Consider the following 57671-nt stretch of genomic DNA (forward strand, 5'->3'; position numbering starts at 1 on the left):
TTCATTTAGCTCACCTTCTATAGGGTAGCCCTATTTCCGCCCTGCTGTACTAGTGACAATAAAGGCATTCGGAATATTAATCAGTCCAACTAGATAACCATAGAGGGTTCCTGCCATTGCCATAACAAAAGGCAGACCTCCTAGTCGGCGGGCATTAGGAAGATTTTGGCAAACAGCTATAAGACTAATCGCTGTGACTAAAAACGGCGCAAGTAGCATGGGGCTAGGTTCAGTATAGCTACTGCGAAAATCAGCAACACGTCGAACAAATGGTGTCAGAAACCAGATCCACCACGTGAAACCGTTGTAAAGAATAGGTGCCCGAAAATATAGGTATATGCCTACAGCAAGTGCGATAACAGGAAAGGTAACGGTTAGAATTTTGCCAGCCCCACCGATCGCGGCAAGAGCCGTAAAAACTATGAATACTAAAATTACTGTCCAAGGTAGAGTTGGTTTCTTGAAACCTAGGGGCGATTTTGCGATCGCAGGCTGCTCTGAGAGAATTTGTCTATGGGACACGCTATATCTCCAAAATTACTTTCTACCTTGATTCCAAGTCTGCACTCCCTGCCATCTACCACGTAAGGATGCTAGGAATTTTTCATTTGATAGTACTCCTTCTCTTGGGAGTAGTTGCAACCATTTTAAGAAGCTTATTATGGTGGCTACTAATAAAAAAACAATTCGTCGTATGGGGGATAGGTAATCTAGTAGCGCTAAGGTTTCATTATGAACTTGGTTTTCCAGGGCGATCGCACTGAATTTCTCTCTCAGATCTTCATCAAAACGCTGCGCTGGGAAGTGATCGACTGCAACTTTAGGATCGAAAATGATTTTCCATCCTGCTTGTTTTAAGCGTAACGAAAATGCTAGCTCAAAATGTACTTGGGCTCCCGTGCCGCGCATACGTTCGTCAAAGCGAAGTTCGGCGATCGCATCTCGCCTAAAACTCATGTTTACGCCTTTCAATACATACACCTCTTGAGGTTCACCCACTCCGAGATGATGGTTGCCAATTACCATCCCATGCCACCGCATCTGACCAACCACTTTCCGTTCGCCTACTTCTTTAATTTCAGTGCCAACATACTGCCAGTCCCGTCCGCCAACACCGCCAATTTTCTCGTCTTTTAAAAAATAGGTTTCAATGCGTTCTAGCCAATCAGCATGAGGGGCAGCATCATCATCCGTAAAAGCGATAATATCTCCTGTAGCAGCATCAAGTCCGCAATTCATGGCGGCAACTACACCTGGAACCTTTACTATTAAAGCCTGTAACGGCAGAAGCTCTGCATTGTAGGATTGCAGAAAAGTCCAAGTTTCAGCATCTGTATCCCGCACAGTTACGAATAGCTGATCGACTGGGCGTGTTTGCCTTTTAAAAGCTTCCAAACAACGCTCCAAATCTTTAGGTCGTTGGTAAGTGGGAATAATTGCTGCGATCTTCATACTTGTACTTGTACTTTGGTAAGTTCCTCAAATATTTCCACATATTTCTGCGCAATGCTCGTCCAACTATGTCGTTCTGCGATCGCTCTGGCAGCATGTCCCATTCGATCTCTCTGGTTGCGATCGCTGGCTAGCTTGGTCAGTGCTTCTGCTAAAGCTTGGATATCTTCTGAGTCGGGTAAGACAATTCCACAGTCTGGTGTAATAATTTCTGCCCCCCCTGCACTATTCGCCGTAATCACAGGCAGTCCAGAGGCGATCGCTTCGAGTAAAACCAACGTACAAGCCTCATAGCGTGAGGGAAATACAAAGAAATCCGCTCCCTTCATAAGCTCTGAAACATCACGGCGGAAGCCTAGGAAATGAACTCTTTGACTCAAGTTTAAGTCAGATACAAGTTTAGGAAAAGGACTTCCCTCAGTAGTTCCTGCCACGGCTAGGTGCAAATCAGGTGTGTTTACCAGAGCCCTTAGCACCGAATCTAGGTTTTTGCGACTGGTGAGGATGTCACCCACAAATAGGGCAAGTGTGACGCCTTCAGGCAAGCCCAACTTTAGGCGATCGCTCGTACCTGGTGAAAATTCATGTAAATCGACTCCATTTAAAATGACTCGAATTCGATCTGATGGAACCCCGATATTTAGTAATTCCTGCTTTACCTTCTCAGATACTGCCACAACGATATTTGTTTTCTGAAAGGCTTTTTTCTCCCAATAAGCGTTTAAGGCGCTAAAGAGCCACTGATAAGCACCATAAAGATCTCGACGTAGCTGCCAAGGATGAACGTGCGATCGCAGCCAAGAAGTATGTACAAAATGTACAGCATTTATATCTGATCGCTCGTTTGTATTTGCACCATTCACCATCACTACATCAAGTCCGGCACGATGCCGAGCTAACCAACGCGCACATTGCCAAGAAAATGCCAACCCGCCCAATATTTGGGTAGGCCACTTTTGAACCTGAATTTCAATCCAGTGGGCTTGGGGACTTTGCTGTAGCTCTAAATCTACACTGCTAGCCAACATAGTGACATCATGACCACAACGGATAGCCTCCCAAGCAATTTCATAATTGACTCGGCTTTGACCATCACCTTTCATAATGTTACGCGTAACAATACAAATTTTCATGCAATTAAAATTCTCCAGCTATTTGAATTAATCGCGTTCAACCTCGTAGGGGAATTTCAGCGAAAAAACGCGAAAGACAAACAAGATAGAGACTCTAAGCCATTCTCTTACTAATTCTTTACATTGAATACCAAAGATAACTAATGGATAGCAATAAAGGATAACTTTATCTAAGACTGGGATTCTGCTTTGGCTTAATTCTTCGATAACTTCAATACATCGATTGAAACAGAAAGGATCGGAAAAGTACTGTTCCCAAGCTTCTCTAGCTAATCGCCCTCTCTCTTCAGATTCTGAAATATGCCTTTCAGCAATTGCCACAAGGTTGTCAATTGCTGATTCTTTCACAAAAAGAGCGAAACTTTGCCAATCAGGTCCACTAGGAGGTAACCAAACATCAGAAATTATAATCGGAGCTACCCCAAGTTCCATAACTTCAAATAGGCGGATACTATTTGAACCAATTCCTCTAGGACAGAGTGCAAACTTTGACTGACGTATCACTTCCACATAACTTTTCTGAATCGCTTCGCGATTTTGCTGTTCGTCACTCCAGTGATTGTAAGTACCCGTACTGCATCGAACTACAACATCATCTCTTTGAAAATTGAGCTTAAGTAGACGCTTGCGAACCCAAGATGTCGAGCCACCGATAAATGAGAATAGATACTGCTTTTGATTGTTTAGTCCTGATGAATTTCGATCTGATACCTCTGGCTCGGAATTTAGAAAAGCATTGCGGCGATGGCGATTAAATAAGTAAGAGCATCCTCGCACGCGATGTTTATGAAAAAATTTAATGGCACTGGCATATAACCCAGGAATAATTAAATGAGGTCTGTCAGCACAATCAAGTGCATAACATTTATGTAAAAACTTGTAGAGAAACTGACGGTTGTGATGGTACGTGAAAAGTGTGTCAGGGACAAAAATGATATCTGCTTCTTCGGGATCTTCAGTAAACGTATGAATTTGAGGTTGTGCTAACTTAGCCCAATCGTACAATTGGTCTATTCGATACATCATCATAGGATTGCAAGGACTGACATAAATTTTCATCTTTAATTACCTTTACCACAATGAAAAGTTCTGATTCGCCCAATTAGGCATCTAAAACATATTGTTGGATGTTTCTCAAGATCCTAGAACGATCATAATATTTAATCGCAGATTCACGTGCAGATTTCCCGAGTCTCTCACACAAAAAATCGTTTTTGAGCAGTTCTAGGCAGGCTTGAGCAAATTCTCTAGGGCTATTTTGCATGAGAAATTCTTGCCCATCAGACATCATTAACCCTTCAGCACCGATCGCTGTAGCAACAATTGGCTTACCATAGGCAGCAGCCTCAACCATTTTGATCCGAGTTCCTCCTCCAGACAAGATCGGACAACAAACAACTCGCGATCGCTGATAGAGGGCATCCAAATTCTCTACAAACCCAGTAAATTCAACCCCATGAGGAGCTTGATTATAGCTGCGAATTCTCTGGGGCTCTCGACCTGCAATTATGAGTTTGGCTTCTGGCATTGCTTCGTAGATATGCGGCCAAATCTTTTCGATTAAAAAGTCTGCTGCATGGAAGTTTGGTTCATATTGATAACTAGCTAAGAGCAGTAAGGTTGGTTCTACGACAATTGGCTGAGGCTCTGGAATATTTACTGTATTGGGAACGACTTCAACTCCACGAAGCCTCCATGTTTCGGCAAGATAACGGCGATCGCCTTCAGAACAGACAAATGTCACCTTTGCACGACGAATCGCCTGTAACTCTCCCCACCAGAGTGCAGGGATTTGCAAGCCATAGAACCAGGGCTCCAATTGTTTAGGCAGTTGCTTTAAAGTCCTTAAAAAGTTGATGTGTTCGATATCATCCAAATCTAAGACAATGGGAGGTAAAGGTTGAGAGGTCAGTAAAGCAGGAGCGATCGCACCTAAACGGTGAGCAAAAATAATGTCAGGTTTGCGTTGCAAACATTGCTCAAAGGCTCTAACCTGCTCGACTCCACTGGTACCGAAAAATAAAAGTTGCTTAGCAAAATTAAAAATCCCCTGTAAATGCCGTTGCCATTTTGGGAGATAGTCTGGGTGACTAAATAGATGACACAAAGAGATATGAATTGGGACATTCCAATGCTGAGAAAGTTCCTGTTCTTTGAATATGCGAGTATCTTCAGAAATATCAATCTCTGGTGAAACGTAGTAGAGAATATCTATTTGTGCAATTTCCTTGATTGCATCAATCAACATGCCCATCCGTTGATATGTTCCATAGGTGCTAGTGCGCAGGTCATTTGGGAAATGGCGAGAAATAAATAAAATTCTCATAATTTGTCTAATTGGGGTTGGGATGAGAATGCTGATTTATAGAAGTGTAAAGGGTCAGATGTCGATCGATGATATTAGGTAGCGATAATTTCTGTCCCAATCTTGCTACTTTAATGCTCAGAGTTTCACGATCCCGCTTTAAGAACTCTTGAATGGCTGCTGCCAGCGCTATGGGCGTATAAGGCTTGAAAACTTGGATTGCATCTGGCTCGATCAGGTTATATTCACTAATCTGAGGCAGATCGAAGGCAAGAATAGGGCACCCTACAGAAATCCAAGTAGAAATAGAACCTGAGGCTGAAAATGCAATAAAGGCACAAATTGCTAAGTCGGTAGCAAGTAAATAAGACTCCAGCTCTATCTCAGACAAATATCCTGTAACCCGAATACGATGATCCACTCCTTTCTCTTGAGCTAGCTTATGCAAAAAATCTACAAACTCTCTATCCGCGTCTGCATTTCCTGCAAAAACTACTTGGATATCATCAGGTAAATACGGGAGTGCTTCTACAACCAATTGATAGCCTTTAGGACGAAAAATAAACCCTAGAATTGTTATGACTCTTTTTTTGACTAAATTTAAAGAATTACGCGCTTCAACTGGTGTGGTTGAAAGAGAGCGAGTTTCAACAAAATGTGGAATAATTTTTAGTTTTTTGGGATCCACGTGGCTGTCTAAACGCTGCGCTTCCTCTTGAGAGCATACAAGAATTAAATGAGCATGCTTTGTAAGTTCTCTCAATGTTGCTGTGGCTGCACCAAAGTTATGAATCCACCAACTTTTTACAACTCGAACAGCCTTTCTCAATGTAGAAATTGATGATGCTTCTTCAGGGGATGGATCGGAACCGAACGTTTTAATGCCAAAGGCAGAAAAAAGTTGAGGTACCATATACTTAAGAATTCCTTTAACTCCTGTCGGTACATAGTAAACATCATGTAGTGTAGCGACAATTGGACAGGGACAAGCATTTAAAAAGACTCGCAGGTGGACTAGCTGATCCCAGCCCGAGCCCCATAAGCGATCGTTAAAATAGCTAAATTGAATATGAACTAGATCTGAATCTGAGAGCCGTTGTGCAGCCTTGATTAGCACTTCTTGATTGTAGATTGGATTATCTGTTAAAACGATTTCAGCTTCCAAAACGTCCAAACTCGATCGCTGTTGAGACTCAGCCGCTAGTAATCGTCCATAGCGATTAATGCCATGTTCAAATGGCCCAAGGTGAAGATAACCAATTTTCATTGCTGATTAAGAATAGCCTTCATTGCTAAGTTGTATCCTTGCTCTCTCGCCTGTTTAAATTTCCGTTCTCTAGGTGCAAGTCGCCAGTTTTTGGGATTGAGTCTAAACGGCAGCACAAGTTTCAATTTTTCTTTCCAAGATAATCTATCTGCCTCTTTCCCCCTTAAGAAATATAGCATTACTCTAGAATAAACAGACTGTTCTACCATTCTGAGTAGATAGGATTCCTCAAGGCGATTAGGTGGCATTAAGTGCAATAATTTTAGGTCTTTGAAAACACCGATCCCCAATCCCATATCGCAAGCTGTGTAGGCAAAATCCATATCACCGCAGCTTAATAACATATTTCCTTGTCGATCTAGATTCGTTCTGCGGGGATCGTTTTGTAAAGAATGAGCATAGGTCTCTGCAACAGTCTTACGCACGCATAGACCTGCTCCAATGGGGGTGTTTTCCCAGTAGGGTGAGTTTGACCAGCGATCGCGATCGAATGTACGAATTCCTAAATATTCCCAAAACTCTTTTGTCCATTCTGGTGGTTCAATTTCAAAATCAGGTAGACATTGACCGCCCCATGCGCCCAACATTGGCCAATCTTGACTAAGTTTCAAGACATTTTCTAAATAATGTCGATCTAGGACATTATCATCATCTACAAAGATCAAGATTTGAGCCTGAGCAGATTGAATGCCACACATTCTCGCAGGAGTTAAACCTAAGCGTTCCTCTCTCACATGACGAGCGTTAGGATGCCAACTAAGATCGACTTCAGGTGCTAAAGGACGATTGCTAGCATTATCAATGATCAAAAGTTCCCATTGATCTAATGGTAAAGTTTGAGTCTTAAGAGCAGCTAAAGTTCTCCCTAAATACTCCGCTCTTGGATTGTGCGTACAAATAATGACACTAAGAAGTTGCATATATCGCTTGGTATAATGACAGTAATCGGAAAGTCAAAGAGCTGCCTTCGGAATTCAGAAATTTAAGTCAAACGTTTAAGTATAGCGATAATAAATAATATTTAGGTGCGTTAGCTATTAGACCATTGAACCTCTGATAGGAGCTTGCAGTGGGTTGGGAGTCCTATACTTCCAGTACCAAAAAAATCGCCGCCATCAACTCTTGCAGAAGCAGCATCCTCAATCCAATCAAATATTTCAGTGTCTGCATAGCTCATAAATAACAAAAATCGATATTCACCATTTGCTAGAGGCAATTTGTTTATAGAACAGGAAATGCTTCCAAACCCAGGATTTAATGAAAGGTTGTCATTTGTGAAATTGGTTCTAAACAGCATGACTCTGTTGTTTCTTTCGTCGAAAATGTCAAGGCTAACGACAACGTTATCTGTACGCTTTTCAAGGCTATTAAAATAACCTAATTCAAACCTGTAGTCTTTGCCAGACTGTAAAGCAGTAACTTCAGTACCTTCTTCATCGATAATTCTAAAACTCTCAAATCGCACTTTGCCATTTCCAGTTCGATCGGTTCTTTCTTTGAGCGAAATTCCCTTTGTTAAAGAATAGGCATTCCCTAGATATCCTCTAATTGCCTCTTGAGGATTACTATCTAATACGACTTTCCCAGATTGGAGAAGAATAGCACGGCTACACAATGCTTCAATTGCACTCATCTGATGGCTGACAAATATAACTGTCCGCCCCTCTTTTGTAGAAACATCTTCCATCTTGCCAAGACACTTCTTTTGAAACTGAGCATCTCCAACTGCTAGTACTTCATCTACTATTAGAACCTCTGGATCTAAATGAGCCGCGACTGCAAATGCAAGCCGAACGTACATCCCAGATGAATAGCGTTTGACTGGGGTATCTAAAAACTTCTCAACCTCAGCAAACGCTATAATCTCATCAAACTTACGTTTTATCTCTTCTTTACCCATACCTAAGATGGCACCATTAAGGTAAATATTTTCTCGCCCAGATAACTCTTGATGAAACCCTGTTCCTACCTCCAGTAAGCTAGCGACTCTACCTCTAATAGCAATCTTGCCATGAGTTGGCTCTGTAACCCGACTCAAGATTTTTAGCAATGTTGATTTCCCTGCTCCATTGCGACCAATTACCCCAACCCTATCTCCTTGTTTAATTTCAAAGGAAATATCTTGAAGTGCCCAAAACTCTTCACGAGATGGATTTATCTCTTTGGTAGAAGAGGGGAGAAACTTTTGCCCTATGGACTTTACAGTATTGCTGATGGATTCTCTTAGAGACTTGTTGGACGACAGTCCTTGTTTGTGACTGATAATATACTTTTTGCCCAGATTTTCTACTCGAATCGCAGTTTCAGACATAAGTGCTTTGGTCTCCCGCAATAGTTTTATGTTTAGTCATAACCACTAAAAAAGTTTATAGGTTCTAAGTGGTGATTTGAGGTTTATAGATTTAGAAATATCTACTAGAAAGAGTATTCCTAAATTACATCAGCAAATGTTCTCTCCATTCTGCGAAAATACCAAATTCCGCTCCAAAGCAATAAAAATATCAAAGCCAGAGACAATGCAAAGCCAGGGAGATAAAGCTCTGAATTACCTTTCAAAATCGCCCAACGAAACCCATCAATTACCCCGACCATAGGGTTTAAAGAGTAAACAAATCGCCATTGCTCAGGTATGATGCTGCTACTAAAGCCTACTGGTGAAATATACAGACCAAGCTGAACGATAAAGGGAACAACAAATCGAAAGTCTCGATATTCGACGGTCAAAGCAGCTAACCACAGTCCAACACCCATAGATGCCAAAAAAGCGATCAAAACAAATAGTGGCAAGGTTAAGATGCGCCAATCAGGAACAAAATTATACCAAGCCATTAGCCCCAGTAAAATCATGCCAGAAATCATGAAATCTACAAAGCTAACAATTACAGCACTAGTAGGGACGATTAAACGTGGGAAGTAGACCTTAGAAATTAAGTTTGAGTTGGTAACTAGACTATTGCTACATTCGCTTAAGGCATTGGAAAAGAATTGCCAAGGTAGCATGCCGGCAAACACCAAAATTGGATAAGGAACACCAGTAGGTGAAGGAAGCTTAGCTAATTGTCCAAACACCACGGTAAATACAACCATTGTCAAAAATGGTCGAATTAGCGCCCAAGCTACCCCGATCGCGGTCTGCTTGTAACGCACCAAAATATCACGCCATGCAAGGAAATAAAATAGTTCTCGGTAGCGCCATAAATCTTGCCAGTACTGACGTTCAGTACGTCCTGCTTCAATTACGATTTCTTTTTGAGAGGCAATATCTGGATTGTTCATATATATTAAATTGATGCAATCATGGTTATTTAACTTCTTGTAGGCAGTTGTCTAAAATATAACCAAGTTCCTCGATATAGGGACTTTCGTATACTTCAAGATGTTCGCACGGAATAGTATAAGTCTCGACTTTCCCCGTTAATAGCCCCTCCCATCCATAGTAGGGGAAGAGCCAAGACAAATCAGAGTTAAATATGTCTTTTGACCCAATTTTGAGCCCACTCTTGGTGGATTTAACTAATACCACTCTGCCAGAATACTCTTTAAGTACATAACGATTTGCAGCTTCATCCAGTAGGGTTATTGTCTGAGATTTTACGAGATCGATCCCAATCTGAGGTACATTGCGAGTAAACTCAGCTCTGCGTTGCAGTCTCTTTTGAATATACTGCCATTTTTCACGAAGAGATAGTGGAGCAAGTTGAAACCAGTCAAACGTCAGGGAACAAAAATACCAATCAAGTTTTCCAAACAAGCGATGAAGAGAGGATGGACCAAATTTATCAATAAGTGCTAATAGAGCTACTTCTCTCCCTTGCTTTTGCAATTGATGTGTCATCTCCATAGCAACGAGCCCTTCATAACAATATGCCCCGATCGCGTAAGGTCCCTCGGTTTGAACGCTAAGTAGTTCGTCTACCAAAAGGGTAGCGATCGCTGAAATATAGTTTTCTGGAGAATGTAAGGGCTCCCAACTATTTACAGGCATCGTATAGATTGGTTGTTGTAAGCCTAACTTCTTGCTAACGTTAATATCTCCAATCCAAACAAAAGGCTGAGGCGATCGCATTTTTGTTGGAGATGTTTCTATAATTAGACCCCGTTTTCCTAAATGCTTTCCAGGACGTCCAGCACTATAAGAAAGTAAAGCTCGATAGTCTTGCAGACTAAGCCCTGAAGGAAGATCGTCAGCAGTGATTGTCTCAGATGGCTTTTCACGAATCGATTGGGCAATCTCTTCTATGGTACTGATCTGAAAGAATGAAGACAGAGGAAGATGATAATTAAAAGTTTTCTCAATTTCTGCAACTAAACGTACCGAGAGGAGTGAATTACCACCCAACTCAAAAAAATTGTCGTGAATACCAATATCATGACGACCTAAAAGCTTTTCCCATATATTTGCCAGTAGTTGTTCGACTTCATCACGTGGAGAAATCAAGTTCTCGTTCCTTTGTGTTGCAATGTCAAGATCGAGTAGGGCTCGTCGATCTACTTTGCCATTTTGGGTCACAGGTAGGTTGTCTAAGACCACAAAACTAGTGGGTATCATATAATATGGCAGTTTTCGCTGGAGAAAACTCCTGAGCGCTTCAATATCGAGCGACTCATCTTGTTGCACAGCTAGATAGGCAACTAGGGATCTATCCGAGGGGGCATCGTGACACAGCACGATTGCTTGTTTAACAACAGGATATTGTTCTAATTTTGTTTCAATCTCGATCGGTTCAACTCGAAAGCCACGAATCTTGATCTGGAAATCAACTCGACCAATAAACTCTAGATTGCCATCAGGTAAATAACGGACTGTATCGCCTGTTTTGTACAGACGATCCTTGGGATCGCTAGAAAAAGGATTAGGAATAAAGCGCCGAGTAGTAATATCTGGACGATTGAGATAACCACGGCTCAGACCAACTCCACCAATGTATAACTCACCCTTAACGCCAATTGGAGAAGGCTGTAAGTTTCGATCTAGAACATAGGTCTGAAGATTTGCGATCGCCCGACCGATAGGAATCTCAGCATCAGGAGGGAGCTCTGTACTAGAACTATGGGGATCGTAGATCGTAGCAGTTATAGTTGTCTCTGTAGGTCCATAGGCGTTGAGCCATCTAGGGAAAGCCCCAACTAGCGATCGCCATTTCTGGTAAACCGATTTAGACACTTTTTCACCTCCAACAACTACAAGGCGAAGATCTGGAGAAAATGGTTGTTCGATCGAGGAAATTCCATTGACTAGTTCATGCCAAAAAGCCGTGGGTAAGTTTATGACCGTAATCGCTTGCTGCTTGACGATCTCCAGAAAATTAGTAATGGAGGTATAAATTTCAGATGGAGGCAAGACAACTGTTCCCCCATTCAGCCAGGTCGGGAAAATTTCTTCGACCGCAACATCGAAGCTGATATTAGAGAACTGCAAAACGCGATCGCAACTGTTTAGCTCGTATGCTTTGCTAAGGGCAAGGCAGTGATTTATCAGGCTTTGATGTTCGATCATTACACCTTTGGGTTCGCCTGTCGAATCTGATGTATAAATTACGTAGGCTAAATTTTCTGAATTCGTGACGCATTCCAAATTGTGTGTATGATAAAGTGCGATCACTTCCCAATCAGTATCTAAAGAAATTACCTTTGCACCATAGTCTAAGAGTGTGTAGACCATATTTGGTTGGGGCAACATCAGAGATACTTTAGCATTGCGTAATTTGGAAGCTCGGCGTTCGTGAGGATAGGCAGGATCTAATGGAATATAGGCTCCACCTGCTTTAAGAATGCCTAGCATCCCCACTAACATCGCCACGAAACTGTCGATGCAAAGTGCCACAAGTGTTTCCTTCACGACACCTTGCGCTTTAAGATAATGTGCCAGTTGGTTGGCGCGAGCATTCAGCTCTTGGTAGGTCAACTGCTCGCCTTTGGCAGCGATCGTGATCGCCTCAGCAGATTTGGCTGCCTGAGCCTCAAACATTTGACAGAACTCGGGGATTGGGAAAGAAAACTGCGAACTTTCTCTGCAATCCGTCTTGGCGATCATTGCACGCGAAATAGATAACTCATCTACTGCACTCGAAGTTTTCATATGGCGGTTGGATGAGTTCGATTAGCATACTTTTGTGAGGTGCCCCATGGACTGAATCTCAATTTAGTGAGTCCATCTTTGGTTACATTTTTTGGTTTGGAAACAAGATTTTGATTTTTCATACACCAGATCAAATTTGTTCGAGACATTTACTTAAAATTCTTCCTAGCTTCTCAGCATAAGGATTTAGGGGTAACTCTAGATGTCGGCATGGAATTTTGTGAACTTCGACCTTTCCTGTGAATATCCCTTCCCACCCATCGCAGGGAAATAGCCAAAACCAGTCAGTAATCAGTAGGTCTCGGGTCGTACCAGTAAGTGGACTTTTTGTAGACTTAATTAACGCTACCTTACCAGAATACACTTTCGGTACATAGCTTCTTGTCGCTTGGATATGTAAGTCATAGGCTTTAGGAGTGACTGGATTATATTCCTCACGAGCTACTTCTTCAGATTGTCGAGCATTATCTGAAATGTTTTTTACCCCAAATGGCAATCTATGACGGATATACTGCCATTTCTCCTTGAGTGATAAGGGGGCAAGTTTTAAAAGATGATAAATTGGAACTTTAAAGTAGATGTCATAATCCATCAGAAAACGGTGCAAGCGAGAAGGACCTGAACGATCAATAATTGCAAGCAGTGCGACTTCTTTCCCCTGCTTTTGCAATAGCTGCGCCATTTCCAGTGCTACTAAGCTTTCGTAACAATATGCCCCAATTACATAGGGACCTGTTGGTTGAGCTGTAAGCAATTCATCGACAAGTAGAGGCGCGATCGCGGCGGTGTAGGTTTCGGGCGATTGTAAATCAGTCCAACTGGTGGCGGCGATCGAGTAGATCGTATTATGCGGCAATTTCAGGCGTTTGCTAAATTCCAGATCGCCAATCCACACAAAGGGTTGCGTCGATGGGCCTGCAGTTGAAGGTTCTGCTGGAGGAATTTCTACAACTAAACCAAGTTTGCCTAAATGTTTACCGATTCGCCCAGCATTAAAAGATAGCAAAGCCCGATAATCTTCTAAACATAGTCCTTCTGGAAGATTATCGGCGGCGATCGTCGTTTCGGAGGGCTTTTCGCGAATCCATTGGGCGATCTCAGCGATCGTTCCGATCTGGAAAAATGATGAAAGCGGGAAATAGTAGCTAAAAGTTTTCTCAATTTCTGCAACCATGCGTACAGATAAGAGAGAATTACCACCCAATTCAAAAAAGTTGTCGTGAATTCCGATCGCTCGATCGCCTAACAGTTTTTTCCAGATACCGACGAGTTGCTGCTCTAATGGATCGCGGGGATCGGTCGTTTTTTCTGAGAGATTTGCGATCATATCGGTAGTGACTAAGGCATAGCGATCGATGTAGCCATGGGCGGTTAAAGGCAGTGCGGCGATCGACGCAAAAGTGCTTGGGATAATGTAGCTTGACAACCGCGTTTTTAGGAAAGTTCTCAGTTCAGTGCTTGTAATAGTGCGATCGGGCTGAAGCACGACAAAGGCTGCTAGTTCTTTGGAATCGTTAGCAGCGCAGCCGTCCATGGGATCCTTAGCGGATTTTTGAGAGGAGCGATCAGAAGCTGGACGAATTAAAACGCAAGACTCTCGCACGGCAGGATGCCGATTTAGTATCGCTTCGACCCTGCCAAGTTCGATGTGCAAGCCGTGGAGCGAGACCAACGCCTCAGCACCGACAAATTCCAGCGTACCATCAGGTAGATAACGCGCTAAATCTCCAGTTTTGTAAAGAAGAGTATCTTTTTGTTGGCTGAAGGGATTTGCAATAAATGCAGGAGGCGTCAATTCAAGCTGGTTGAAATAGCTTGTCAAGCGATCGTCACGAATGTACAGTTCGCCCACAATTCCGATCGGTACCAATTGGCGATCACGATCGAGGACGTAAGCTTGGGTATTGGCGATCGGGCGTCCGATCGGAATCGTTGTATGTTCGGGAAGTGTCTGCCCCACTTCATGACAGCAGGTGAAGTCAGCATTTTCAGCGACTTGATAGACATTAAACAAACGACACTTGGGCAAAAATTCGCGAAATCTTTCTACGTGGGCAGGCGACAACCAATCTCCGTTTGCATCCCCACCGACATACAGTTTTTGAAGAGATACTAAATTTCCCGATCGATTCCCAAATTCCCAATCAACTAAGCGATGGAATAATCGGATTGGGAGCGATAAGGTGGTGAGTTGATGCTGCTGAATTGTTTGACCTAAAAGCTCTGCGGAGAAAGGTGTACTATGTGTCGTCGAGAGTATGCTCGCATGGTGAGTCAGTTCCACTTGCGCTTCAAATTCGGCTTCAAATTGCTCTTGGACTTCTTGAGACCGATCGGTACTAGCTTGAATTGAGGTGGGAGGATTCCATTCATGCAAAATTTGTTGCCGTTCCTCAGGTGTAAGCAGTGGCAGTTCCGAAATCTTACAGTCAGGGTTTGCCACGATGCCTTCCAATAAGGTTTCAAAATGTCCTAACATGCGCGCAATCGTGCTGGAATCGAACAAGTCGGCATTATAGTCAAACACCATGCCCAAGCCTTCATCTTGCTCGCGCATGACTAAAATCAGATCGTACTTAGTCTTGCCGTGGTAGATGTACCCAAATAAGGAAGTAAAGGTGAGATCAGGTAATTGCACCGATGCCATGCCACGTCCGTTTGACCAAGGTGGATTCAGAGCAAACTTGACTTGAAAAAGCGGCGATCGGCTCTGGCTTTGTTCCGCGCTCAGTTCTTCGACTAATTTCTCGAAAGGCAAATCTTGATGGGTATAGGCTTCGAGTGAGGCTGCACGCACTCGATCGAGCAGTTCGCGAAACGTGGGATCTCCTTCAAAGTTGATGCGCTGAATCAATGTATTTGAGAAGAAGCCAATCAATCCTTCTGTTTCTACCTGACCGCGACCCGCACTAGCAAAGCTAATCAGAATATCCTTTTGCTGCGAATAGCGATGTAAGAGAATTTCAAATGTGGCAATCAGTGTCATAAACTGAGTTGCACCTAATTTTTGACTGAGACTGAGGACGGCTGCATTTAAAAATTTAGGTAGCATGCGCGCACAGCGATCGCCGCGATAGGTCTGGATGATCGGTGGACGGGGACGATCAGTGGGCAACTTGATCACGGGCAAATCGCCTTCCAATTTCTGCTTCCAGTAGTTGAGTTGGGTTGCCAAAACTTCGCCTTGCAGCCACTGGCGTTGCCAATGGGCAAAATCGACGTATTGCACTGAGAGCGCGGGAAAAGGCAAAGGCTGTCCGTTTAAAAAAGCACCATAGATCGCGGTCAGATCGCGATAAAAGACATCCGAAGATGCGCCATCGCAAATTATGCAGTGCATATTCCAAACCATCAGATGTTCGCGATCGCTCAATTGCACTAACAACAAACGTAAAATGGGTCCTGTCGATAAGTTGAAGGAACTTCGAGCTTCTTGGGTCGCCAGTCGGAGGGCTTCCGCATCGCGCTCTCTCTCAGGCAGTTGCCTCAGATCGACAATTGGAAGATCGATAGCCATGTCGTCTACAATTACCTGAGTTGGCTGTCCGTCTACAGAGGGGAAATGCGTACGCAGAACTTCATGCCGACGCACTAGCGCCTCAAGGCTTTGCTTCAGCAATGCCACATTCAGCACACCCGTCAGCTTCACCACAACGGGCATATTGTTAGAAGAGCTTTCTGGCTCAAACTGATGCAAAAGCCAAAGCCGTTGTTGCGCAAATGATAATGGTAAATGCTCATTGCGATCGAGTTTAACGATAGGAGGAAGCTGCGAACTGATGCTTTCGGTAGCCTGCTTGAGAAACTTGAGAATTTCTACTTTGCGATTTTTTACCTCGGTAAGCAGTTCGGGCGTGAGAGCATCTTTCTCGGCGCGGTAGCGCAGACGATCATCCTCAACCCAAAGTGCAACCTCACGTTGGCGCAATTCCACCAAAAGTAGATCTAGTGTTCTCATAGCTCTCCTTCTTCATAATCATCCGTCAAAGTACTCTGTGGGGCTTGATTTCCACGCGCAGCCCAACGTAATGTTTCCACTCGACTGGCTAAGTCTTCTACTGTGGGAAGTTCAAATAGGCTTGCCAGCATTATTTGTACCTGTAAAGCTTGTCTGATGCGCGCAATCACTTGAATGCCAATCAGAGAATAGCCTCCGAGGTCAAAGAAATTATCGCGAATGCCGACTCGTTCAAGATTCATGACTTGTGCCCAGATAACTGCAATTTGCTGTTCGATCTCATTGCGAGGAGCGACATAATTAGCCGCAAGTTCTGGACGAAAGGCATCAGTTTGGGGCAGGGCTTTTCGGTCTACTTTGCCGTTGGGAGTGAGCGGCATAGATTCTAGAGCCATAAAAATGTTTGGTACCATAAAGTCTGGCAGGCTTTCTTTCAAAAAACGGCGCAGTTCTGGAATAAGTTGATTTATATCCGTCTCTGAATCGTGATCGGGAATAAAATAACCGACCAGCACTTTTTCACCTGAGATGTCTTGACGAGCGATCGCTGCGGCCTCCTTAACTGCTGGATGCAATAGCATCGTTGTTTCAATTTCTCCAAGCTCAATTCGGAAACCGCGCACTTTTACTTGAAAGTCAATTCTTCCCATGCATTCGATCTGACCATCTGGCATGAAACGAGCTAAATCTCCAGTTTTGTATAGGCGAGCATCTGACTGGGTAACAAATGGATTGGGAATAAACTTTTCTGCGGTCAACTCGGGTCGATTTAGATAGCCTCTTGCGACACCAATTCCACCGATGTGCAATTCACCCGCAACGCCAATGGGAACGAGTTGTAAGTGCTGATCGAGGATATAGGCTTGAGTATTAGAGAGTGGCTTGCCAATATAGATCGGTGTAGTACCTTCAGTGACCTTACAACCAGTAGTCCAGATTGTTGTCTCCGTGGGACCATAGAGATTCCAGAGCTCCGTACCTTTAGGGAGCAGTTGATTAGCAAGATCTCTAGATAGGGCTTCCCCTGTACTGACCATCTTTAACCTAGGACTGCCTTGCCAACCCGCCGTCAACAATAATCTCCAAGTCGCTGGAGTTGGCTGCATAAACGTAATTCCAGAAGTTTCTAGTTCTTTGATGAGTTGCAAGCCATCACTGGTGGCGGTACGACTTACCACAATCAATCGGGCTCCAACGGAAAGGGGAAGGAAGATCTCTGAAACGACTATATCGAAAGAAAGCGTAGTTACAGAAAGAAGTGTGTCTTCTGCGGTCAGACATTGCTGATTGCGAATGGCATTGAGTAGATTGACAACACTTCGATGTTCGATTTGCACGCCTTTTGGTTTTCCAGTCGAACCAGAAGTATAGATAATGTATGAAAGATTATTTGGCGTAACATCAGTGCTTGGAGGTTGCGACGCACTTAGTTCGCTACTTGCTGCCTGAATGCTTTCCCAATCGTGATCGAGACAAACAATGCGTACACTACAAGTTGATAAATTTGATTTTAGGCTCTCCTGTGTCAGAAGAACGGATATTTGGGAATCTTCTAGCATATATTCTAGACGTTCCTGAGGGTAATCAGGGTCAAGTGGCACATATGCTCCACCAGCTTTGAGGATTCCAAGGATTCCGACGATCGCATCTAAAGATCGCTCGCAAAAAATCCCCACTAGCGTTTCTTTCTTAACACCCAGACTGCTTAAATAATGGGCGAGTTGATTTGCTTTCCAATCTAGTTCTCCATAGGTAAGCTGCCGATTTTCATAGACAATTGCGATCGCATCGGGAGTACGTTCGACTTGTGCTTCAATCAATTGATGGATGCATAAATCTTGAGGAAATGGAGCTTCTGTCTGATTCCATTGCGCTAGTACCGCTCGTTCCGAACTTGGTAAAAGTGGGAGTGTCGCGATCGACTGTTCGGGATTAGCAATGATTCCCTCTAAAATTGTCTCTAGTTCTGCCATGCGACAACGGATTGTTTCGGAATCAAACAGATTGGTGTTGTACTGGGTTTCTAAAGTGACCTTGCCCGCTAGCTCAGTGGCATTCACAAATAATTCAAAGTTCTCATAAGCACGTGGGTTAGAAAATAGCTCGACCTTCAACCCGTCGAAGGGGAGCTTGCTTGAGTCTAGTCCTTGATCGATATTGAGTAATATTGGAGCCAGTGGAATTCGACTGGCATCGCGAGGAATAGATAACTTTTGGACTAAACTTCCGAAGGTAAATTGCTGATGGTCATAGGCATCTAAGACGGCGGTACGCCGACCCTGAAGATATTCACTGAAAGAATGCGTTCCATCGACTTGACTACGTAATGGTAGTAAATGGACGCAATGACCGACCAAATTGTAAAACCCACTAGCTGCCTGACCCGCAGCCGAAACACCGACGACCAAATCGTCTTGACCTGTCAAGCGATATAACCAGACTTCAAAACCTGACAAAAGCGTTGTCATGAAGCTACAACCATACTTCGTGCCAAGTTGTTTTAAGTTTGCGACCAAGTTTGGCGACAAATCCCAATCTTCGCGAGCCGAGCTAAATGTCCGTAAAGGCGGACGAGGGCGATCAGTGGGAAAATCGACCAAAGGAACTGAGTCAGCATATTGTTCTAACCAAAAGGCTTCTGTGGCGATCGCTTCTTCACTTTTTTCTGTCTCTTCGAGTGAAATTGCATATTCGCTAAACAATTCTGGATCTTCTAAATCTGGAGCCTCTCCATTTTTTAAGGCTGAATATAAGTTGCCCAAATCGGTCATCAGTAACGCCCAAGACCAGCCATCGCAAATAATATGATGCGCCGTGATCATCGCCAAATGTTCTTGCTCAGAAAGTTTGAGGATTTCGACGCGAAATAGCGGTCCATGCTCTAGATTGAATGGTTCAGTTACTGCTTTCCGTCTTTGCTGTACGATCCCTTGCTCTCGTTCTTGAGCAGATAGCCTTGATAAATCAAAAAAGGGAATTTCTAGATCGAGCGAAGAAGCAATACAAAGATTAGAGCCATTTGTACTAAAGGTAGTGCGCAGGGACTCGTGGCGCTGTACGAGTTGTTTGAGCGCAGTCTGAAATGCGACTAGATTTAAATCTCCTTCAAGCCGCATCGTCTGCGACTCATTGTAGGCACAGTTTGCATCATTGCCCATTTGTACCGATGCCCAAATTTCTTTTTGCGATTCTGTCGCTGGGGCAGTCAGCAAAATTTCCCCTGCGGCAAAGGGATCGAAATCAACAGCGGTAGTTATGGACTGCGGCTCAAACGGTGTTTGCATGATGTTGAGAAACCCTAAGAACAAGAAATATATTATGACAGTTTAGAGAGTTGGATTAGAGGTGAATTGTGGGTTGCAACTTATCTGGTCTGGATTTTAGCCGATAAAACGCAGGGGGGTAATCTAGAAAAGGGTAGTGCTAAACAAGTAATGATTCATTATAGTGATGAATAAAGTACCATATAGCACCAATCACAGAATCGTCAGTCGCCTTTTTTTGATGATACCTTAGTATTAGGTAGAACTTTGGCTTTGTTTTTTTGCCTTAACAACAAACGCAATATATGGCCATTTAAATCGACCCTTGATAATGCTGTCTAATCTTTTTGCGATCGCGATTTTTGATTTGTGCGTTAATTTTTCTTCTAGAAAAGTTGGAAGCACATTTAAACTAAAGAAAACAGTTTCAATATCGCGGTTTAGGTGATATGAATTTAATAAACTCATAAAATTTTGCGGATCGAATGTTCTAGCCAACCCATCATAGCTATCTAGATCGTATTTGCGACCTTTGATTTTTGCCTTGAGAGCAGCTATTGTTCTGCGGCTCCACAAATAAAAACTGTTTTTATGCATGAGTGAAATAATCACTTGACCATCGGGCTTGAGGACTTTTGAAATCTTGGTGATCGCACTTTCAAGTTCGGTAGGATCGAGATATTCTAAGATCCCCATGCAAAGAACAATATCAAAAAAAGCGTCAGGAAATTGAAGGTCTTGAATTTTTCCTACAGAGAAATGCGTAGAGTTTGTTTGTCCGTATTTTTCAATGCAGGTATCGATCATTTTTCCTGAAATATCAATGCCATAGAAATCAAAGCCTCTTTCAAGAGCGTGTTTTGCCATCATTCCTGGTCCGCATCCGACATCTAAAACAGTTGCGCGATCGCAGCTATCTAAAAAACTAGAAACTATTTTTAAACGCTGGTTAAAAAAGTATGCATAGGTGGTCTCGTTTGAATAATTGTTTGCATAAATACCTGCAATTGAATCAAAATGTTGAGCGACTTTCTCATCGATATTAGAATTTGTCACGGTTCTCTATCTTAAATACGAAATAAAGGTAAAACTTGGTCTCTATCCCAAAACAGAATAGCTTTTCAGAAACAAATTAATGGGAACGCTATTTTGATCGCCGAATCATCTTTTTATAAGCTTTTAAGGGAGCTAAAATCCAATTCTTAATTGAAAAAACTCGATTGATCCCAGAACGAATTGCCTCATCTTTTGTGCTTGGATTACGTTTTGAGAACAAACCAATCCCATGAATTTTGATCCCATCGATCCATGCTGATTTGCCTGGAGGAGTCGGATTTAATCCTAGCCTTCGGAGAAAATGGTTGACCTGATAAACTCTAGCTCGTAAATCATAGGAACGCATGTAGAAGATAACCGTCATAGAAACAGTATAGGTACTGCCATTTTTAACCCAATGGGGATCGTTAACGGGATGATAGATACCCATTCCTGGGGTTAAATGATAAACATTTGCCTTACTTTGATTCTCTGCTTGATAGCTTAAACATTCACGATCGCCAATATAAAATCGCTCGATTTCGCTTTCGGTCAATACCGAGCGATCACGACGGTCAAAGAGATTATCTTCTTTCTCCCCATGGATTTGAAATATAAAGTTCTGCTCGCTATCCATGTGATACGGGGTAGTTGTATGAGGCGATGCAATAAAGATAAATGCCTCAAGCCATGTAATCTCTTTTCGCAAAGGGATTTCTGTAAGAGTCTCAGCTTCAGCGATAACCTGTTCCATTAAAGCTTTATATTCTGGATCGAGTTGAGTACTTTGAAGTAACAACCATGAGTTTGATGTTTCAATATTTTCGATGACTTCTGCAACTTGCTCCAACTTATGCGGTCTATCTGACCATTTCTGATTAATTGGAAAATCTCCCGCTTTACACATGACGAGACTCTCCTCTTTTCCAATCAGTGTACTGGCAAGCTGCGCTAAGCGAGGCAACTCAAATAAAGGATGTTCCGCCAGATTATGAGAGAACATAAAAGGAGAATCGTTGAATTTTTTGCGAAAATCTAAAGCATCCCCCTGAATAATAGGATTGGGGATATTCGACCCAGCCTCGGCGATACTTTCCTCAAGAGAAAACGAATTTAAGGATGACATAGTTTTAAATTCTGCTTTTTAATTATTCCAACTAGATTCAAGAAATTTTATCAAATGGCTACAAACTCTCCGATCTTTCGCTTCAATTTTCTCCATATTCGCTGTGGGACTGATTGTCGATAGCCAGACCAACTGGTTAACTTGAGATACTTATAGAATGCCTCCTTTGCTGGAAAATCTTCATAAGCAATCCATGGTTTAGGAGGTGTTGCAAAATGTAGTATGAAGGCATTATCTACTTCTTCCTGTTTCATATACGGAGCGTTCATGCAATTCCACTTTGGATCGAGTTCGCCCCAACGACCTGCTACAACTGCATTCAGAACATCTTGATCGCTCCAGCGAATGTATTCTCGCTTTGTCTTTACGTAGTCTAAAACCTTACCAGACATTTTGTCTGATCGCCATTTTTTAAGATTAAAAACAAGAACTCCAGCATTAAAATACTTGTCATCTTCTGAAAAGCCGAGCTCTTTCCAATTCTTTAAAAAGTAAGGAACTGTACGATGTTCGTAGCACTCTAAGCGAGCCACCGCAAGTAAATAGTTGTCTTCTATATCAATACTCCAAAGCTTTCCCAGATCTTTGGTTATGACTAAATCACAATCTAAATAGATAGCTTTTTCGATCTGTTTGGGAAGAAGTTCGGCAATGAGAATTCGATACCAGGTAGCAATTGTGATATGTGCTAGCTCTGGCACACCAGAGGTTATACTTGATGGAATAACTGATTCGTTAATTATGTCATCAGGCTTTGGTATCCATCTAACTTCGCAACGCTCTTGATGGATTGATTTTAAGAAACGACGTTTATTCAGTTCTTTAATATCTCCATCAATCACAAACAAAAGAATTTTGCGACTTTCTTCAAGATTCTCAATTGCAGAATGAATCGTCACTGCAAGTGGCATCACATAGTTGTTATCCGAAGCACAGACAACGATAATCGGTTCGCTTTTTGACTCCGAACTACTGCTTTCAAACTCTCGATTGATAAGATTACTGTCCTTCATGATTTTTCAAGTACTACAATTCAACTCTTGCATGACTTATTCTTGGGGTGCTAAATGATATTTAATCACTTCACACCTCCAACTTGTAGGTATTTCCCAGGACGCTCCAGATCGGGGACGTACCAAGCAGGATTGCCTTCGGGATCGCGTCCCAATCTTGCGCCTGGCTGAGGAGGTCGATTGCGATCAAGTCCTCCATCCGCACTCCCCTTGGTAATATTCTCAGGTTGGGGCAAAAATCCAATCATCTGCATTTCGGCGACGCTGTCTTTAAAAGCTCTGATGACGAACTCGATATCGGCATCGGTATGAGACAGCGTAAAGAAGCAGGGACGATGATCCCAAATATGGACTCCCTTTTCGCGCAGCAAATAAAACAGCAAACTAGCATAGGGCATTTCGTGAGGATAGTTAATGTAGAAAAATGAGCTGAAGTGAGCGATCTCAATCTTGGCTTCGATTTGCTTGAAGTATTGGTTCATGCGATCGGCGAACTTTGTGACTTTTTCGGTCAGCGATCGCTGCAGTTCTGGACCACCCGCTTTGAGTTTGAGTAGCACGGCTTCGGCTGCAGCGAGCGCCATCGGGTGTCGCACAAAGGTTCCCGCAAAGAAGGTCACGCCAACTTCGGGAATGGAATTGTCGCCATATTGCCAAAATCCACCGTCGAGCGCATCCATATACTCGGCTTTCCCAGCCAAGATGCCAATCGGCAAGCCGCCGCCGACCACCTTGCCGTAGGTTGCCATGTCTGCTTGGATGTTGAAGTAAGCCTGAGCGCCCCCAGGGTGAACGCGGAAGCCCGTTACAACTTCATCAAAGATAAATGCAGATCCCGACTGTTCCGTAAGACTGCGAAGATCCTGAAGGAATTCCTTGGGTTGCAAATTGGGGTCACGACTGCGTACGGGTTCCACTAAGATCGCGGCTAAATCATCAGCGCGATCTCGCAGAATCTGCAAGGATTCGGGCGAGTTGTAGTCGAGCACCAAAAGATTCTCGAACATTGAAGGCAGAATGCCTGGGGATGCTGGCAGGGTTTTTAGGTTTGAGCCTTGACGGTAAAGTGCTTCGTCAAATGTACCGTGGTAGTCGCCAGCAAATGTCGCCACTAGGTCGCGTCCTGTAACGGTACGAGCCAGACGCATGGTTGCCATTACCGCTTCCGAACCAGTATTGCAAAAGGCAACCCGTTCCATGCCAGTGAATTGGGCAACTAATTTAGCAACTTTCCCGGCGAGAGGGGTTTGTGGCCCAATCTCGATGCCCAGATCTAATTGGGCTTTTACGGCTTCCGTCACAAAATCTGGCGACCAACCAAAAAAGTTCAAGCCAAAGCCATTCGTAAGATCGACATATTCGTTGCCGTCCACATCCCACAACTTGGAACCGTGCGCGCGATCAGTGACGATCGGATAAACCATTTCTTTGAGCAGTGGCGTGAAGCCAGAAACAGTGCGCGGATCGGCGAGGTATTTGCGATGCTCTTGGGTTTGACGTTTTGACTCTGGCGTGCGCGCGGTATAACGAGCGATAATGCGATCAAGTGCCTTTTTTTGTTCTGCGCTTAGTATGGAACTGATCGTCTTCTCAATTTTTGCGCCAGGTCCAAAATTTTTCTTGGGCTTTGGCTCACCAGTTTCATTGGTTGCGGGTGCGTCGATTGCTTCTGGTTGGGGTAATGCGGGAATTTCAGCTTGTATTGCTTGAGCTTCTTGCTGCTGCATGGCAGGTGGGGCAAAATTCTGGATTGCGACACCCGATTGACTGAGCAATTGCAGTTGTTGCGTCATGATTTGGAGTTGTTGGGCAACCACAGCCTGCATCGTTCCTGCGATTTGAGGGTTCATTTGAGGATTGAATGGGGCTGAATGCATCCCAGAAGGAATCGCAGAGGCATTTCCAGAATTATAGTTGCCATTTGAACTGGGTTCAGTTTGGGAGATGGACATAGCATAGGTAGGGGCTAGGGGAGGCGTTGACGTTGTAACTAAAGGTGTTGCTTGAATTGGAGTAGCAGCCCTAAAACCTGGCGCTGCTACGGGAGCAGAAGAGAATGCCTCTGTGGGAAGCGATTTAAGCACGAATTCAGACAGCGTATCGAGATTAGAATAATCTTCTAACAAATGGCGGAAGGTAACTTTGACCTTAAATTTCTTTTTTAAAGCCGTGGCAACTTGGGTGAGAGAGAGCGAATCCATGCCCATTTCCAAGAATGTGGTTTTGCCATCAACACCTTGAATATCCAGCCCAGAGGTGCTTTCTAAGACTTCTTGGATTTGGGGCAGTAATTGTTGTTTGCGAGCATCAGTCATAGTTTGCGATTGCACCTCTAATGTTAACTTTTGTGTGGAACCTGCGATCGGATTTATAGCTGTTGGAGTGAGCTGTATTGATGGTTGCAAGGACTGGGTTAGTTGAATCGGATCTGGGGTAGCAGGAGGTGAAAGGTTAGCTGTAACGATCTGGGTTTGAAGGATATGAGATGGAACCATATCGTTAGCTGGTTTCGCATCAATCCAAAAGCGTTTGCGCTCAAACGGATAGGTGGGTAAGGGAATGCGGTGACGATATTCATCCGCATAAAACTGGTCTCTGTCGATCTCGACTCCCGCCAGCCAAAGTTGTCCGATCGCTTGCAAAATCGCCACAGATTCAGCTCCATCCTCAGCAGTGCTGCCCAGAGAGGAAATCGCAATTTGGCGTTTGAAGTCTATTGCCTGCTGTCGTGCCAGTGTCGCCATGGTAGTTCTTGGTCCCACTTCTAATAATACCCGTTCGGGCTCTTGCCATAAAGTTTTTGAACCTTCAGCAAAGCGCACTGTGGTACGCAAATGACTCGCCCAATACATCGGGTCGGTGGCTTCTGCATCAGTAATCCAGTCAGCTGTCACCGTCGAGACAAAGGGGATTTGCGGTGGCGAAAGTTGAATCTTTTTAACTATTTCGGCAAATGGCTCTACAATCGAATCCATCATCGGCGAATGGAAAGCATGAGAAGTATGGAGCGAACGGCAGACAATCTCTTCGGCTTCCAGTTGTTGCTGCAAACTGGTGACCAGATCGGTGGAACCCGAGACAACGCAAAGATTGGGACCATTTATGGCAGCGATCGCCATCTCGGCATTCAGCTTGTTTTCTTGTATCCGCTTTTCCACCACCTCTGCAGGTAAACGTACCGAAAGCATGGAACCACTTGGGAGTGCACCCATCATGCCAGCGCGGGTTGCCACCAGTTTCAGCCCATCTTCCAAAGAAAACACGCCAGCTAAACAAGCAGCTACAAATTCGCCAATGCTATGCCCAATCAGGGCTGCAGGGTGTACGCCCCAGCTTTGCCAGAGTTGGGCTAGGGCATATTCAATTGTAAACAAGGCGGGTTGGGTATATTGCGTCTGTCGCAGCAGTGTTGCCGCAGTTTCTTCATCGATTCCACTTCCTTCCCCATTTGTTCTAAGCGAAGGATACATGACATCACGCAAATCCCGATCCACATATGCTTTAAGAATTTCGGCACAGCGATCAACGGCTGATTGAAAGACAACCTCATGCTCGTAAAACTGCCTGCCCATGTTAACGTATTGCGAACCTTGACCAGGAAACATGAATACGAGGTCAGGATTGCGAAGTTCGGTGACTCTGGTGGCACTACGATTTGCCTCGAGAGATTCTAGCGTGGCGATCGCATCGGTGAGATCTCGACAAACGACAAAACGGCGATGATTGAATGCTTTCCGACCTTGATGCAATGTATAAGCCGTATCGGCAAGACTCACTTCAGGGCGTTCCTTCAAAAATTCCTTGAGATTTGCCGTATTCTGTTCCAAAGCCTCCTTCGTTTTTGCGGACAGTCGCAGCAACTGATAGGGTCGGGATGTACTCGAAGCAGCGATCTCTGGCGCTTCCTCAAGGACGACATGGGCATTTGTTCCGCCAACGCCAAAGGAACTCACGCCCGCCCGTCGGGGTGTTTCTCCTTCCTTCCAATCGACTAATTTCGTATTCACGTAAAACGGACTGTTAGCAAAGTCAATTTCTGGATTCGGAGATTCATAATTCAAACTCGGTGGAATTTGCTTGTGATAAAGTGCCAATGCGGTTTTGATCAGCCCCGTAACTCCTGCCGCTGCGACTAAATGTCCGAAATTACTCTTGGCAGAACCAATCGCGCAGAATTGTTTGGCACTGGTTCGATAGCGGAACGCTTGCGTTAAGGCTTCAATTTCGATTGGGTCGCCCAGAGGCGTAGCCGTGCCGTGGGTTTCAATGTAGGTAATCGTTTCAGGATTGATTCCCGCATGGGCTTGCGCTCTTGCGATCGCGCTTGCCTGCCCATTCACGCTGGGAGCCGTGAAGCTGACCTTATTGGTCCCATCATTGTTTAGCCCCACACCGCGAATCACGGCATAGATGCGATCGCCATCATCTAGTGCTTCCGTCAGGCGTTTCAGGACGACAATCCCAGCACCGCTATTAAACAGCGTGCCTTGAGCGTTGGCATCAAAGGGACGACAATGCCCGTCAGGAGAGAGCATACTGCCTTCTTGATAGAGATAGCCGCGATTTTGAGGCGTGGTAATAGAAATGCCCCCAGCCAGCGCCAGATCGCAATCGCGATTCACTAATCCCTGAAAAGCTTGAATCACTGCAACTAGAGAAGTAGAACAAGCGGTATTAATACTCAGGCTCGGCCCCGTCAGTCCTAACTTATAAGAAGTGCGCGTGGTCACGAAGTCCTTTTCGTTCGCCAGCATGGTTTGGAACGCACCGACGCGATCAATAATTTCTGTCCGACCGCAGATGTGTTGCTCGAAGTACGTATTCTGCCCAGAACCAGCATACAGCCCGATTGCACCTTGATGAAATTCTGGGGTATAGCCTGAATTCTCGAGAGCTGTGTGTGCTAACTCCAGAAATATTCGCGCTTGTGGATCCATGACTTCTGCTTCTCTGGGACTAATGCCAAAGAAAGCGGCATCAAAGGTCTCCGCCCCAGCGATCGTGCCGCGAACGCGAACGTAATTAGGATCGCTGCGTAATTCGGCACCTACGCTTGGATCGAGTTCGGATTCGCTAAATACCGTATAAGATTCCACCCCATTGCAGAGATTGCACCAAAAGGCTTCCACGTTATCCGCACCAGGAAAGCGACCTGCCATGCCCACGATCGCGATCATATCTAAATCTTGAGGCTTAGCCTGAGTGGAATCTTGTTTTCGGGAGAATTGAACTGGACGAGTTCGATCTTTCTCTTGTGGAAAACCTGAAGATTTGCTTTCTTCGCGATCGAGATACTGCGCTAAGGTACGGACGGTAGGATATTGATAGAGTTTGACGGCACGAAAGTTTGAACCTAGTTGCTTTTGGACTCTCGCCACCATCTGCAATCCCAACAGCGAAGTTCCACCCATGTCGAAGAAGTTGTCTTCAATTCCGACCTGCTCTAAACTTAAAACACTGCACCAGATTTCAGCAAGCTGACGCTCTTTGGGTGTATTCGGCGCGATAAAGTTATCCCCAACACCAGCGCTTTTGGGTGCTGGAAGTGCCTTGCGATCGGCTTTACCATTCGGCGTGAGTGGAATCTTATCTAGGACCACGATCGTGGTGGGAATCATATACTCTGCCAGTCGTTGTTTCAGATGCGCCTTAAGATGACTTATACTAGGTTGTTCTTCTCCTCTTGATGTGACATAAGCAACTAAATGTTTTTTACTAGGAATATCATCTCGCAGAACAACGACTGCTTCAGCCACAGAGTCGTGATGCTCCAGAGCCGACTCAATTTCTCCGAGTTCAATTCGGTATCCACGAATTTTGACTTGATTATCTTTACGCCCAATGAAATCAATATTGCCATCAGGTAAATACTTAGCTAGGTCGCCAGTTTTATATAGACGGGCGTTTGAGTCTGGGCGGAAAGGGTGAGGAATAAATCTCTCTCTTGTAATTTCAGGAAGATTAAGATATTCTCGGGCAAGTCCATCTCCACCAATATAAAGCTCTCCAGATACTCCGATTGGAACAGGCTGAAGATAGGAATCAAGAATGTATGATTCTGTATTAGCAATCGGTTTACCGATTGGTAGCGAAGTTAGAGTGGCATCAATTTGTTTTGGGATCGGATAGAAACAGCTAAAGGTAGTACTTTCCGTTGGTCCATAAACATGGATTAGTTTGAGGTCTGGCAGAACTTTGATGCAATGCCGCACATGCAGCATAGAAATTGCCTCACCACCTGTCAACAGTTCTTGTACTCCATTGAATGCTTCTGGAGATTCCGCAATCATCGTGTTAAATAGAGCTGTGGTTAGGAAGAGTGTCGTTACACTGTTGGACTGAATCACCTTGCCTAGATCTTTAGGGTCGGGAATACCACTGTTTGGGAATAAGACGCAGCATCCACCATGCAACAATGCCCCCCAAATCTCAAACGTTGCAGCATCAAAGGAAATCGGAGCAAACTGCAAAATAGTTCGGCTGTTATCAAAGCGGGTATAGTAATTACCTAAGACCAAGCGCAAAACAGCACGGTGATTAATGGCAACCCCTTTGGGTCGTCCTGTGGAACCTGAGGTATAGTTGATATATGCCAAATTCTCAGAATTCATCTTTGGCGATATGGGGAATGCAGCCGACATTCCCTCTCCCCAATTTGCTTCGAGACAAATCACGTGGGCTTGACTGGGTGGCAAGCGATCGCGTAGATGAGATTGAGTAAGCAGTACAGGAGCCTGAGTATCCTCCAGCATAAAAGTAAGTCGATCTTGAGGATAGGCTGGATCAAGGGGAACGTAAACACCGCCTGCTTTGAGAATTCCGAGGATGGCAACCATCATCTCGAGCGATCTCTCGAAGCACATTGCTACAAAGGTCTCTGCACCGACTCCAAGCTCTTGTAGCTTGTAGGCAAGGAAATTCGCACGATCGTTAAGCTCTTGGTAGGTTAACGTTTCTTGCATGGCAGAGTCTAGTAAGGGAAGAACAACCGCGATCGCATCGGGAGTTCTAGTGACCTGCGCTGTAAAAAGTTCGTGAATTGTTCGATTCGAGGGATAATCCACTTGCGTGGAATTCCATTCCACTAAAATCTGATGGCGTTCTGCTGCTGTTAAGATTGACAAATCACAAAGACACTGATCGGGATGAATCACCATACCTTCTAGTAAGACCTGTAGATGTCTTAACAAACGCGATATGGTATCTTCTTGAAAACGATTGCAGTCGTATCGAACTTGAATCGTTAATTCTGGGAATGTCTTAGCAATGATAGTGAGTGGATGATTATCACCCTCTAAGGCAGCTTGTTTTGAGATATTAGGTGAGCGATCTAGGATCAGTAAACCCTCAAATAGAGGCATCTCACTAGGAAGATTATTCCATTTTTTTATTTGCTTTCCCAAGATTGACCATGGAACTTGGCTATGGGTTTGTAAGGTCTGCCAGATAGTTTGGAGTTTTTGTAGCCAAGGCAATAAAATTGCGTCAGGAGTAACCTGTACCCGAAATGGCAAGGTAGGATATGTCGATTCTATTTCAGTAACCTGTATACCAAATAGGATATCCTCTTCGCCACTGTAGCGGCTAAGAAGTAGCGCTACAGCCCCCTGGAGTAGCGTGGAAAGCTCTAAATCGTTCTGAGTTAAGAAATCTCTGATAGAGTCTCCTACAGGTTCTTGGATTTCATTCAGGCAAAGTACTTGATATCCGATCGCGGTAGCATTTTCTTTTGTGCGAACAGACTCATTACCAAAGAGAGGTCTGGCAGTAAATCCCTTAAAAAAGCTTTTCCAGAAATCTTCTGGGCTAATCAAGGAACTAGATGTCTGATTAGAGTCACTCATGTCGCTGGTTATGATTGCATAACAGGTAATAGATGTGTCATACATTTTCTAATGACTTTAAGAATATTGGTTTTCTCAAAGACCTTTTAGAAGAGAACTGATAAACATTGATGATATTCATTCAATAAATAAAGAAGCGGTCAAAGCCCTACTTTATTGAAGCTATCAAAAAGTGTTAGCTTACAATTAACCTCAATGAAACAATATGCCTTAGTCTTGCTTTTTTACTCTACGTTTACTTAGTAACACTTTTATACTATACGATTATCCCCGTTTTCTATACAGTGACAATCAGTGTTTATCGCAATAAAGTTACTAAAAGGCAATATTTGAGGTTATATAAAAGTTATCCATGGCAATTAAGCATCTCCTAGTTAAGCTTTTCAGTGATTTTCTCGGGTAGCTATCTATAGTAATCCTATCTGAGCTGCAATTTATTTATAGCACAGGCATCTTACCTACAAAGGCTTTCAAGTCTTACTGCATTCACAAACAATTAGGGTAAGGAGCACTATAGCGGTCCAACTAAGGTTATTCAACTTCCTTAAGACACTGGTCTAAAATACAACCTAATTGCTGAGCATAGGGGCTTAGGGGCAGTTCAAGATGTCTGCATGCAATCTTATGAAGGTCTACTGTTCCAGTTAATAAGCTTTCCCAACCATCACAGGGAAATAACCAAGATAAATCAGTCTTAAACAAATCTTTTGAAGTCCCTCTCAGTGCAACCTTTGAGGTTTTGATTAATGCTACTTTACCTGAATACTGTTTGGGCGAATAATTTCTAATCGCGTGGATGAGTATATTAGAAGCTTCAATGGTGATAAGGTTAGACTCATCAGACACCTTTGATGCTTCTGCTTTCCTAAATGGGAACCTTCTGCTGATATATTGCAACTTGTCAGTAACAGATAATGGCGAGAGTTTCATGAGATGGAATCGAAAAATAGTATGGTACCACTCGAGTTGAAGACAGAAATTATAGAAGATGGATCTAGATGATGTAGAACGATCGATCATCACTAGTAAAGCTACTTCTTTCCCCTGTTTTTGTAATTGCTGAGCCATTTCCAAGGCTACCAATGCTTCATAACAGTAGGCTCCTATTACATAGGGGCCTAAGGGTTGAACCGTGAGGAGTTCATCAATTAGCAGTGTAGCGATCGCTGTAGTGTAATTTCCAGGGGCATGTAAAGGTGTCCAGCTGTTTGCCGGTATAGAGTATATTGGTTGCTTTAATTCTAGTTTCTTACTAAATTCAAGGTCTCCAATCCAAACAAAAGGCTGGGATGAGCGCATCTCTTTTGGAGAGATTTCTACAATTAAGCCACGTTTTCCTAGATGTTTCCCGAAACGACCAGCACTATGAGAGAGTAGAGATCGATAATCTTCCGAACAAAGACCAGGAGGAAGATTTTCTAATGGAATGCCCTCAGATGACTTCTCACGAATCCATTCAGCAATTTCGGCAATGGTATTGATTTGAAAAAATGATGTCAGAGAGAGCTTACAGTTAAAGTTTTTTTCTATTTCAGATACTAAACGTACAGATAAAAGGGAATGTCCTCCCAAGCTAAAAAAATTATCATGAATTCCGATTGGATGTTGACCTAAAAGTTTTTCCCATATATTTGCTAGCCGTTGCTCCACTTCATCGCGAGGAGCAATAAAGACCTCACTTATATGTACGCTGGAAATATTAGGAATAGGTAAACTACGACGATCCACTTTGCCATTGGGCATAAGAGGCAGTGAATCCAATGCCACAAAAGCCGAAGGGAGCATAAACTGAGGTAGATCTTGGGCAAGAAAGTTACGCAGATCGTTAACTGTAGGAGATCGATCCTGATGGGGCACAATATAGGCGACGATACGCTTATCTCCGAGGCTATCTTCGCGAACAATTACAGCTAGGTCGCGAATCTCAGGGTGCTTTGCGAGTAACGTTTCGATTTCTCCTAACTCGATACGGAAACTGCGAATTTTGACTTGGTTATCCATGCGACCAAGGTATTCAATGTTGCCATCCGATCGATAACGAGTTAAGTCCCCTGTTTTATAAAGACGTGCACCCAGTTCTTGGCTAAATGGGTTAGCGATAAATTTCTCGACTGTTAGTTCTGGACGATTGAGATAGCCTCTCGCCAAACTGTCACCACCGATATGTAGTTCCCCAGGTACACCTATAGGGACTGGTTGTAAATGCTTATCGAGAATATAAGTCTGAAGATGGGCAAGGGGGCGACCAATGGGTACTTCTCTAACAGAGGTGGAAGCCATTGCTGGAATCTGATATAGCGTTGCACTAACTGTTGTTTCCGTTGGTCCATAGGCATTGATCAGTTGCCAGCGATCGCTCTTTCCTGATTTGACAATATATTCCTGCCAAGATTTCACTGCTTCTGATAATACTCTTTCACCACCAATGATAGCTAACCTTAAAGATTCTGGTAGTGTGACATTCGTGCTTGCTAACTCAGCCGCTAATTGATGATAATAAGCTGTTGGCAAATTCAAGACGGTTAGCTGCCAATCTTTACAAGCTTGAACAAATGTCTGTAAGTTAGTCAGCATAGTATCTGTCCGCAATACTAAAGTAGCCCCTGCACATAGGCTAGGATAAATCTCTTCAACTGCCACATCAAAGTTGATCGAAGCAAACTGAAGCAAGCGATCGCTTTTTGTAATCTCATATTCTGAAATTACTGTCTGTATGAAGTTGCTTAAAGCTTGGTGGGTAATCATTACACCCTTCGGTTTGCCAGTAGATCCGGAAGTATAAATAACATAGGCCAAATTTTCACCTACATAGGACTCAGTAAGATTTTCTTGACTGTAAGAAGAAATTTTTTCCCAGTCTGAGTCGAGGCAAATGACTTGGGCTTGATGTTTGGATAGTTGAGATGCCCACTTACTTTGGGTTAAGAGGAATGATATTTTGGCATCTGCAATGATATAAGCCAACCGTTCGGTAGGATAGTCTGGATCGAGAGGTACATAAGCCCCACCAGCTTTAAGAATTCCTAATAGTCCAACTATCATTTCTAAGGAACGATCTATACAGATGCCTACGAGTACCTCTGCCCCAACCCCTAAACTACTTAGATGGCTTGCCAATTGATTTGCTCGACTGTTTAACTCACGATAGGATAACTTTTGATTGAGGTATTCAATGGCGATCGCTTCAGGTATCAGTTTTACCTGCGCTTCAAACAACTCATGAACGGATTTTCGCCTGTACCTTTGCTCAGTCTTGTTCCATTGATAGAGCAATTGATGCAGTTCAGTCTTTGTCAGTAATGGCAACTCAGAGATTGACTGTTCGGGCTTCTCTACAATTCCTTCTAGTAAAGTCTGAAAATGTCTAGCCATCTGTTCAATAGTGATAGCATCAAATAAATCTGTACTATAGCTCCACGAGCAGACGAGTTGCTGTTCTTCAGTCTCTATAACAGACACATCTAAATCAAACTTTGCAGATTTGCTCTCTAAAGGCAAAGGACTCAAAGTTAAGCCAAGCATTTGTGCCTCTTGCCTTGGAACATTCTGGAGGGCAAACATTACTTGAAACAAAGGAGTATAGCTCAATGAACGCTCTGGATTGAGTTCTTCAACAAGTTTCTCAAAAGGCAAATCTTGATGGGCGTATGCTTCTAATGATACTGAGCGCACTCGTGTTAGCAACTCCTGAAAGCTTGGATTACCAGATAGATCGGTGCGTAATACTAGAGTATTTACAAAAAAACCAATCAATCCCTCAACTTCAGCGCGATTTCGTCCAGCGATAGGTGAACCAACGATGATGTCTTCTTGTTGGCTATATCGATAAAGTAAGATTTGGAATGCTGTCAGCAATATCATGTATAGCGTTACACCTTCTTTGCTGCAAAGCTGATGTATTGATGCGCAGAGATTTTGTGGCAGAGTAAGGGTTTGACTAGCTCCTCGATAGGTCTGTAATGCTGGACGAGGACGATCTGTAGGTAATTCTAATAGTGGATTGGCTCCAGCTAGCTGCTGTTTCCAGTAGTTCAATTGCGTATCTAATACTTCTCCTGATAGCCATTCTCTCTGCCATACTGCATAGTCAGCATACTGAATTGAGAAGGGCGGAATTGGATTGGTTTTTCCTTCTAAGAAGGCTGTGTATAGTTGCGTCAATTGGTGCCACAGAATACGCATTGACCAGCCATCAGAGGCAATGTGGTGCTTTACTAGCAGTAGAATCTGCTCAGATGCGGCTAGTTGTAGCAAGCATCCTCTTATCATCAGGTCAGTTGTGAGGTTAAAGGGGCGTTGACTTTCCTTTTCTAACCATTCTTGCAATAGAGCATCTTGTTCTTCTCTATCATACTGCTGCAAGTCAATGATTTTTAGTTCTACGGATTGTGGTGCAGCAATAATTTGGATTGGGCTACCATTTTCGGCAATATAGTGGGTACGTAATACTTCATGGTGAGCAACTATGCTATCAAGCGCTCGTTGTAGTACGTCAAGTTTGAGGCTACCACTCAAGCGCACCGCTTTTGGCATGTTATAAAAGGAGCTATTTGGTTCTAGTTGGTCTAAAAACCATAGTCTTAGCTGCGCAAAGGATAATGGGATGCGATCTTGAGTTTCTCTTGGGGAAATTGCCTCATACTGAATATCAGTTCCCAATCCTTTGTTTTGTTGAATGAATTGACTGAGATCTGCAATTGTTGGGTTGTCAAATAAGACTTGCAGAGGCAACTTCCGATTGAGCGAGTTTTGAAGACGTACGATCGCTTGCATTGCGCGCAGTGAGTTGCCCCCTATATCAAAAAAACGATCCAGTATGCCTACCCCCGATACGCCAAGGACTTCCTCCCATATCTGGGCGATCGTTTTTTCTATTGTGTTGCTTGGAGCCACGAACGCCAAGTCTGACTGCCGAACATAAAGCACAGGAGGGGGAAGAGCCAGTTGATCCACTTTGCCACTCGGTGTCAGCGGAAATCGATCGAGCGTAACAAAGATCGAGGGAACCATGTGTTCGGGAAGATATTCGCGCAGATAGTTGCGCAAAGTATTACTGGAAAGATGGGCACCGATCGCAGGAATCACATAACCGATCAACTGGTTATATCCGTCAGTATCTTTCCCGACCACTACCACGGACTGTCCGACCCCTGGAGCTTGCCCCAGCACTGCCTCGATTTCCGCAGGCTCAATGCGGATTCCGCGAATTTTTATCTGCCGATCTTTTCTTCCCAAGTGCTCCAAGCACCCATCAGGTCGAATCCTACCGAGATCGCCAGTGCGAAATGTACGTTCCCCATTGCCGTTTGGGGCTTCCACAAACGACTCACGAGTCAGTTTGGGATCCTGCCAGTATTCTACAGCTAGGTAACGACTCCTAACCACGATTTCTCCGATCTCGTTGAAACCCACTTGGTTTCCCATGTCGTCGATCAGCGATATATCTTTGTCTTCAATCGGGTAACCTGCTGGAACTGCGGCATCAGTGATAGGAGTATCTTTGGAGATGAAGTTTTGTCGATAGGTTGAAACTTCGGTTGAGCCAAGGTTGTGAAGTAGAATACAATCGTCACTGAAGTGTTGCTTAAAGAGCGTTACATCCTGAATTATGACTGGCTCACCGCCTAGATGAACGAGCCGCAACATGGGGAATTGATCGGTGTCTGTCAGTCTCTTGACCCAATGGCGGTAGAGTGTAGGAACTGATTGATAGATTGTAATGCCTTCCCTACTCAACCAACCTGCAAGTTCTTCCGAACCTTCGATGTGCAGATTGAATATGCATAAAGTCGCACCATTAAGCAATGCGCGCCAAAGAGATGTTATGCCAGCTATACGCCCGTAGGAGGCCAGATAGGAAATTCGATCATCGGAACTAATGCGAAGTGAATTTGTGTGTTGACGAATGGAATGAAGAACATTTCGGTGGTTATGAAGAACTCCCTTGGGCTTTCCTGTCGATCCTGAAGTGTATAGCACATAAGCTGCCGTATCGGCAGTTGCAAATTCACCCACGGGCATATCCGATTGCTGAGAGTCCAATTTATCCACATTGACGATCCATGAAGATGCACAAACTAGATTCTCAGCGATCACCAAATTCTTGGTATCGGTCAATACATGGTTTGCCCCTGACCTCTCAAGAATGGAAATATTGTGAGATGCAGGCGAATTTGGATCGAGGGGAAGGAAGAACATACCAGCTTTTAATACACCCAGAACCGCCGCGACCATTTGTATACTTGGTTCAAAGAGCAGAGCGATCGGTTCTTGGTGAGTGTCACATTTTGCAATAAGGGTGTGAGCGACGCGATTGGAAAAAGCATCGAGGTCTTTATAGGTAATCCGGTCAGTCTTTGTGCGAACTGCAATATGATTCGGGAAGTGAACTACTTGTTGTGCGAAGCGGGAAGGGATCGACTGTTCGATGTCCTTCTTAGGAAATTCAATAAAAGAATTCGACGACTTAATAATTACGTTCGTTACCATGGCGTAGCGACCTTTAGTTCGTTAGCAATAGATTTCAAGGACTCTGCTGTTTTCCAATCCAGTCGTATTCCTTCTCTAAGTTGATCTGCATAATTGCGCCAACGAGTTTCTCCAGGTATCAGAATTTCCGTAACACCTGTCTGAAGCTTAGATTTCTTAACTTCTATAATAAGCATTTTTATCCGTTGATAATATTCTTCAAGAGGTAGAAGCCTAGTGATATCAATGACAAAGAAGAAATGTCCGATCTGCGAAGCGATCTGTTCTTTTTCATGCATTGTTGGGATTTGGAAGGACATGAGTGAGTTGGTCAGAACGCCAGTTAGGATCTCGACGAGCAAGCTGAGACAATATCCTCTCGCGCCACCAAATGGCAGGAGTGTTGAGCCCTGAGCCTGCTGGGGGGTTGTAATCGGATTGCCATATTCGTCGATCGCAACACCTTCAGGGATTGGTTCGCCTGTCTCGGTAGCTTTGCGAATGACCGAACCAGCCATTGCACCCGTAGAGAAATCAATTAGAACCGACTCTCCATTCTGCAAGGGAGCACCAAAGCAAACAGGGTTCGTTCCAAAAAGTGGACTCAGCCCACCGTAGGCGGCAACTCGTCGTGTAGCGTTCGTAAAAGCGAAACCGAGCATACCTGCTTGTGCGGCAAGTTCAACATAGTACGCACCTGCACCAAAATGATTGCTATTACGCACTGCTGCTAAGCCTGTCCCGTGGCATTGGGCTAGTTCAATTGCCTTCGTCATTGCCACATGTCCAATGTAATGCCCAAAGCCATTATTACCATCCACAATCATTACCCCATCTGCCTTCTGAATAAATTTGGGAAGGCATGGTGAGTGAATTAACCCGCTACGTAACCTCGGCAACAGGACAGTCAAGCGCCAGACACCTTGTGTGAAGCGTCCCATAAGATCTGCCCAAACAAGGTTATCCGCAATCACCGTTGCCTCTGAAACATCTGTCCCTGCGGCCATCAGCAATTCAGAAGCTAGATTTCGTAATTGTTGGTGATCGATTCTTGTTTCTGCCATAGGAAACTTCCTGACTTGCCTTGCAAACTCGAAGCTAATAGTTTTTTTAATCTACTCACAATGGAGTTGATTCAATATATCGTCGACCCATGCGTTTGAGAATTCTCCCCGTCTCACGTTTTTCTCATATGTTTGCATTGTTTCCTTTTGCTTTTCCAAACGAACGAGCAACTCATCTAGGGACTCTTGTGGCACCACAACCAAGCCATCCGCATCTCCACAAATGACATCGCCAGGACGTACCACAATGCCACCACAACAAATAGGAAAATTGATCTCGCCAGGTCCTCGATGAAGAGGACCAATTGGGGTAATACCACGAGCGAACACTGGCATTCCAATGTCCTTGATGCCGTCAATGTCTCGAATGAGTCCATCAATTACGAACGCCTTAATACCACGGTGCTTGGCTTTTGTGGAGATGAGATCGCCCAGTACGCCATTGAGAAACGAGCTACCCGCATCCACAACAATCACGTCACCCGGCATGGCGATATCAAGTGCTTTGTGAACCATTAAATTGTCGCCTGGAAAAACTTTCACAGTGCATGCAGGTGCATAAATCTTTGCCTCATTGACCAGATTCTTAATTCCCGAATCCATGGTGTAAAGACGGTTCATAAAATCGGAGATATCTGGCGTTGGATAGTTTGCAAGGCGTGAGATATTCTCTTGCGAAGATCTGACGATTTGTCGATTAATGCGAAAGCCAGGTCCTGGATGAATCTGGCTTGATTTTGGCTTATTACCGTTGGGTTTGAAGCTTTCCGTTTGACTATAATTAGTGAAATTTAGGTTAGTAGTCATGAAATACCGTCCTTAAGGAAGTGTTTACTCACTAACGTTTTTGCGCCTAGTATTGTGGGGCTTTGACTGTCCCGATCTTCTGGAGAATTTTAAACTCATGAACGGAGAGAGCCCATGCCTCAGGGGGCGTTAGTCATTGACAAGAAAAATAGTAATTGCTCAACTTAGTAAAATCAACAAAAAATGACTGTCAAAAAGTCGATTTTACCTCTATTTTATCTATATATCAGCAAATTATCGTTTGACAAATGAGAATGGTGTCATTTAGCTAGTTTTTGAGACAATTTATAGGCTGAAACCCTGATTCCTTCTAGGTTGAGCAATTACGAAAAATACAAGTCTTTTGTAATCTGCTTTTCTCAAGCATAAATACAAACCTGACATTTATCTTATACGTAAGGTTATTAAATAAGAAGATTTTGGTTATACAAAGGTTATATATTTACGTTGAGATTTATAAACCAAGCACATATTCCAAACTTCTATGCCAATGAGGCATGACTAAACCAAATTGGCTTGAGATTTTCTCAGTACTTAATAAAGAATAGGCTGGTCTTTTGGCTGGGGTGGGGTACTCGGAAGAGGGGATAGCTAGCAATTTCTTAAGTTTATGTTGGTTGGAATTAGGGTCGAGTTTAAAAATTGCCTTAGCAAATTCATACCAACTCGTCTGACCAGTAGACGTGAGATTGTAGATGCCTCTGTTACTGTCTAAGAAAGCAGGTATATCCTGTAGACCTTGAGACAAAATTTGGGCGGTAGACTCAGCGATCGCACGACTCCAAGTTGGAGAACCCACTTGATCGTTGACGACACTTAACACTTCGCGCTCTTGAGCAAGTTTTAGCATGGTCAGTAGAAAGTTTTTACCCCTTGAGCCATAAACCCAACTTGTTCTCAAAATTAAATGGGGCAGGTCGATCGCTTGAATTGCTTGCTCTCCCGCTAATTTTGTTTTGCCGTAAATATTGAGTGGATCGGGTCGATCCTTCTCTGTATATGGCTTTGACTGATTTCCATTAAACACATAGTCAGTTGAATAATGAATCACACCTGCCCCAAGTAGTTTGGCTTCCTCAGCCATGACACCAGGAGCAGTACCATTGATCGCCATCGCCAATTCTGGTTCTGACTCGGCTTTGTCTACTGCTGTGTAGGCAGCGGCATTAACGATCAAGCTAGGCCGAACCTCTCGAATCACAGTACGAATTGTGGTAGGTTGCGACAAATCCATCTGTAGACTGGGGGTGGGAACTTCCCGCCCAACTGACACAACTTCACCAAGCGTCAACAAGGTGCGCTGCAGTTCCCAGCCAACCTGCCCCGTGATGCCAATAAGAAGGATTCTGGTCATGGGTATAACTCTACTGCGTTCAAGCCTTTACCCATGCGATCTTTGGCAGACACAATTGGTTCCACTTCTAAGGGCCAAGCGATCGCCAAATCTGGGTCGTTCCAGATAATGGTACGTTCGTGGTCTGGGGCATAGTAGTCCGTGGTTTTATACAAAAACTCAGCGGATGCAGATAGCACCAAAAAACCATGGGCAAATCCCGACGGTATCCATAACATGTGCTTATTTGTCGCACTCAAACGAGCGCTGACCGAGCGACCAAAATATTGAGAGCTAGTCCTCAAGTCTACTGCAACATCAAATACTTCTCCAACCACTACTCTTACTAACTTTCCCTGGGGCTGTTTAATTTGATAGTGCAGACCCCGCAGTACATTTTTGGCAGAACAAGAATGATTGTCTTGCACGAAATGTCCTGAAATATTTGCCTTTTCTAACAAAGTTCGTTCGTTGTAACTTTCGTAAAAAAAGCCACGCTCATCTCCAAAAACTTGTGGTTCAATTAAGAGAACATCAGGAATTTCGGTCGGTGTAATCTTCACTATGTTTAGCCCCTTAAGCGTGGATTGAATAAATCGAAATTCTTTTGTAGGATGTGATTTAAGCTTGGTTTCTGCATCGTTCACTTAAGTGCGTTTGATTTTGGCATAAACTAAGGCGCTTCTTAAATTCAACCATTGAGAAATTCAAACATTGAGATCGTCACCTTTAAGAATGTCCATCAAATAACGTCCATAACTATTTTTTGCCATGGGTTTGGCAAGTTCGTGGAGTTGTTCTGCGTCAATATATCCTTGAGAATAGGCAATTTCTTCGATACAAGCAATTTTAAAGCCTTGACGCTGTTCTAGGGTTTGAATAAAGCTAGAAGCCTGCTGGAGCGATTCATGGGTTCCCGTATCTAACCAAGCATAACCTCGACCGAGTAGCTCAACCCTCAATTGCCCCTGATGTAGATAGGCTCGACTCAAATCGGTAATCTCAAGTTCATTGCGATCGGAGGGTTTGATTTTAGATGCCAACTCTACAACTTGCGAATCGTAAAAATAAATGCCTGGAACAGCATAGTTAGACTTGGGAACCTTTGGCTTTTCCTCCAGACTGACCACTTGACCTGTAGCATCAAACGCAACAACTCCATAGTGTTGAGGCTCTGCGACCCGATATCCAAAAATAATTGCGCCCTCTTGTAACTGGGCTGCACGCGTGAGAACATCCACCAAACCATGACCATAGAAGAGGTTATCGCCTAAAACTAGGCAAACGGAGTCGTTACCGATAAAATCTTTTCCTAAAATAAAAGCTTGGGCTAAGCCTTCAGGTTTAGGTTGCTCTACGTAACTAAACTGTAACCCCCACTGACTACCATCCCGCAAAAGTTTTTTAAATAGCGGTAAATGCTCGGGAGTAGAGATGATCAAGATCTCGCGAATTCCTGCCAACATCAGTGTTGATAGGGGATAGTAAATCATCGGCTTATCATAAACAGGCATGAGCTGTTTGCTCACAACCTGTGTGAGTGGGTACAATCTCGTACCAGAACCGCCAGCTAAAATAATACCTTTCATGGGTTAACGCCTTGGATGGGGTCTTGGGTGTCGTTTCGGTTTCCGTAGTTTTTCTCGATCCAAGTTTGATAAGCCCCCGATTGGACTTGCTCTACCCAAGTGGAATTGCTGAGATACCACTGAATGGTTTTTAGCAGACCACTCTCAAAGCTCTCTTGGGGCTGCCAACCCAGATCTTGATAAATTTTGCGACAATCAATCGCGTAGCGGCGATCGTGCCCGGGACGATCCTTAACAAAGGTGATGAGAGAGGCGTAGTTAAAATCTGGCTTGGGCGCAAGCCGATCGAGAATTGCACAGATTTGTTTGACAACTTCTATGTTGGTGACTTCGTTATTGCCGCCAACGTTATAGGTTTCTCCAACTTGGCTTTGTTGCAAAACTAGATAGATTGCCTCACAGTGATCTTCCACATATAGCCAATCGCGGATATTCTGTCCATCCCCATAAATGGGGAGTGGCTTCCCATTCAAAGCATTTAGCACAATTAGGGGAATCAGTTTTTCGGGAAATTGGCGTGGACCGTAGTTATTGGAACAATTAGTGGTTAAAGTGGGCAGACCGTAAGTATGGTGGTAAGCTCGAACTAAATGGTCAGATCCTGCTTTGGATGCGGCATAGGGACTGTTGGGTGCATAGGGTGTATCTTCTCTAAAGGCTGGATCGGTTTTACTTAAAGAACCATACACCTCATCAGTAGAAATATGCAGAAAGCGAAATTGTGCTTGCCGAGGGGAGGGCAATTTTTCGTAGTAGGTTTTACTGGCTTCTAGAAGTTGAAACGTTCCAAATATGTTGGTTTGGATAAAATCTTGAGGGCTAACAATGGAGCGATCGACATGACTCTCAGCGGCAAAGTTGATAATGGCATCAGGTTGGTGCTGTTCTAATAGACTTCGGACTAATTCAAGATTGCCAATATCCCCATGCACAAAATGATAACCAGGATCTCGATCTAATGCTTCTAAAGTATTTGGGTTGCTAGCATAGGTCAACTTATCTAGATTGATAATGTTCGCCCACTGTTCTTTTCTAGCTTTAAGGATAAAGTTAGAACCGATAAATCCTACCCCACCTGTAACAAGAAAGTTTTTCATGAAGAAACTGTATGAGACTTGTATCTTGAGTATTCCTGTAGCATCTATTCTTCCCTCGATCTAACGTTGAAGTTTTAAAACATAACTAAAGAGTTTAGTTTGTTTATAGATACATGTTTTACGCTTTTGCCCGATCTCAATTCTGTAATTGGTTCCTACGATAATGAATTAAGATTAGCTTAATCTTAGGTCACCTGACTTTAGCTTAGTGTGAAAATTATATACTCCATCGCGCTCAAATCTGTATCGAGACACGCAGCAGCCATTTAACAGACTAGATAAATATGAAAGTTTTACAGATAGGAACAGGTTGGTTCCCAGAGCAGGCGGGTGGACTACCGAGGGTTTATTATGACTGCGTTCAGTCTTTGCCCCAAGTGGGGGTTGAGGTAGATGGCTTGGTAACAGGTTCCGAGCAGGTCGTTCAAAGTTCTATGGGGGCGGTACAAGCATTTGCTCCTACCGAATCTTCGTTGTGGCAGCGATGGAAAGGTGTGCGCTCTTTGGTTAGAAAAGCATTTGCGCAAACAAACTATGATTTAGTGGCTTCTCATTTTGCTCTATATACTTTTCCAAATATTGTCCCAATTTCCAATCAGATCGGTCACTGTCCCTTAGTCACACACTTTCATGGACCTTGGGCGCTAGAGAGTAATGCTGAGGGGGCAAAAAAAATCGCAGCAGGGGCAAAATGGTGGTTAGAGAAAATAACTTACAACCGCTCTAAGGGCTTTATTGTTTTGTCAGAATCCTTTCGTCAGGTTTTGCATCAAAACTATGGAGTACCGATGGAACAGATTTATATCGTACCAGGTGGTATCAATCCACAACACTACGAGCTTGATTTATCTCGTTCCCAAGCCAGGGAAAGATTGGGGTGGCAGCAGGATCGACCCATTATTTTGTCGGTGCGACGATTGGTGCATCGCATGGGGCTGGAACGTTTAATTGCCGCGATCGCACAGGTAAAGCAAAAGTATCCTGAAGTGTTGTTGTTGATTGCTGGCAAGGGCCCAATCTACGAGGAGTTACAATCGCAAATTGAGGCGTTAGGGTTAGACAATCATGTCAAATTACTTGGATTTGTTCCTGATCGAGATTTGGTAACGACCTATCGTGCTGCCAATTTTTCAATTGTGCCCTCGATCGCATGGGAAGGCTTTGGATTGATTTTGATTGAATCTCTTGCAGCGGGTACACCTGTCTTAAGTACGCCTATGGGTGGAATGCCAGAGGTTTTGAGCCCTTTGTCAATGGATTTGCTTTTGGAGGGAAGTTCCACAACACAAATCGCTCAAGGAATTATAGAAGTGCTGGCAGGGCAGCGCCAGTTGCCGTCTGCGGAAACCTGCCGAGCTTATGTGCGAGAAAATTACGATCTGCAAGCGATCGCCACCAAAATCAAAGCAGTTTACCAGCAAGTTTTAGCGCAATAGCGTTTTCTGCTTTTAGGATTTTCAGTATTCAACCTTCAGATAGATCGTCAGTCTAGATGCTGATAACCAATCGCCAATCAATACCTAGTATCCGATAACCAATACCTATTCATGAAACGTCGCATCCTTTTTGTTAGTTATGCTGCTGTCTTGGGGGGAGCCGAACTCTACTTATTGGACATTGCCAAGGCCTATCGCGACACCAGTCGAGTACTTTTACTGACGGATGGCATCTTAAGACAGCGTTTGGAAGCTGTAGGAATTTCCGTGCAGGTTTTACAAGGCTCGGACTCTCTCGCTGAAGTCAGAACATCGAGTGGGCTGGCTTCGCTGAAGTCACTATCCACCCTATGGAACTTGGCTCAACAAGTCGCCAAAATTAGTCAAGAATTTGAGTTGATTCATGCCAACAACCAAAAAGGCTTTATTGTGGCAGCGATCGCGCGTTTTTTAGGTGGGGCTCCAGTAGTTTGGCACTTACACGACATTCTTACAGCGCGAATATTTAGTAAGCTCAATCGCTGGATTGCGGTTACCTTAGCAAATCGTTTTGCTACTAGGGTAATTGTCAATTCCCATGCTACGGGTGAAGCATTTAAAGTGGCTGGAGGAGACCCAGACCTAGTCAAAGTGGTTTATAACGGCTTCTCGCTGGAACCTTTTCAACAGGTTTCGGTGCAACAAATAGATTCGATTCGCTCGGAACTGAGTGTGTTCGATCGACCTCTTTTAGGAGTATTTAGCCGGATCTCTTATTGGAAAGGACAGCATGTTTTATTAGAGGCAATCCAAAAACTGCCTGATGTCCATGTCATGCTGGTGGGTGAGCCCTTGTTTGGTGAAGTTGAGTATGCTGAAAAACTCAAGCAGATGGTATTGGATCGAGACTTTGGCGATCGCGTGCATTGGTTGGGTTTCCGTAGCGATATCCCTGCCTTAATGACTGCTTGTACGATCGTCGTGCATACTTCCACGGAGCCAGAACCCTTTGGTCGTGTGATTGTAGAAGGACAACTGGCACAACGTCCTGTGATTGCGACTGCTGCCGGTGGTGCGCTTGAACTGATTGAGAATGGTGTGACGGGTTGGCTGGTTCCCCCTAGCGACCCTGATGCGCTACGTACCATCGTTCAGGATCTGTTGGCAAATCCCGAGCCTACTGCGGCGATCGCGCAGCAAGGCTACAAGCATGCTTGTACTACGTTTGCTCTAGATGTTCAAATTGCCAGCTTTGAGCAAGCGATCGATATATAGATTCTATAAGTCAATAATTATGAAAAAATGATAGTTATTGAATAGTTATTCAAGAGAAATTGCACCCCAGTCATGCAATCTTCACCCTTATCCAAATATGGCTCATGGTTTCACCTCGCATTCCTCGTCCTCGGTTATACCGCCGCAGGCTGGATCTTGGCAGACTACAACGCTTCATGGATAGTGTGGTTAGGAACAATTGCTGTGGCGCTGCATCTATCTAAGGCTGGTACGGCTGCGATCGCGGTGGCAACTACTTGGATCGTTCTATTAGTGGGAATTGGGGCACTGACTTGGTCTTATCCGAAGCATTTCCCCATCGGTGGGGCAAAAGCGGTGGCTTGGTCATTAATCCTCGTTTGGATCTATGCACTTCTGATGGTGCTACTCCTTGCCTTTGCAAATCGCCCGATACAAGCGATCGGCTTGACTAAAAAGCAGGGTTTCTATTGCCTAGTTATCCTCACTTGGACATCTTTGCTACTTGGATGGCTAGTTTACCAACTCATTACCTAAGCCATGAAAGAACCAGAAACCTCATCCCCAACCACAGAACAACCAAGCCTTCCCAGCTATGCACTTAGAGACGCAAGCCACTATATCAATCAGATCGATCCTGCGGTTTTGGCAAGATTCGATCCAGAACAGTTGGAAGCAGTTCGAGCAGTATTAGATCGAGCCATTCCTAGACCTTCACCCAAAATTGTGGATTTGAGATTTATGGTCGATCTCGTTATTGTTCGTTTCTATATTGTTTTATTTGTTGGCAAAGATCGTCGCTATGGCGATCGCCAATACCCCCTTCCCAAAGTGACAAAATTTGCGAATATTATTGCCGCGATCTTGTTGCTATTGGCAGTGAATTTAGCAATCAGTGCCTTTGTCCTTTTGCTTGCCTACTTGGTCAAATCAGGTTTAGGGATCGATCTTTTCCCAGGACATGTTACTGAACAGTTGCAGAAACTTGACCAACCAAAAAAATAACTTGCCTTATTTGAGCGATCGCTGCGCACTAAACTATTCAAGTTCAATGGCTCCCAGCGTTAAGAGCTTTGATTTTTGGGCTGAACTCAAACCGATCGCCCCTGTAATATTTAGCTCTTCATAGGGTCTTGGTTCTCTCAAGGTTTTGAAGCATTTACCCGTAGTTAAGTCCCATAGTTTAATCGTTTCATCACGGCTACCGCTGGCAATTACCTTACCATCCGCACTAACCGCTACAGAATGGACCGTGCCCGTATGTCCCTCTAAAGTAAGGATGGGGGTTTTTGTGTTTAAGTCCCAAACTTTAACGGTGCAATCTTCACTACCACTAATTAGGGTTTGGTTGAGAGCGCAGCTATTGGGACTAAAAGCAACTGAGAGGACGTTGCCTTCATGCCCGTTGATGACTTGGAGGCATTCACCGGTTTCTACCTGCCAAAGGCGAACTGTACTAGCGGAACTTCCGGTTGCCACCAATGTACCTTCGGTATTTAGGGCGACAGAAGCGATCGCTTCCGTATGTCCGTTAAGAGTCTGCAGACATTCCCCAGTACTCACACGCCACAACTTTACGGTTTTATCCCGACTACTGCTCGCTAGCATCTGGTTATCATGACTAAACACTACTGACAATACAGCACGGCTATGCCCTTCAAAAATCTGTAGCTTTTCCCCAGTCAGTACTCGCCATAGCTTTACGGTATGCCCCATATCACCCGTGACAAGAAACTGACCATCATGACTGAAGGCAAGCGTACGCACTTCATCGGGATGCTCGTTAATTGTGGTAATGCAATTCCCACTTTTGATATGCCAGAGTTTGATCGTGCAGTCTTCGCTACAGCTTGCCAAGGTATTGCCGTCAGGGCTAAAGGCGACAGACCAAACCCGACCCGCATGTCCTGAGAGCGATTTGACACATTCTCCTGTGCGTATATCCCAGAGCCGCACGATGGAATCATCACTGCCACTAGCAACAATTCCCTCGATATCTTCCTTGTAAGAAGAAGTGGGATGAAAAGCGACAGACCAAATTGCATTGGTGTAACCCTGTAAAATCCGAAACTGTTGACCGCTATTGACTTCCCAAAGATTTTGTAGATGGTCGTTACTATTTCCTGCGGTATTTTGTTCTTCACCTTTACTAGCAGACCAAGAGCGACCAATATGTCCCTGAAAGGTCTTAATACATTGGGCGGTGCTAATTTCCCAAAGCTTAACCATCTCATCCCCGCTACTGCTAGCAAGAACGAGGCTATGGGGGTCAAAGGCTACAGCACGTACCCAGTGGTTGTGCCCGATTAGGGTTTTGAAACATTTAGCCGTTTTGAGATTCCATAGGCGAATGGTGCGATCGCCACTGCCACTAGCTAAGGTAGAGCCATCATGGCTAAAACTGACGGAAAAAACAATATGGTTATGTCCTGTCAAGGTTTTGAGACAACTTCCCGTCTCGACATTCCACAACTTAATCGTATGGTCTTCACTACTACTGGCTAGGACATTGCCATTAGGGCTAAAGGCAATGGACCAGACAATGTCTGCATGCCCTTCTAGGGTGCGAATGCATTCTCCCGTTTCTACATCCCATAGTCGTATGGTTTGGTCGTCACTGCTGCTTGCCAAGAGATTTCCTTTGGGACTATAGGCGACGGAACCAACAATATCTTCATGTCCCTGTAAAGTCTGAAAACACAGACCACTACCAACATCCCATAATCTAACTGTGCGATCGGCATTGCCACTGGCTAAAATTTGACCGTCGGGGCTAAAGGAGACGGACATGATCGGTCCAATCTCACCATGAAATGTTTTTAAGCATGCCCCCGTTTGTACATCCCAAAGTTTGATCGTCTGGTCGTTGCTACTACTCGCTAGCATCGTGCCACTGGGGTTAAATGTAATCGATCGCACCCATGAGGTATGTCCTTTGTAGGTTTGTAAAGGCTTGCTATCTCGGACGCGCCAAAGATGAATTTCACCCCTAGTATCTCCGATCGCTAAGAGCTTGCCATTTGGGCTAAAGGTGACAGACAAAACGCCGCCTAAAACTTCGGCAAATACCGATTTCACGATTTCCGAATGACTGAAATTGACTCGATGTAGTTTGACATCAGGAAGATAGGCTTGCCGAATCGTCAAATGGGAAAAGTCTTTACCCGCCAAATCGACATTCAAATGAGCCAAGAGGTTAATGATATTGCCACCCCCATAACCAGGGGTAGATCTGCCTTCTGGGGATCGTAAATCCCGTCGGCGTAACTCTTGCAAGGTTTGAAACAAAATCTCAGCAATATCTTGTTTGGTTCCAAGACTTGATAAGAGCTTCACTATAAGGGGTTCGATGATAAAACGAATTTGACTATACCTAACGTAGTCTTTCGCTGTTGCTTGCATGAGGGCATAATGCCGCAAATAAAATAATTGTTTATGCAGCTTGGCTTGAATGCTGGGAAGCACACCGAGAGGTTGCTCTTGCGCGATTTCTTGATAAACCTGATCGATCAGTAGCCCCGTAATGTATTCCATCACCACAGGCTGTTGCGTAAATCCAAAGAGACTATCTTCAATCAGCGATCGCCGCTTCAAAGATCCCAAAGCGGCAAACAGATCGGATTGTTCGACTTTGGGCACAATGTCAGACTTTAAATCCTCGGCTTGGGCTGACTCTCGATTGATCGCCAACCAAAACATGACTTGTTTTTCTAGGGGGGTTAAGCGACGAAACTGCTGATCGATCAGGTTTGTGATCCCACTAAAAATAGTGTTTTTTTGCTCTAAAAACCTGGCAACACTCCCTGAAAACACCTCTTTAATGGATGTAGCTGCAATCTTTAAAGCCAGTGGATTCCCACGATACCAATTCACCAACTTTTGAATTTCATGGGGTTGACTAAATAAACCTTTAGCATGAAGCACATGTTCGGCGGCAATTTCATCAATGCCCTCTAAGGGTAAAAACCGCACAGGTAAGATGTCTCCCTCTAGCATGGCCACTTCTTCGGGCATTTCCCGACTGGTAATGACTAGACAACTGTGGTGCGATACTTCTCCCACTCGTTTTAGTAGGACGCCATAACCTTCATAGCCACTGCGATAAGAACCAGCATGATTACCACTTTGCAGGACAGACTCAAAGTTATCTAAGACAATCAGGCATCGATGTTGCTGTAGATACTCCAACAATTTAGAAATTAAGTCTTCGAGGTTACTGCTAAATTCGGTCTCTCGCTGTCCAGACAAAAACTTGATCACATCAATCAGCTTTTCTTCTGGAGATTTAGCATTACTCAGCGATCGCCACACCACAAAATCAAACTTGTCTTGAATTTGTTGCGATAGCTTGACCGAAAGTGCGGTTTTACCGAGTCCACCCATACCCAAAATGGCAATAAGTCGGCAGTGGTCTATTTCAATCCACTGTTCAAGGGTATTTAATTCATTGGTGCGTCCATAAAAAACCGAGACATCAACAACTTCACCCCAGTCCTGACGACTATTGCTTTCAGAGTTAAGACTTGAGACATTTACACTCAGCTTTTTACTGTGAAGGTGCTTTCTAACAATTGATTGAAGGGTACTTTTGGAGACCTTTTCGCCTAAAGCTTGTGTGAGCAAGTGCCACAACTTATGGCTAACCAACTTAATATAGCCAGGATCGTAATCTGACTGTTTTGCAATCTCTGAATAAGATAAGCCCTGCCAAACACCTAAAAACACTGAGCGCTCAACTTTAGTCAGGCTGCGTTGCTCTAGCCCCATCTCTATAAATGCTAGTGCTTCGTCAGCAGTCATAGGATCTTGCCTCGATATAACTTTTATATAACCTTAACTATGACATTCTAATAACTTTTTATGTTTGTAGCATCTTGTAATCTGGCTTTTAGTTGAAATTTATTTTAAAAACTGAAGGGTTATTTCTTGACTTGTATGAAATTTTTAGGGGCAATGCTTGTCAAAGCACCATTAAAGAGGATGCGGAGGGGAGCTAAAACACCTCCTAAGCATAGATTTCAGCCGTTTTAAGATTAAACAGACTCAATAAAATTCAACCTTTGGGTTTGTGCATTCAATCAGCTAAGTTCTGTATAAGATTTGTTTGGCAAACACAAGGTATTGTGCCAAAAGATTTACAGGCTATTCAGTTTAGAAGCCTTTAGGATACTTCACTAGATTCAATTAGTCAGACCTATGAGATTTGTCATAAATTAAAGCCCCAAGAGCTGCTAAGCAAAGATTCAGTGAGCTCTGTCGAACTGAGTCGAAGCCAACATTGAGCTTATGTGTACAACATTTCCGAGTAAGTCCCTAAGCTAAATTTCATGACTAAATTTGTTCTCGGTCTATAATTTACTCATAAGTTATGAGTTTTTAGATTTTATGGTTGCTTAGAATTTTGTCTCAATACGCAAAAATATGTACTTTTGCCTCAGCTATATTGATGTTTTTTCATGCGATCTAGCAATTTCGTCCAAGCTAGAGCGTATGGTAGACTGACGATTCAGAGCTAAACAGAGCAGAAGTTAGTACGCAAAATCATCTTTAGCACAAAATATCCACGCAATTGCAAACTACGAATACGGATAGATACGGTTCAAATTCATGAAAATTGCTCTGGTGCATGACTACTTAACACAGCGCGGTGGTGCAGAGCGTGTATTTGAGCTTTTCTGTAAGCACTTCCCTGAAGCAGATGTCTATACATCTTTGTACGATCCCAAGGCCACGATCGATTTAGGCGATCGCCTCGTTCATACGACACCCCTGCAAAAAGTACCTGGTGCCGTTAAGTATTTTCGACTGATGGCTCCTTTTTACTATCCAGTGTTTCGCGCCCTCGATCTGAGCGCTTACGATTTAATTATTAGTAGCAGTACGAGTTTTGCAAAAGCCGTGCGGAAGCGCGAAGGGGCTTGGCATATTTGCTTTTGTCATAATGTCACGCGGTTTTTATGGGATACCAAAACCTATCTGCGTGAATATGCAGATTTTCAAAACCTCTATCCTGTGATCGATAAAATTTTTAGAGCAATGCGAAAAAAAGATCTCGCTTATGCTCAAGAGCCAGATGTGTATATCGCTAATTCAAGCGTTGTGGGTAAGCGTATACGAGACATCTATGGTAAGCCAGCGATCGTGATTAACTATCCCATTGATGACAGTCGATTTACATTTTCGTCCGAAAAAGATGAATATTACCTCTCTTCAGCTCGATTGCTAAGCTATAAACGCATAGATATAATCGTAGAAGCGCTGAATTGGCTTGGGTTTCCACTAATTGTCACAGGAGACGGTCCGGAGCGCGAACGTTTAGAATCAAGAGCCTTGAGTAATATTAGATTTTTGGGGCATGTTAGCGACCAAGAGCGCGCTAAATTGATGTCAAGATCTCGTGCTGTCATTGTTGCCGCCCTTGAAGACTATGGACTAGTCCCCGTGGAAGCAAATGCCAGTGGGACACCAGTGATTTCCTATGGTGCTGGTGGGGTGCTTGATACCCAAATCTCAGGGGAGACAGGGGTATTTTTTAAACGCCAGACTCCTGAATCTCTTCAAGCTGCCTTGTTAGAGTCTCGTGAAATCAATTGGGACTATGCAAAAATTAGAGAGCATGCTCTATCCAATTTTTCTGAGCGCGTATTTTTTCAAAAAGTTGACCAAGTGATTGCGGATGTTTGTAACGCCGAAGTAAGCAACCCTGATTTAGTCAATACAGAGCTAGTTGACACAAATCAAGCCACTGCCGAGCGATCTGATGGAGTGAAATATGACAAATAGTAAATCTAGTCCAATGGTTGAAAGCGAATTTGGCTACGGACAAATTTTTGCAATCTTGTCTCGCCGACGTTATTGGATTTTGGGAACACTATGTGCAAGCTTAGTAATCGCAACGGTTGTAAACCTTAGAGCGAAATCTACTTACCAAAGCTCAATGCAATTTTTGGTCGAACCAAACTACAAGCAAGCTAAAGGAGGTGGAAGCTCTGAGAGTCAGTTAGTCACCGGTACGAGCGTAGAAGTTGATATTGCCACACAACTGACTTTAATGCGCAGCTCGGAAATGTTTCAAAAAGCGGCTGGGTTGCTTGAAGCTGAAGGTACAAAGATTTCGATTGCGGAGCTACAGTCTTTAAAAGTTGGGCAACTCAGTCAAGATAAAACAGCCACAAAAATCTTTCAAATTGAATATTCCTCAGACGATCCTGTTAAAACACGACAAGTTCTTAAAGCCTTTAAGCAAGTTTATTTAGAATATAACCTAGAGCAACAACAGCTTCGTTTAACCAATGGTTTGGCATTTATTGACAAACAAATTCCAGTTGTTCAAAAAAATATTGCCGATGCTACTTCGGCGTTGGAAAAATTTCGACAAACGCACAATATTTTTGATGCTTCTCAACGGGTGACTGAGGTCTCATCGGCATTAAGTGCGATCGATCAACAAAAACGCGCAAATACGATTGAATATGAGCAACTCTTAGCCAAAGCAAATTCTCTGCAGCAAGAATTAGGGCTCTCTCCTCAAGCAGCCTTAGCATCTACTCGGCTGAATCAGTCGTCTCGCTATTTGGCGATTTTGGCGGAACTTCAAAAAACTGAGCTGACTTTGGCTCAGGAACAACAACGCTTCACCAATGCTGTTCCCCTAATTCAAAACCTTCAAGATCGGTTTCAAAGTCAGTTGCAGTTGCTAGGGGATGAAAAACAAAGAATCTTTGGCGATCGCGTCATCAGTCAAGAGCAATGGAATGCCAATCAGCTCTCGGCTATTGATATCAGCCTTGCTACCCAACTTGTTGATGCGCAATCGGGTTTGTCGGCGATTGATGCCAAGCAACAGGCCTTATCGGAGCAAGAGCAACAGCTAAAAACTGAGATTAAACGTTTACCTCGTCTGCTTTCGGAATATGAAGCCCTAAGACCAAAATTACAGCTCGATCAAGAAACACTCCAAACCCTCTTAAAAGCAAGGCAACAACTGAGCTTAGAAATTGCCAGAGGTGGATTTGATTGGCAGGTAGTCGAAGAACCTCGCCTAGGAATTGAGCAAGCACCTACGAGTACGCGTAATTTAATGTTGGCTATAGTTGTAGGATTGTTCCTAGGCTCGGCGATCGCATTTTTAAGAGATCTACAGGACGATACCGTGCATACTTCGGCTGAGCTAGAAAGGCAGATAGCCCTCCCACTTTTGGGTATGACACCTAAGTTTGCACAGACTGAAACTGAAGCCCCCACATTTATGCCCCAATTTCTGAAGGGGCAAGCACTATCTCCTTTATCAATTGATGTCCTACAATGGCAACCTTTTCGAGAGTCCCTCGATCTAATTTACAAAAATATTCAACTACTTAGCTTTGAGTCTCCCTTGCGATCGGTGGTAGTTACTTCGGCATTGTCGGGTGAAGGAAAATCCACCATCGCCCTTGGTTTAGCCACGAGTGCGGCAAGGTTACATCAGAGGGTACTTTTGGTTGATGCCGATCTGCGATCGCCAAGCTTACATAAATTCCTCCAGCTACCCAACGAACGTGGATTGTCAACATTACTCACCAGCAATGGCTCAGTTCCCAGTACAGAGATCATTCAGGCTTCAAACTCAAATATAGATATTCTTACTTCTGGTCCTATACCGACAGATTCTGTCAATCTCTTAAGCTCAGAGTGGATGAAGAAGTTAATGTCTGTATTCGAGCAAACCTATGACCTAGTGATTGTTGATGCCCCCCCAGTTTTGGGCATTGTTGATGCGATTCAAATTGGCTCTATTTGTAATGGGGGCCTAATGATTGGACGCATCGATCTCGTTACACGTTCTGAATTTGCCCAAGCTACAGAAGTAATGAAGCGATTAAATCTTTTAGGTGTAATTGCTAATGGGGTCACGAATCGTCCAAACACCTACTATATGGGAAAAGATCAAGATAAAAAAAACAAATAAATTTTGCGAAAGTCTAGTCTAGGTAATAAATTTACCGATTTAGATAGTGAAACTCGAGCGGCAAGGGGTGTCGGGGGTACATTCTAGAAATATAACCTCCTTATAACTTTAGTCATGACATTTTAGTAACCTTACCTAGTTGTTAAAGCTACTTAGACATGAGTAAATAACACTGATATTCTAAATACCTACTTTTTTATTCTTTTTCTGTGATACAAATTTCACTTAAATTTGCAACGGCTCGAAGTTTGAGTGCTGCGCTCCGCACGGCCTTTCAAAAGCAATGCGTCGTGTTATTTTTGAAAACGGTATGAGATTAGAGGCGTTAAATTTAGGTTGTTTAAAACCTGTCAGGCTAAATTTAGAATTCCCAACCAGTGGATTACACAACCAATTGATTTGCAACCGATTGATTTTAAAGACAAGTACAGTTGAATCTTTGGATTCTCAAAAAGTTCGTTCAATTAACACCCGTTTAATTATCCAAACCAGGAAAAGATGGAAGACGTAAACAGTCTGATCGGATCGGCTAAGCCAGCATATCTCTTTCATGGAACACAATCTGTAGTGCCCTCTCTCTCTTTTACTTGGAGACAAAAGAAGCTATTGATCGGCTTGTCGTCTGAAGACAAGGGAATAGAGCAGAGCGATGATGATTCTCGTCTGCAAGCTTGTTTAAATAATTCACCCGTAAAACTTGTTCTGATCGATACCAGTACAGGAGAGTCACAGGTAAAGCGCATTGCTGATATGTGTTTCCTGGCAGAGAAGCCTTTATTTTTGAGATTACCCTCTACCTTGGAGTTACCTCAAAGACGCAATCCTGTGAATTGGGCGATCAAACGTGGATTAGACTGGATTGTAGCTTTTTTACTTTTGGCGATCTTTAGTCCTCTCCTATTATTTCTCACGCTCCTAGGCAAGAAGGAGTCATTGGAATCCACATCAATCTTTGAGTATCATTGGCGCGTGGGAGAACGCGGTCAGCTATTTCGCATCGTTAAATTCTGCACAAGTAACCGACATTGGCTGCATAACTATCATTTGGATAACCTTCCCCAGTTATTGAACGTCCTTCGTGGAGAAATGAGTTTGGTTGGTTCTCATCCTCGATCGCTAGATGAGGCACTATGTATTTGCAAGGGAGAAAATCGCAGACTCAATGCCCTACCGGGTCTTATTTATGCATGCCCTGTAAAGGCAAGTTCGATTGATTTAAATATGGATGAGGTGAATCAATGCGAGCTTGATTACCTACAAAACTGGTCTTTATGGAAAGATTTCAAAATTTTATGCATGGCATTGCCTAAGCTTTTGTCCCGATCTAAAGTGCGTTAAAAGTTGCAAATTGTTCCGTTCTGTTATGTCTATTGAGAGCATTTGGTACATGCTCTCTTTTTTTGTGGAACAATTAGAGGCATCAGTGTGGAGTGTTTGGCAATTCTTAACCTGCTTGAACGATCTGGAAGAGAAATATAGTTGAAGCATATGAGGTAGCAATCTAGTTATGCCTGTGATCACGATGTCATCTTTGGGAAAGTACGGGCGCTTTGGCAATCAAATTTTCCAATATGCCTTCTTAAAAATCTTGGCACGCGATCGCCAGATGGATGTTGAGGTTCCTGCTGATTGGATTGGGCGTTATTTGTTTGCCTGTCAAGATCCAGCGATTACGCGATCGCTTCCCTTAGTCGAGCAATCGAGTGAAGACTTTCGCAAAGAGCGTTTGCTAAATCGCACCCTTGAAAATGTTAATTTACGGGGTTACTTTCAGTACCACACCAGTTTTTACACGCCCTATCGAGATTTCTTTCGTTCACTGTTTCAGCCGAGTCCAGCGATCGCCGCCGAAATGAAAAAAGCTGTCGATACGCTGCGCAGTAGAGGGAATACAATTGTGGGGCTACATTTGCGTCGGGGAGACTATGGCTATAGCTATTTTTTTATTGCCCCCAATCAATGGTATCTTGACTGGCTCGATCGCATTTGGGATGGTCTCGATCGCCCAGTCTTATTCATTGCCAGTGACGAACCTGAAAAAGTTGTGGGGGACTTTGCTCGTTTTAACCCAGTGACGACTCAAGATTTAGGTGTAAGCATCCCTCAGGCATCTTTCTATCTGGATTTTTATTTACTGAGTTGCTGCGACCTACTTGCCATTTCCAATAGTTCGTTTTCCTTTGCGGCGGCGATGCTAAATGAAAGAGGAACAAGCTTTATGCGCCCCAGTTTATTAGCAGATGGTTTGATTGCTTTCAATCCTTGGGATGATGAACCGATTTTACGCGATCGCACAGTTGAGGAGCGTATAGGGAACTTTTTTGCGCCAACTACCTCTACTCTGAGCCAAAAGTCATCTTCGCAATCCGAGCTTTCTATTCACTTCTTTACAGTAATTTTGGAGCCACTTCCATTCTTGCGATTTCATTTAGAGGTGTTTCGTCGGCTAGATTTTGTCTGGCATTGGCATTTGATTGATGGAATGGATGGAACTTCTAAGGAGTTTCTGCATGACCTAGAGCAACTGGTGGATTCCGAACCCAATCGGATTACGCTTTACCAGCCCAAGGGAGGGATTTGGCAAGATGCGCTAGCAATGCACAATGCCTGTTTAGACAACTTGCCTAGAGAATGTTTGTTATGGCAGATTGACCCTCAAGAATTTTGGACTAGCGAGCAGATCGAGACGGCACGCGAAATGTTTGCAGAAAATCCTGAGCGAACAGCGGCTTTTTATTGGTGTTGGTTTTTTGTCAGCGATCGCCTTGTGATTACAACTACATACTGTTACGGACAACATCCCGAACGGGAGTGGTTGCGAACATGGCGATTTCAGCCTCAAATGCACTTTATTGCGGTCGATCCACCTGTGCTCGTGCAGTCGTTACCCGATGGAACCTTACAGGATGTAGGACGGATCGCTCCCTTTCTTCATGCGGATACAGAGCAACAGGGATTGGTCTTTCAACGATTTGCCTTTGTCTGTCCAGAACAATTGTTGAGCTTAGAGCAACGAGGATATCTCAATGCACTAGCAGAATGGGAGAACTTGCAACGGCAATCAGAATCTCCTTTACTTCTGCGCGATTATTTTAGCTGGGTAACGGATGATGCTTCTGTCGATCTCATTGAAAACTATGGGGTTGAGCCATTGATTCAAAAAGACGAACAAACGGGTGAATGGTATTCCCTATTGATGCCCGCTAGAGAAGAACGACCAAA

The 57671-nt window shown here is 43.8% G+C and carries 32 protein-coding genes (1 of these 32 running past the window's edge); 8 read left to right on the top strand and 24 right to left on the bottom strand.

Annotation, left to right across the window (positions count from 1 at the left end; all coding sequences use genetic code 11):
• Positions 1-30: 30 nt before the first annotated feature.
• The 23 genes from V2H45_RS06550 to rfbB all read right to left on the bottom strand — a co-directional run bounded on the left by V2H45_RS06550 (position 31) and on the right by rfbB (position 42833).
• The gene (locus tag V2H45_RS06550) at positions 31-522 is read right to left on the bottom strand and encodes a hypothetical protein (RefSeq protein ID WP_330482819.1); all 492 of its coding nucleotides are present in this window, start codon (positions 520-522) and stop codon (positions 31-33) included.
• Positions 523-537: 15 nt separating this feature from the next.
• A complete protein-coding gene (locus V2H45_RS06555; protein WP_330482820.1) occupies positions 538-1452 on the bottom strand; it encodes a glycosyltransferase family 2 protein in 915 nt (304 codons plus the stop codon).
• Complete coding sequence (locus tag V2H45_RS06560) at positions 1449-2585, bottom strand: glycosyltransferase family 4 protein (RefSeq protein WP_330482821.1); 1137 nt, start codon at positions 2583-2585, stop codon at positions 1449-1451. Before V2H45_RS06560 ends, V2H45_RS06555 begins: the two co-directional genes overlap by 4 nt.
• Positions 2586-2612: 27 nt before the next feature.
• Positions 2613-3644, bottom strand: coding sequence for an exostosin domain-containing protein (locus V2H45_RS06565; protein ID WP_330482822.1), 1032 nt, complete (start codon positions 3642-3644; stop codon positions 2613-2615).
• Between the two features lie 43 nt (positions 3645-3687).
• Complete coding sequence (locus V2H45_RS06570; RefSeq protein ID WP_330482823.1) at positions 3688-4911, bottom strand: glycosyltransferase family 4 protein; 1224 nt, start codon at positions 4909-4911, stop codon at positions 3688-3690.
• Positions 4912-4918: 7 nt separating this feature from the next.
• Complete coding sequence (locus tag V2H45_RS06575; RefSeq protein WP_330482824.1) at positions 4919-6157, bottom strand: glycosyltransferase family 4 protein; 1239 nt, start codon at positions 6155-6157, stop codon at positions 4919-4921.
• A complete protein-coding gene (locus tag V2H45_RS06580) occupies positions 6154-7077 on the bottom strand; it encodes a glycosyltransferase (RefSeq protein WP_330482825.1) in 924 nt (307 codons plus the stop codon). Before V2H45_RS06580 ends, V2H45_RS06575 begins: the two co-directional genes overlap by 4 nt.
• Before the next feature lie 110 nt (positions 7078-7187).
• The gene (locus V2H45_RS06585) at positions 7188-8468 is read right to left on the bottom strand and encodes an ABC transporter ATP-binding protein (RefSeq protein ID WP_330482826.1); all 1281 of its coding nucleotides are present in this window, start codon (positions 8466-8468) and stop codon (positions 7188-7190) included.
• A gap of 119 nt (positions 8469-8587) precedes the next feature.
• Positions 8588-9433, bottom strand: coding sequence for an ABC transporter permease (locus V2H45_RS06590; protein ID WP_330482827.1), 846 nt, complete (start codon positions 9431-9433; stop codon positions 8588-8590).
• Positions 9434-9458: 25 nt separating this feature from the next.
• Positions 9459-12236 (bottom strand): non-ribosomal peptide synthetase, encoded by a 2778-nt coding sequence (locus tag V2H45_RS06595; RefSeq protein ID WP_330482828.1) that lies wholly within the window; start codon positions 12234-12236, stop codon positions 9459-9461.
• Between the two features lie 130 nt (positions 12237-12366).
• Positions 12367-16194, bottom strand: coding sequence for a condensation domain-containing protein (locus V2H45_RS06600; RefSeq protein ID WP_330482829.1), 3828 nt, complete (start codon positions 16192-16194; stop codon positions 12367-12369).
• Positions 16191-19478, bottom strand: coding sequence for a non-ribosomal peptide synthetase (locus V2H45_RS06605; protein ID WP_330482830.1), 3288 nt, complete (start codon positions 19476-19478; stop codon positions 16191-16193). The genes V2H45_RS06600 and V2H45_RS06605 overlap by 4 nt, the downstream gene beginning before the upstream one ends.
• A 234-nt stretch (positions 19479-19712) precedes the next feature.
• Positions 19713-20513, bottom strand: a complete 801-nt coding sequence (locus V2H45_RS06610) for a class I SAM-dependent methyltransferase (RefSeq protein ID WP_330482831.1) — start codon at positions 20511-20513, stop codon at positions 19713-19715.
• An 88-nt stretch (positions 20514-20601) separates the two neighbouring features.
• The gene (locus V2H45_RS06615) at positions 20602-21618 is read right to left on the bottom strand and encodes a cupin-like domain-containing protein (RefSeq protein ID WP_330482832.1); all 1017 of its coding nucleotides are present in this window, start codon (positions 21616-21618) and stop codon (positions 20602-20604) included.
• Positions 21619-21668: 50 nt separating this feature from the next.
• Positions 21669-22631 carry a glycosyltransferase family 8 protein gene (locus V2H45_RS06620; protein ID WP_330482833.1) on the bottom strand — a complete coding sequence of 321 codons (963 nt, stop codon included), beginning with the start codon at positions 22629-22631 and terminating at the stop codon, positions 21669-21671.
• Between the two features lie 65 nt (positions 22632-22696).
• Positions 22697-30475 (bottom strand): non-ribosomal peptide synthetase/type I polyketide synthase, encoded by a 7779-nt coding sequence (locus tag V2H45_RS06625; RefSeq protein ID WP_330482834.1) that lies wholly within the window; start codon positions 30473-30475, stop codon positions 22697-22699.
• 531 nt (positions 30476-31006) lie between these two features.
• Positions 31007-36964 (bottom strand): amino acid adenylation domain-containing protein, encoded by a 5958-nt coding sequence (locus V2H45_RS06630; protein WP_330482835.1) that lies wholly within the window; start codon positions 36962-36964, stop codon positions 31007-31009.
• On the bottom strand, positions 36958-38007 hold the full coding sequence (locus tag V2H45_RS06635) for an Ldh family oxidoreductase (protein ID WP_330482836.1): 1050 nt from the start codon (positions 38005-38007) through the stop codon (positions 36958-36960). Before V2H45_RS06635 ends, V2H45_RS06630 begins: the two co-directional genes overlap by 7 nt.
• A gap of 51 nt (positions 38008-38058) precedes the next feature.
• On the bottom strand, positions 38059-38814 hold the full coding sequence (locus tag V2H45_RS06640) for an RraA family protein (RefSeq protein ID WP_330482837.1): 756 nt from the start codon (positions 38812-38814) through the stop codon (positions 38059-38061).
• Positions 38815-39268: 454 nt separating this feature from the next.
• A complete protein-coding gene (gene rfbD / locus V2H45_RS06645; RefSeq protein ID WP_330482838.1) occupies positions 39269-40168 on the bottom strand; it encodes a dTDP-4-dehydrorhamnose reductase in 900 nt (299 codons plus the stop codon).
• Positions 40165-40710 carry a dTDP-4-dehydrorhamnose 3,5-epimerase gene (gene rfbC, locus V2H45_RS06650; protein ID WP_330482839.1) on the bottom strand — a complete coding sequence of 182 codons (546 nt, stop codon included), beginning with the start codon at positions 40708-40710 and terminating at the stop codon, positions 40165-40167. Before rfbC ends, rfbD begins: the two co-directional genes overlap by 4 nt.
• 144 nt (positions 40711-40854) lie before the next feature.
• Positions 40855-41736, bottom strand: coding sequence for a glucose-1-phosphate thymidylyltransferase RfbA (gene rfbA, locus V2H45_RS06655; protein ID WP_330482840.1), 882 nt, complete (start codon positions 41734-41736; stop codon positions 40855-40857).
• A complete protein-coding gene (gene rfbB / locus V2H45_RS06660; protein WP_330482841.1) occupies positions 41733-42833 on the bottom strand; it encodes a dTDP-glucose 4,6-dehydratase in 1101 nt (366 codons plus the stop codon). Before rfbB ends, rfbA begins: the two co-directional genes overlap by 4 nt.
• A 284-nt stretch (positions 42834-43117) precedes the next feature.
• Here rfbB and V2H45_RS06665 point away from each other — a divergent pair, with 284 nt between their 5' ends.
• The 4 genes from V2H45_RS06665 (at position 43118) to V2H45_RS06680 (ending at position 46507) form a co-directional block, all read left to right on the top strand.
• Positions 43118-44269 (top strand): glycosyltransferase family 4 protein, encoded by a 1152-nt coding sequence (locus V2H45_RS06665; protein WP_330482842.1) that lies wholly within the window; start codon positions 43118-43120, stop codon positions 44267-44269.
• A gap of 111 nt (positions 44270-44380) precedes the next feature.
• A complete protein-coding gene (locus tag V2H45_RS06670) occupies positions 44381-45523 on the top strand; it encodes a glycosyltransferase family 4 protein (protein ID WP_330482843.1) in 1143 nt (380 codons plus the stop codon).
• A gap of 72 nt (positions 45524-45595) precedes the next feature.
• Positions 45596-46039 carry a hypothetical protein gene (locus V2H45_RS06675; protein ID WP_330482844.1) on the top strand — a complete coding sequence of 148 codons (444 nt, stop codon included), beginning with the start codon at positions 45596-45598 and terminating at the stop codon, positions 46037-46039.
• A gap of 3 nt (positions 46040-46042) precedes the next feature.
• A complete protein-coding gene (locus tag V2H45_RS06680; protein ID WP_330482845.1) occupies positions 46043-46507 on the top strand; it encodes a hypothetical protein in 465 nt (154 codons plus the stop codon).
• A gap of 33 nt (positions 46508-46540) precedes the next feature.
• Here V2H45_RS06680 and V2H45_RS06685 read toward each other — a convergent pair whose 3' ends face one another.
• The gene (locus tag V2H45_RS06685) at positions 46541-50302 is read right to left on the bottom strand and encodes a WD40 domain-containing protein (RefSeq protein WP_330482846.1); all 3762 of its coding nucleotides are present in this window, start codon (positions 50300-50302) and stop codon (positions 46541-46543) included.
• Between the two features lie 807 nt (positions 50303-51109).
• On the opposite strand from V2H45_RS06685, the gene V2H45_RS06690 reads away from it, so the two are divergent.
• From V2H45_RS06690 to V2H45_RS06705, 4 genes are all read left to right on the top strand, one after another.
• Positions 51110-52285 carry a glycosyltransferase gene (locus V2H45_RS06690; RefSeq protein ID WP_330482847.1) on the top strand — a complete coding sequence of 392 codons (1176 nt, stop codon included), beginning with the start codon at positions 51110-51112 and terminating at the stop codon, positions 52283-52285.
• Positions 52275-54449, top strand: a complete 2175-nt coding sequence (locus V2H45_RS06695) for a GumC family protein (protein ID WP_330482848.1) — start codon at positions 52275-52277, stop codon at positions 54447-54449. Before V2H45_RS06690 ends, V2H45_RS06695 begins: the two co-directional genes overlap by 11 nt.
• 498 nt (positions 54450-54947) lie before the next feature.
• A complete protein-coding gene (gene hepC, locus V2H45_RS06700) occupies positions 54948-55787 on the top strand; it encodes a heterocyst development glycosyltransferase HepC (RefSeq protein ID WP_330482849.1) in 840 nt (279 codons plus the stop codon).
• A 169-nt stretch (positions 55788-55956) separates the two neighbouring features.
• Positions 55957-57671, top strand: partial view of an alpha-1,2-fucosyltransferase gene (locus V2H45_RS06705; protein WP_330482850.1) — the 5' portion only. The gene runs 442 nt beyond the window's last position; 1715 of the gene's 2157 nt are visible here — the first part of the coding sequence; the start codon lies at positions 55957-55959; its stop codon lies beyond the right edge, outside the window.

Origin of the sequence: Tumidithrix elongata BACA0141, from assembly GCF_036349135.1 — a bacterium.
GTDB lineage: Bacteria > Cyanobacteriota > Cyanobacteriia > Pseudanabaenales > Pseudanabaenaceae > Tumidithrix > Tumidithrix elongata.

Excerpts from the sequence above, each read along its gene's own strand:
- V2H45_RS06555 (WP_330482820.1), bottom strand. The coding sequence starts at position 1,452 with ATGAAGATCGCAGCAATTATTCCCACTTACCAACGACCTAAAGATTTG.
- V2H45_RS06560 (WP_330482821.1), bottom strand. The coding sequence starts at position 2,585 with ATGAAAATTTGTATTGTTACGCGTAACATTATGAAAGGTGATGGTCAA.
- V2H45_RS06565 (WP_330482822.1), bottom strand. The coding sequence starts at position 3,644 with ATGAAAATTTATGTCAGTCCTTGCAATCCTATGATGATGTATCGAATA.
- V2H45_RS06570 (WP_330482823.1), bottom strand. The coding sequence starts at position 4,911 with ATGAGAATTTTATTTATTTCTCGCCATTTCCCAAATGACCTGCGCACT.
- V2H45_RS06575 (WP_330482824.1), bottom strand. The coding sequence starts at position 6,157 with ATGAAAATTGGTTATCTTCACCTTGGGCCATTTGAACATGGCATTAAT.
- V2H45_RS06580 (WP_330482825.1), bottom strand. The coding sequence starts at position 7,077 with ATGCAACTTCTTAGTGTCATTATTTGTACGCACAATCCAAGAGCGGAG.
- V2H45_RS06585 (WP_330482826.1), bottom strand. The coding sequence starts at position 8,468 with ATGTCTGAAACTGCGATTCGAGTAGAAAATCTGGGCAAAAAGTATATT.
- V2H45_RS06590 (WP_330482827.1), bottom strand. The coding sequence starts at position 9,433 with ATGAACAATCCAGATATTGCCTCTCAAAAAGAAATCGTAATTGAAGCA.
- V2H45_RS06595 (WP_330482828.1), bottom strand. The coding sequence starts at position 12,236 with ATGAAAACTTCGAGTGCAGTAGATGAGTTATCTATTTCGCGTGCAATG.
- V2H45_RS06600 (WP_330482829.1), bottom strand. The coding sequence starts at position 16,194 with ATGAGAACACTAGATCTACTTTTGGTGGAATTGCGCCAACGTGAGGTT.
- V2H45_RS06605 (WP_330482830.1), bottom strand. The coding sequence starts at position 19,478 with ATGCAAACACCGTTTGAGCCGCAGTCCATAACTACCGCTGTTGATTTC.
- V2H45_RS06615 (WP_330482832.1), bottom strand. The coding sequence starts at position 21,618 with ATGTCATCCTTAAATTCGTTTTCTCTTGAGGAAAGTATCGCCGAGGCT.
- V2H45_RS06620 (WP_330482833.1), bottom strand. The coding sequence starts at position 22,631 with ATGAAGGACAGTAATCTTATCAATCGAGAGTTTGAAAGCAGTAGTTCG.
- V2H45_RS06625 (WP_330482834.1), bottom strand. The coding sequence starts at position 30,475 with ATGAGTGACTCTAATCAGACATCTAGTTCCTTGATTAGCCCAGAAGAT.
- V2H45_RS06630 (WP_330482835.1), bottom strand. The coding sequence starts at position 36,964 with ATGGTAACGAACGTAATTATTAAGTCGTCGAATTCTTTTATTGAATTT.
- V2H45_RS06635 (WP_330482836.1), bottom strand. The coding sequence starts at position 38,007 with ATGGCAGAAACAAGAATCGATCACCAACAATTACGAAATCTAGCTTCT.
- V2H45_RS06640 (WP_330482837.1), bottom strand. The coding sequence starts at position 38,814 with ATGACTACTAACCTAAATTTCACTAATTATAGTCAAACGGAAAGCTTC.
- rfbD (WP_330482838.1), bottom strand. The coding sequence starts at position 40,168 with ATGACCAGAATCCTTCTTATTGGCATCACGGGGCAGGTTGGCTGGGAA.
- rfbA (WP_330482840.1), bottom strand. The coding sequence starts at position 41,736 with ATGAAAGGTATTATTTTAGCTGGCGGTTCTGGTACGAGATTGTACCCA.
- rfbB (WP_330482841.1), bottom strand. The coding sequence starts at position 42,833 with ATGAAAAACTTTCTTGTTACAGGTGGGGTAGGATTTATCGGTTCTAAC.
- V2H45_RS06665 (WP_330482842.1), top strand. The coding sequence starts at position 43,118 with ATGAAAGTTTTACAGATAGGAACAGGTTGGTTCCCAGAGCAGGCGGGT.
- V2H45_RS06670 (WP_330482843.1), top strand. The coding sequence starts at position 44,381 with ATGAAACGTCGCATCCTTTTTGTTAGTTATGCTGCTGTCTTGGGGGGA.
- V2H45_RS06675 (WP_330482844.1), top strand. The coding sequence starts at position 45,596 with ATGCAATCTTCACCCTTATCCAAATATGGCTCATGGTTTCACCTCGCA.
- V2H45_RS06680 (WP_330482845.1), top strand. The coding sequence starts at position 46,043 with ATGAAAGAACCAGAAACCTCATCCCCAACCACAGAACAACCAAGCCTT.
- V2H45_RS06685 (WP_330482846.1), bottom strand. The coding sequence starts at position 50,302 with ATGACTGCTGACGAAGCACTAGCATTTATAGAGATGGGGCTAGAGCAA.
- V2H45_RS06690 (WP_330482847.1), top strand. The coding sequence starts at position 51,110 with ATGAAAATTGCTCTGGTGCATGACTACTTAACACAGCGCGGTGGTGCA.
- V2H45_RS06695 (WP_330482848.1), top strand. The coding sequence starts at position 52,275 with ATGACAAATAGTAAATCTAGTCCAATGGTTGAAAGCGAATTTGGCTAC.
- hepC (WP_330482849.1), top strand. The coding sequence starts at position 54,948 with ATGGAAGACGTAAACAGTCTGATCGGATCGGCTAAGCCAGCATATCTC.